Genomic DNA, 56,195 nt, shown 5'->3' with positions numbered 1-56,195 from the left:
ATTATCAATGGTAAAGTGAATTATGTCAGCAGTGGCTGCATTAAGTTGCCAGATGAAAACCTAGCCGTTCGACTAAAGAGAATATTTGAATGTGTTAGTGAAGTGATTGAAGAGTTTAAGCCTAATGAATTTGCGATTGAAGAGGTGTTTTTAGCAAAAAATGCCAACTCTGCATTAAAGCTTGGGCAAGCTCGTGGTGCTGCCATTGTGGCTGCTGGTATGGCTAATTTACCAGTCTATGAATATGCTGCGAGGCGTGTGAAGCAGTCTGTTGTAGGGAATGGTAATGCTGATAAAGCGCAGGTTCAATCAATGGTGCAGTTGTTGCTAAAATTAGAGGCAACGCCTCAGGCTGATGCGGCGGATGCCTTAGCCATCGGGTTGTGTCATGCCAATACACGTACCTCGGATGGACTGGAGTATGGTGTTGGTAAGCGCGCAGGGCGCTCTTCTAAGCGCTGGCAAATATCTGATTTGAAGGTGAAGTGATGATAGGTCGTATTGTAGGAACTTTAATTGAAAAAACACCGCCAGAGTTGCTGGTGGATGTAGGTGGTGTGGGCTATGAAATTATGGCGTCAATGAGTACCATTTATGAATTACCTCAGGTTGGGCAGAGCGTGATACTGCACACGCATTTTCAAGTCAAAGAAGATGCACAGTCTTTGTACGGTTTCGCTACAAAAGATGAGAGGGCTCTATTTAGAATATTGATCAAGGTAAATGGCATTGGCCCTAAAATGGCATTGTCAGTCTTATCGAGTATGAATCCGCCCGAGCTAATTACAGCAGTACAAGAGTCGCAGATTGACTCGTTAACAAAAGTTCCTGGTGTTGGTAAGCGCACTGCGGAACGTTTGGTGGTTGAGTTACGAGATAAGCTCGGAACGGCTGCTAAGCAAGATTTGTTTACTGAGCGTTCTGTGGTGACACAGGTGCAAGCCGATCCGCGCCAAGAAGCAGAAGCAGCCTTGATATCATTGGGATATAAGCCTCAAGAAGCCGCACGCATGATTGCTAAATTGCCAAAGGACGAGTCAAACAGTGAGTTACTGATTAAGGCTGCCTTAAAGAGTATGTTGAAATAACTATGATAGAACACGACCGTATTATTTCGCCGCAGCTAAAAGGCAATGATGGGCAAGTGGACCGTGCAATTCGTCCACAAAGTCTTGCTGAGTATATTGGTCAGCCTGTGGTTAAAGAGCAAATGGATATCTTTATGCAGGCAGCTCGTCAGCGCGGTGAGCCTTTGGATCATTCTTTGATTTTTGGTCCGCCGGGATTAGGAAAGACGACATTGGCTAATATCATTGCTAATGAAATGGGGGCGGAAATTAAAACCACCTCGGGTCCGGTGCTTGAGCGCGCAGGGGATTTGGCGGCGTTATTGACCAACTTAGAAGAAGGGGATGTGCTCTTCATTGATGAGATTCACCGTTTGAGTCCTGCGATTGAAGAGGTGCTTTATCCTGCAATGGAGGACTACCAAATTGATATCATGATTGGCGAAGGTCCTGCTGCACGCTCCATCAAAATTGACATCCCTCCCTTTACTTTAGTTGGTGCAACGACCCGTGCGGGCTTGTTGACATCACCTTTACGCGATCGTTTCGGAATCGTGCAACGTTTGGAGTTTTATGATGTCGAATCTCTGACTACAATCGTTAAACGTTCTGCGTCTAAGCTTGGTGTAGACTTGGATGGCCCAGGGTGTTTCGAGGTGGCGCGAAGATCTCGGGGTACACCGCGTATTGCAAACCGCTTACTGCGTCGTGTGCGCGATGTGGCTCAAGTGGGAGGCGATCTAATTGTCGGTCAAAAAGTTGCCCAACGTGCACTGGATATGTTAAGTGTAGACAGTCAAGGTTTTGATCATTTGGATCGACGTATGTTGTTGACCATGATAGAAAAGTTTGATGGTCGTCCAGTTGGCTTAGACAGCATTGCTGCCGCGGTTGGGGAAGACAAAGATACGATTGAAGATGTGATTGAGCCATTTTTAATTCAGCAAGGTTTTGTGATTCGTACGCCAAGGGGGCGACAAGTGACAAAGCGTGCTTATGAGCATTTTGATTATCAATTACCTCAAGACTTTGAATAGAGGAAAACAGACAGATGTCCATTTGGGGCTTAATTTTAAACGCTAGTTTTGTAGTTCAATTAGTAATGCTGACGTTATTGCTGGCATCCGTGTTTTCATGGATTGTCATTTTTCAGCGTAAAAGAATCCTTGGTCGTGCTACAAAAGTGCGCCGGAATTTTGAAGATCAATTTTGGTCTGGAATTGACCTAAGTAATTTATATCGCCAGTTAACCGTTGAAGGTCGTAAGGTTGAAGGAATGGAGAACATTTTCGCGGCTGGCATCAAAGAGTTCACTCGATTGCGTCAAAATGGAACAGTCGAAGCGGATGCTATTATAGAGGGTGTCGATCGTGCCATGCGTGTTGCGCTCTATCGTGAGGAAGAGAAACTAGATCAACATTTATCATTCTTGGCGACGGTTGGGTCAATTAGCCCTTATGTTGGTTTGTTTGGGACGGTATGGGGCATCATGCATGCTTTTATTGGTTTGTCTGAGGTTCAGCAAGCGACCATTGCGACCGTTGCGCCTGGTATTGCTGAGGCACTGATTGCGACAGCTATAGGTTTGGCAGCCGCGATACCAGCGGTTGTGGCTTATAATAAATTTTCTTCCACAGCTGAATCGTTGGCATCTAGCTACGAAAATTTTGCGAATGAGTTTAGCAGTGTGCTTTACCGTAAAGTACATGTCCGTGAAGGGAGCTAATCATGCTATCAAGACGCCGTACAAAGCGACGCAAGCCGGTAGCTGAAATTAATGTTGTGCCCTATATTGATGTAATGTTGGTGCTGTTGGTTATTTTTATGATTACTGCACCAATGTTGACTCAAGGGGTGGATGTTGAGCTACCCAATGCAAATGCTGCTCCGATTGAGAACGATGAATCCGATGTGCTTGTGGCATCGGTAGATAAAGACGGAAATTACTTTATTGATATTGGTGGTGAGCAAAGTGCCATTTCTTTGGCTGACCTGAAAGATCGTGTGAGTAAAGTGCTGGCACAAAATCCCCGCTTACCTATTCTGGTGCGTGGTGATAGAAATGTGCCTTATGGTGAAGTGGTTGGTCTGATGGTTGCATTGCAAGGCGCAGGTGCTCCAAATGTTGGCCTGGTTACGGAGCCTGAGTAAGCGATGAAGTTTACTGATAAGGAAAGCTATTCATTACCTGTTGTTTTTGCTGTTAGCTTGCATGTTGCCGTTATTGCGGGTGGGATATTGGTTGCGGGATTGACTGAAAATACGCCAGAGCCACCCAAGCGTCCCCCTATTGTTAATGCGACCATCGTTGATGTCTCAGATACGATTATTGGTAAGCGCGAAGCAGACAAGCGACGCGCGGCCCAAGCAGCAGAGCAAGCCGAACGAGACGCTCAAAAAAAGGCGCAAGAACAAGCACAAAAAAAAGCTGAACGACAAGCGTTAGAGCAGCAGCGTCGTGAAGCAGAAGCTACTCGCAAAAAGCAAGAGGCGGTGCGTAGAAAAGCCGAAGCTGAGCGCCAAGCTTTGATTGAAAAGCAGAAAGCGGCAGATGAAAAAGCGCGTCAGAAAAAGTTAGCTGAGCAGAAAAAAGCGGCAGACGAAAAAGCACGTAAAGAGCAAGCGGAACGTAAGAAGCGTGAAGCAGAAGAAAAGGCACGTAAAGAGGCTGAACGTAAGCGACAGCAAGAACGCGAAAAAGAAAAAGCAGCGGAAGCAGAGCGTAAACGTAAGGCACAAGAGCAAGCCGAGCGCCGTAAGCGTGCCGAAGAGGCTGTTCAGAGGGCGGTCGCAGAGGAAGAGAGTCGTCGACAAGCCGCAGAAGCGGGTAAGATGGTTCAGTCTATCAGTGGTTTGATAAACAAACGCGTGACGGATGCTTGGATCCGTCCGCCAAGTGCACGCAATGGTATGAAGACAACATTGCGCATTAACTTTTTACCGAATGGCGAAGTGTCTAATGTGCAGGTGTTAAAGGGGAGTGGTGATGCTATTTTTGATAAACGTGCCATGGATGCAGTTTACAAAGTAGGTCGTATCGAGGAGTTGTCAGAGATTGAGTCTTATATCTTTGAACGTAATTTTAGACAAGTCGATTTGTTGTTTAACCCGCAAGATTTGAGAAACTGATGAGAAAAAATATTCTATTTGCCCTTTTTGTGGCATGTATAACGATGGCGTTACCCGTTAGGGCTCAGTTGGTCATTGAAATTACCAGTGGTGCGGATCAATTGTTGCCAATTGCGGTTGTTCCATTTGGCTATTCTGGAACCTCACCATTACCAGAAGATGTGGCTGGAATTGTTGAGTCTGATCTACAGCGTAGTGGCGTGTTTGAAGCTATTCCGCGTGAAAATATGCTGAGCTTGCCTAATTCGTCAAAAAATGTATTTTATCGCGATTGGCGTTTGCTGAAAGCAGACTATGTATTGGTTGGCGGTGTTGAGAATAACGGCAATGGTACCTACCGTATTTCATACGAGCTTTTGAATGTGTTGACACAAAGTCGCGTTGGTAAGCGTGAAGCGTTGGATGTAAAGCCGAGTAACTTTAGGGATGCCGCGCATTTTATTAGTGACAAGATTTACGAACAACTAACAGGGATTCGTGGTGCCTTCAGTACACGTATTCTTTATGTTACCTCAGAAGGTGATCGTGCGGCCCCTACTTATAAACTACAAGTAGCGGATGCGGATGGGCATCGACCACAAGTGATTGTGAGCTCTAAAGAGCCTATCTTGTCGCCTTCTTGGAGTCGTGATGGTCGTAATATTGCCTATGTTATGTTTCGTAACCGTAGACCTAGTATATTCATTCAAGAACTTGCTAGTGGTAAACAACAGCAATTGACTCAATTCCGCGGACTAAATGGTGCGCCAGCTTGGTCACCAGACGGTAAGAAATTAGCGTTAGTGTTGTCTAAAGATAATAACCCAGAAATTTATACATTGGATATTGCAACGCGTCGACTTGAGCGCATGACAAATCATTATTCAATTGATACTGAACCGACTTGGGAGCCGGATGGGCAAGGTATTATCTTTACTTCTGACCGTGGTGGTAACCCGCAAATCTATCGCTTAGATGTTCGCACTAAAAATGTCGAGCGTGTGACGTTTGAAGGTAATTCAAATACACGTGCTCGTATGACCCCAGATGGACGTTACTTAGTGACAGTTCAGAAGAACGATGGTAATTATCATGTTGCCTTGCAGGATATGAATACGGGGCGAGTACAGATACTGACAGAAACCTATTTGGATGAGTCGCCAAGTATAGCGCCAAACGGCAGTATGGTGATGTATGCCACCTCTGATCGTGGAAAGGGCATCTTGTCGGTAGTTTCAGTTGATGGTCTTGTTAAATATAGGCTACCATCAGCTCAAGGAGATGTGCGCGAACCTGCTTGGTCTCCCTACTTTAAATAATAAAGCACTTTTAAGGAGCTAATAATGAGTGTAACAAAACTAGGTAAGTTTGCAGTGATTGGTTTGTCTGCAGCTTGGTTGGCCGGTTGTAGTACTACCGCGTCTGATTCAGACACTTCTTCTATGGCGAGTGAAGGTTCTGAAGCAAGCACTTCTGACTCAACCTATGCGGCTGGCGAAGATGGCTCGCTATCAAGTGTTATTATGGATGATCAGGCTGATGCGCAACAAAATGCTGATCTTCTTGCTGGCGTAGCAACTGTTTTCTACTTCGATTTCGATAAATCTATCGTTCGTCCAGAAGCTCGTGAAGCGCTTGCTAAACACGCTCAGTTTTTAATGGATAACCCTGATGCGCGTATCGTTCTTGAAGGTCATGCTGATGAGCGTGGTACTCGTGAATACAATATGGCACTTGGTGAACGTCGTGCTAAAGCGATCATGCGTTACTTAACTATCCAAGGTGTTGCGGCTGCACAAATCGAAACGGTTAGTTTTGGTGAAGAAGTGCCTGTTGCATTTGGTCACGATGCTTCTTCTTGGCAGCTTAATCGTCGTGTAGAGGTTCGCTACGAGTAATGAAAACTCGCTTTAAAATGAGCTCCCTTGCATTGGTGCTGACATTGTCAGCACCAATTGCTATGGCCAACTCTGCAAATGGTATTTCTGCGAATGTTGCGGCAGATCTTCTTTATCAATTAGAAATGTTACAGCAAGAAGTTTCCCAATTACGTGGTCAAGTTGAGCAACAGAACTACGAATTAAGTAAGCTTAAGTCCTTATCAAAAGAGCGTTATATTGACCTTGATAAGCGTTTATCAACGTTGTCTACTCAAGCTGCCCCAGCTGTGCTTAATAACTCTGCACAAACCGCTGTTGCTTCAAATAATCCTTTATCGGGTCAGCAAACAGGTGGTAATAGTAATTCCTCTGCCAAGAGTTTGGCTGCGGCGCCTGTAAAGCTTGAAGAACCAAGTGCTGACGCTAAGGCTGCCTATAATTCTGCGTATACATTAGTCCGAGAGCGTAATTTTGAGGGTGCTCAAACCTCGTTACGTGCGTTTGCTGAGAAGTACCCCAACAATACGCTGACGGGTAACGCTCATTATTGGTTAGGTGAGCTCGCGCTAGTGTTGGGGAATCAGGGTGAGGCATTGGTCCAATTTAAAATCGTTCAAGATTCCTTTTCGGGTCACTCAAAAGTACCAGATGCTATTTATAAACTTGGTATAGTAAATGATCAGCTTGGTAACAAGACGCTGGCCAAAGACAGTTTGAATCGTGTTATCACGAATTTCCCAGATTCGAATGCAGCAGCATTAGCAGCTAATTATTTGAATGATATGAAATAATTTCTTGCAATCCCCAGTGATCACTGTATTATACGCGGCCGTTGGGTCGTTAGCTCAGTTGGTAGAGCAGTTGACTTTTAATCAATTGGTCACTGGTTCGAATCCAGTACGACCCACCAACAACTCTTCTTTATTAGTGATAATGGGTCGTTAGCTCAGTTGGTAGAGCAGTTGACTTTTAATCAATTGGTCACTGGTTCGAATCCAGTACGACCCACCATCACACTCCAACAATGCCCATTTCCAAGGGGTTAATCAATGTCTGAATTAATCGATAAAGCCGCGTTACGCGATACAGTTCAGAAATATCTGTCTGAAGCTGAAGAATCGCTTAAAAAGCCCGTCATTGATAATCAAGCTTTGCGTGATGAAATCAAAACGCTCTTGAAAGAAAAAGATGCTGCTTTAGTTGCGCACTATTATACCGAAGATGCTATTCAAGAACTTGCCGAAGAAACGGGTGGTGTCATTGCGGATTCATTAGAAATGGCTCGTTTTGGCGCAGAACATCCAGCCAAAACACTGGTAGTTGCTGGTGTTAAGTTCATGGGTGAAACGGCGAAAATCTTAAGTCCAGAAAAAACTATTTTGATGCCTACTTTAGAGGCAACATGTTCTCTGGATATCGGTTGCCCAGAAGATGAATTTAACAAGTTCTGTGATCAACATCCTGATCGTACCGTTGTTGTTTATGCTAACACTTCTGCTGCAGTAAAAGCGCGTGCGGATTGGGTGGTTACTTCTGCTATTGCCTTAGATGTTGTGCAGTATTTGAGTGATAATGGCGAAAAAATCATTTGGGCGCCAGATCAGCATTTAGGTCATTATGTTCAGTCTCAAACGGGCGCCGATGTGTTGTTATGGGACGGTGCGTGTATTGTTCATGAAGAGTTTAAAGCGAAAGGTATTCTTGACCTTAAAGCTATTTATCCTGATGCAGCGATCTTGGTTCATCCTGAATCGCCTTCGTCAGTGGTGGAGATTGCCGATGTTGTTGGTTCAACGTCGCAGCTACTAAAAGCAACTAAAGAAATGTCTAACGACACCTTTATCGTGGCAACTGACCGTGGCATCTTCTACAAGATGAAGCAGGCATCACCTGATAAGCGTTTCGTTGAAGCGCCTACGGCAGGCTCTGGAGCGACATGTCGCAGTTGTGCACATTGTCCGTGGATGGCTTTAAATTCATTAGAGTTACTGCGTAATGCGCTTCGCGACGGTACTGATGAAATCTTTGTGGATGAGGCTGTTCGAGTGAAGGCATTAAAGCCGCTACAGCGTATGCTTGATTTCAAAAAGGGCTGAGTGCAGTCGCTAATTATACTTAAAAGCAGCCAATCGGCTGTTTTTTTATGCCTTCTAATCAAGTCCTTCGCGCTTCTGTGCTTCTAGTATTCGTTCAAGATGTAATTTCACCGTTTCCATTTGTTGCTTTTTTGTACCAGAAGATTGTCTTATAGAGCGGTTTATGAGATTCATGGCGGGAAGCTCTTTGCCATATTGGAATTCGAGTAATGCGTGGTTAAAAAGTGCGTAGGGTGAATCATTATGTTGCTGGGCGACGGCGATATTGTGTCGGTATACCATACGGTTCTGATAATTCAGTTGTGAATCACTCGCTTGCAGGTAATCAGGGTCTCTATCTAACTGCCCAGCTAAATATTGAAACGTAAGGTCTTCTGGAGCAAATGAGAGTCGATTGTGAACAATTGATTGTGCCTCTTCTGTTTTGTCGACGGTAAGATAAGTGATGGCTTTTAGGTAGTCGGTAAATTCATTTCGAGTTTTAATACGGCGTAAGTTTTCTAAAGCTGAATCGTTATGGTGTAACAAAACTTGAGAGAGTGTTAAGGCATAATAATATTCATCGTCAGCGTTTATGTTTCTGCGTAAAAAGCTCTGATATCCTGTGCTTTCTAAGGCTGCTCGATAAGCCAGTAGGGTGGCTCTAAAAAATTGAAACGATGGCGATGATGGTTGAAACAATATTGATTGTTGGCCTTGTCCAGTAAAGCTATCACTTAGGCGGCTTTGAGGTAATGGGTGGGTCGAAAGGAATTCAATTCGATTTGAGCCCATAGACTCTTTCATTAAACCAGCTAATAGATCATTCATACCACTTGTTGGTAAGCCGCTTTGCTGTAAAAGCTCGCGACCTCGTCGATCCGCTTCCTGTTCGTGAGAACGCGAATATTTCAGCATATTTTCTTGTTGGTTGGCTAGGCCGCCAAGCCAAAGAGCAGAGGTTGTTTCGCTGTCACCGGTAGTCGCTGCCGCGGCACCTGCAAGCAACAGTAGCAATGACTTCGCTTGTTCATTACGTTGATTTTCAAGTGAGCGCTGGTAGTGATGTAGCTCTAGATGGGATATTTCGTGGGCGAGCAGTCCCATGAACATGTTTTCGTTGTTGATTAACCTTAGAATGTCGGAGTAAATGAAAAGGTGACTGCCTGGTATAACAAAGGCATTCATTTGGCGGCTATTGAGTAGTGCGAGCTCAATTGTTTTATCGTTTAAGCCGGTGTTTGGAACCAAGTCAGCGATGGCTTGACGAAGGTAATTGTAAGCAGGAGGGAATTCTATGAGTCCTCTGCTGCCATTGATTTTTCGAAACCAATACTGCCCAAGTACATAGCTTGGATTGGATAGGCTTCTCTCATTGTCGTAGCGGGCTAGATCGGGTAGATCAGCAGAGCTGGCCAAAGCATGATGTGCAGATATCGCAATACTAATTGATATAAGTAGCTTGCTGATTTGTAAAAAAAAATGTCTCATAGTGACCTGAGTTTAAAAGCGAGAATAAAGATGCTTGATACACAGCAGTATGACGTAATCGTAGATGCAAAAGAAGATCGTTGTCCAATGCCTTTACTAAAACTTAAAATGGCCTTGGCGAAAATGTTGGTCAATCAAACAGTATGTGTTTTTGCAAGTGATAAAGGCTCTCTCAAAGATATTCCGCATTTTCTTTCTCTCGTAGGGCTGCCCTTAGTCGAACAAGGTAAGAGTGGTGGTACCTATTACTTTGTAACCTGTAAGCAAGAGTCGCAACTATGATTCGGATCCTTGATAACCTTATGACCCGCTATCTCAGTAATGAGGAAGTGGTGATTTTTATTCTTTTACTGATCTCAACATTGCTGGTTGTGGCATTTTGGGGTGGGATCTTAGCGCCTGTTTTTATTGCTGTTGTGTTCGCCTTTCTTTTACAGGGACTTATTGGTCGCTGTAAGCGCATGGGGTTGGGCCATAATATTTCTGTGACGCTAGTTTTTTTAGGTTTTCTTGCGGTGTGCGGCACATTCATTGGTGTTATGGTGCCTATTATTTGGAGACAGGCGGTTCGTTTTATTAACGACCTACCTCGCATGTTTGGAGACTTGCAAGACTTTGTGCAGAGCTTAGCTCAGGAGCACTCGAGCTATGTCAGTCAAGCTTCAGTGGATGAGGCAGTGAGTCTTGTCGCGGCTGAAGCGGCTACACTTGGTCAATGGTTGTTGTCATATTCTTTGACTAGCATTCCGTCGTTATTTTCACTGATGTTGTACTTAGTGTTGGTACCACTGGTTATGTTTTTTGTGTTGAAAGACCAATCCAAAATAGTGGCTTATATGACGTCATGGTTACCAAAAGAACGGCAAATGATGCAGAGTATTTGTCATGAAATGAACGACCAGATTGCCAACTACATTCGTGGCAAAGTGATTGAAATGCTCGTGGTAGGTGTGGTGACCTTTGTTGTGTTTTGGTTCTTTGATTTACGCTACTCAGCGTTGTTGGCTTTGCTGGTTGGCTTATCGGTACTGATTCCCTACATTGGCGCTGCTGCTGTCACTGTGCCAGTAGTTTTGGTGGCCTTTTATCAATTCGGTGCATCTAATGAATTCTGGTATGTGTTTGCTGCTTACTTTGTTGTTCAAGCTTTAGATGGCAACGTTTTAGTGCCTTTGCTGTTTTCAGAGGCGGTTAACTTGCATCCATTGGCGATTATTATCGCTGTGTTATTTTTTGGTGGTATCTGGGGGTTTTGGGGCGTGTTCTTTGCTATTCCGCTGGCCACACTTGTCAAAGCGATTATTAATGCTTGGCCAAGAGTTCATGGTGACAAATTGATTGCGCCATCAGGGCAATCTTAGAGGTTTGTTAAGTATAAAAAAACCGAGCCTGTGAATAGCTGGCTCGGTTTTTTTGCTTTGTGGAAGGCTAAATAATTTGAGCTGCGTGCTCTTTTGTTTTTACTTTTTCGATGATGTTTTCAAGGTTACCGTTTTCATCAATGATGAACGTTGTGCGGACGGTTCCCATAAACTCTTTGCCCATGAATTTTTTTAGTTTCCATGTATCGTATAACGCATGAACAGATTTATCTTCATCAGAGATAAGCGTAAAGGGTAGCTCATTTTTAGCGATAAAGTTTTGATGGCGTTTTTCAGTGTCTGGACTAATGCCTAATACGACGTAGCCGGCATCGGTTAATTCTTTATGATTGTCACGTAGATTACAGGCTTGTGCTGTACAGCCTGGTGTGGAGTCTTTTGGATAGAAATAAAGCACTACTTTTTTGCCGCGGTAGTCACTCAGTTTAACTGGGTTGCCGTCTTGATCTTTTGACGTAAAGTCTGGTGCTGGTTGACCTAGTGTTAAGCTCATTTTCTGCTCCATAAGTGCGTGTTGGTTGTCATTGAATACGTATAGAAATGACAAATTGGATGTCAAGTGTACTCGATATCCTTGTTAGGCTAAATATTGCCTTTAAGTTGTGTTGTATAGGGGATACGTGAGCGGTAGACTATGCACGCTTAATTCAATGTGGAGATGTATGAATGATTACTGGAAGCTTAGTTGCGCTTATCACACCAATGACACTGGATGGTAATATCGATAAGCAAAAGCTAGATGAGCTCGTAGAGTACCATATCGCCGCGGGTACACACGGCATTGTTGCGGTTGGTACAACCGGTGAATCTGCCACATTAACCTACGATGAACACGCTAATGTTATCCGCCAAGTGGTTGAAAAGGTTAACGGTCGTGTGCCTGTTATTGCTGGTACGGGGGCCAACTCAACTCATGAAGCGATTGATCTTACCCAACGAGCAAAAGAAGCGGGTGCTGATGCATGTTTGCTAGTTGTGCCTTATTATAACCGACCAACGCAAGAAGGCATGTTCCAGCATTTTAAAGCCATTGCAGAAGCGGTTGATATTCCTCAGATTTTGTACAATGTGCCGGGCCGGACCGTTGCTGATATGTCCAATGAGACTGCTTTACGCCTTGCTAATATCTCGAATATTGTAGGCATAAAGGATGCAACAGGCGATCTAGAGCGTGGTAAGCAGTTAATTGAAAGTGCGCCAGAAGGCTTTGCTGTTTACTCTGGTGACGACCCAACCGCAGTTGGGTTAATGTTGTTGGGTGGTAAAGGTAATATTTCGGTCACTGCAAACGTTGCGCCTACGCAAGTTGCTAAGGCCGCTGAACTGGCTATTGCCGGTGATGCTGAGCAGGCTCATAAAGTCGATAGTGGGATCAGTGCCTTGCACAGCGCTTTGTTTGTTGAACCCAACCCGATTCCGGTTAAATGGGCCGCAGCACAGCTTGGTTTCTGCGAGTTGAGTATTCGACTACCATTGACAGAGCTGTCTTCTCAATACCATGATGCTGTTAATGAAGCGCTTATCGCTTCGGGTATTAAGGATAATTAATAATGAGCAAACAGATCAAAAAGCTGACAATGGCGGGAAGCTTAGCTTCCGTTGTGCTGTTGTCTGGTTGTTCTAGTATTGTTACTGATCACGGTTTGGATTACCAAGATGCGCGCAGCAGTGAGGTAGAGTTGCAATTACCTCCGGGTCGTCATGACGTGACTGATAAGCTGATTATTCCAAATGAAGATCGTATTGCAAATTTAGAAGCGACGGGTGAATTCGAAGCGCCAAGAGCGCCTAAGCCCTATTTGCCAATGGCTTATGTGCCGATGGTCTTAGGTCAGTATGATGTGACGTTTGAAATCCCAACGAACCTTGCGCAATCTAAACAGTTACTCAGTAATTACTTCACTTCCTTTAGTGGCGAAGCCGTTGTGTTTGATCAAGTGAGTGATACTGAGTTAGTAAGTGCGCCTATTCAGTTTAAACAGCCAGGTACCTGGGCCAAGTTGTGGAACAGTATTACGCGTCTTGAGCCTAATAAATATCGTTTAACGATTGATTTTGAACCAGGTCAAAATACAACTACGGCCAAAATTAGCTTGATTGAAATTTCCAATGAAGGTGAGTCCTTGGTGGATCTTACTTTAGATGAAGTTAGTGCAGGTCAAATGGTTGATGCTTGGTCGCATATCTCGAAAGACTTAACTAGAGAGACGGCATTACTATCTAAGCAAGGCCAAAAGCCTGTTCTGAAGTCGCGAATCTGGACGAATCAAGATGGTAAGTTGGCGCTCTATTTAGGTAAAGAAGCGGACTTAGCTTCCCTCAATAATTATATTCGCAACACATCAGGGGTTCACATTACTCGTGAAACACCGCCTGAATTATCGCTTGTTCCTCAAGATAAACTTGCGCAAGTAGGTGATATTGTAGATTTCAAGGTGCCACTAGGGCCAATTGCTAAGAGTGAAGAAGTTGTTCTATTTAAAGTGCGTCGCCGTAATTTGGATGATGTAAATTGGACTGAGCGAAGCTACCCTTACGATTTAAAGCGCCAACAGGAAGGCTACTTTTTAACGATAGATGCAGCGGCGACGGAAAACCCAACGCTAACGTCTTATCGAATCCTTTCGCTGTTAGCGAAGTAACTAATCCCCTCACAGTATTTATTGGAGATTCTCCACATGGAAAAACGACAAGAGCTATATGCAGGTAAAGCAAAATCGGTATTTCGCACCGATGATCCTGATAAAATGGTTCTAGTATTCCGTAACGATACATCTGCGTTCGACGGTAAAAAAGTAGAGCAGCTTGATCGTAAAGGCATGGTAAATAATAAATTTAATGCCTTTATTATGAGTAAACTAGAAGAAGCGGGTATCCCAACGCATTTTGAAGCGCTATTGAGCGACACAGAGTGTTTAGTGAAATGCCTAGATATGATGCCTATCGAGTGCGTTGTGCGTAATGTTGCCGCTGGCAGCTTGTGCCGACGTTTAGGTGTTGCAGAGGGACAAGAGCTAACGCCACCGACATTTGAATTGTTCTTAAAGAACGATGAGCTTGGTGACCCAATGATCAATGAATCTCATGTTGAATCGTTTGGTTGGGCGAAACCTGAACACCTAGCAAAGGCAAAAGAGCTGACATACAAAGTAAATGACGTGCTTAAAGCACTTTTTGCTGAAGGCGGTATGATCCTAGTTGATTACAAGCTTGAGTTCGGTTTGTTTAACGGTGAAGTTGTGTTGGGTGATGAGTTCTCGCCAGACGGTTGTCGTTTGTGGGATGCTGAAACGAAAGAAAAGCTAGACAAAGATCGTTTTCGTCAAGGTCTTGGCGGCGTGATTGAAGCCTATGAAGATGTTGGGCGTCGTATTGGCATCGACTTTGATGCGTAATACTCGCTGATTACAAGAAGGGGCTTTATGCCCCTTCTTTGTTATGGACTATCATTAAATGAATTTATTGCCTATCAAAATTGGTTTGCGTTATGCGCGAGCAAAGCGCGCCAATCATTTTATCTCTTTTATCAGTTTTTCTTCCATTGCTGGAATTGCCTTGGGTGTTGCCGTGTTGATAACGGTACTGTCGGTCATGAATGGTTTTGATCGAGAGTTAAGGCAAAGAATTCTAGGGATGGTGCCTCATGCAACGGTGTGGGGAAATCCTACCTTAGTTGATTGGCAAGCCATGGCAGATGAAGTCTCAATGATGCCAGGTGTTAAAGCGGTCGCGCCGCACATTCAAGCTCAAGTGATGTTTCAGTCTAATCGTGGTGTACACGGTGCTTTGTTGAATGGCATTGATCCTGCACAAGAGGCGAATGTTTCCATATTGCCTAATCATATGACGGCAGGCAACTTAAGCGACCTTAAGTCAGGTGAATTCGGTATTGTGCTTGGCGAGCAGCTTGCACGTATATTGGGTGTTCGTCTAGGTGACAAAGTGACCGCTTTAATGCCAAAGGCTAATGTATCGATTGCGGGTATTACGCCTACGTTGAAACGCTTTACGTTAGTTGGCACATTTAAAGTAGGCGCTGAACTTGATTCAAGTTTGGCCTATATTAATATCCAAGATGCAGCGCGTTTAAAGCGCTACGACTCTGAAGCTGTCGAAGCTTTGCGTATTTCATTTGACGATTTATTCGAGGCCCCTAGTAAAATTTGGGACATCGCTGCATTGATTCCAGGGCAGAATAAAGTTAGTGACTGGACTCGTACGCATGGTAATTTGTTTCAAGCGATTAAAATGGAAAAGACTATGATCGGCTTGTTGCTTCTTCTCATCGTAGCGGTCGCCGCTTTCAATATTGTTTCTACTTTGGTAATGGTGGTGACAGATAAACGTACAGATATTGCCATTCTTAGAACCATGGGGTTGACCTCAGGTCAGGTTATGTGGGTATTTGTGGTTCAGGGTATATTTATTGGCTTTTTGGGCACCTTAATCGGATTGGCATTAGGTGTCACAGCCGCTTTGAATGTTAGTGATGTCATTGCATGGTTAGAAAGGGCTTTGGGTACACAGTTCTTAAGTGGTGATGTGTATTTTATTAATTATTTGCCTTCGCAGCTTGAGTGGACGGATGTTCAGTACATCGTCACCTCGGCCTTTAGTATGACAGTTCTAGCGACGCTTTACCCAGCATGGCGAGCATCAAAAGTGGATCCTGCGGAGGCGTTGCGTTATGAGTAATGTAGTATTAAGTAGTCAGTCTTTAGGTAAGCAGTACCGTGATGGCAAGCGTGATGTCCAAGTGTTCGAAGACATTAACTTTGAGCTTAAAAAAGGTGAAGCGGTTGCTATTGTTGGCAGTTCAGGTTCTGGTAAAACGACATTGTTGAACCTTTTAGCTGGGTTAGACAAGGCCACAACTGGTGCTGTGGAAATTGAAGGGCAGGCGTGGGATGCGCTAAAGGATGCAAAACGTTCAAAGCTTAGAAATGAAAAACTGGGATTTGTCTATCAGTTTCATCACCTGTTACCTGAGTTTAGTGCGGTTGAAAACGTTATGATGCCGTTGCTGATCGCTGGGGAGAAGAGTGCAAAGGCGAAATCTATTGCCGCCCAGCTATTGTCCGATGTTGGTTTGTCTGAGCGTCTTGATCATCGTCCGGCCCAGCTCTCTGGTGGTGAACGTCAGCGTGTGGCCATCGCTCGTGCGCTTGCTCATGATCCTGCCTGTGTGCTGATGGATGAGCCGACAGGTAACTTAGATGAAACAACCTCTAAAGAAATTCAGGAGTTGATTGTTCGCTTGAAGCAAGAGAAGAACATGGCTTTTTTGATCGTTACTCATGATGAGAAAATGCTTTCTTGGATGGATCGTGCCTATCGGTTGAGTAGTAAAACGCTACAATTGATTTGATGGCTTAGTTAGAAGAAAGGCATTGAGAGATCAATGCCTTTCTTCTTTGGGTTTACGGCGTCGATTTTTCCAGCGTTTAATAACATGTAGGCGCCATAGTAGTAAGATTGAGACATAGGCAACGCCACCTGCAACAAACCCCGCCACAGCAGACCCTACATATAAGGGTATCCAAATGTGCTCAATTTGGCTCCATATCCACTCGACTGACATTTGAAATTCAGAGTCGATGCCATTACCAACTATCCATGTACCAATTAAATAGTTCACATAGAATACAACAGGCATTGTGATAGGGTTTGTAACCCAAACCAAGGCTATCGATAGTGGGATGTTGGCACGCAATGGGATGGCAAATAGCGCCGATACAACCATTTGAAATGGCATAGGGATAGCAGCCCAAAATATTCCATTCCAGAATGCTTTGGCGACAGAGCGACGTGATAGATGCCAAAGATCGGCTTCATAAATTTGTGCCCCTAAAATCCCTAATGCTTTACTTTGTTTTAGCTTTTCAGGATGCGGGACAAGTTTCTTAAGGTAACGCTTTGGCATAATGACTACTTAGGCTAGACATGGACAAGGAGGTCCTATGCTGCTTTTAAATATTTGCGTGCTGGTGGGCGCAGTGCTCACGCCTCCATCGCTCCGGTGGATGTATTCTACTCATATCGTCATGTTATGTCTCTATCAAATCCATCGTAAAGACTGGTGGGGGTTGATATTTGTCTCTATTTCCATAGTTTGCCTGATTAGCAGTAATCCATGGAAAGATTGGGGAGTTCCGGAAAAAGCGGATCAATATTATTGGAATGTCACGAAACAGTGTTTATCAGCACCTTCATCTTCTACAAAATATTGGGTATACGTCAAATCTAAGTCGGGCGCGTACATGTCTCGCAGCTGCGAAGTGAGTGATGCTGCCCAAGTATTGCTCCCTGTAAAGCCTTACTTTGCCGAATTATTTGGAAGTTACCCTGCACATAGAGCGTTCATAAAGGGTGCCGATCTGATGATTTACCTCGATCACGATATAAATCAGCCGGATGCATCAAGTGCGCTGGATCAATATCCGAGTTGGCGTTTTGCCTACTCGATTATCCGAGGCGACAGAAGTACATGGGATGAGCGGGACCGCTGGCTGATCAACTATCTCGGTTTAACGCACCTTTTTGTCGTGTCTGGTTTACACATAGGTTTCGTGTGTATGTTGGTGGTATGGGGATGCCGAGTTATTTGGTGTCGTCTTAGCGCTGCTCGAATAATGTTTTATCAACGGGCTCGTTTAGAGTTTGTGGCGGTTGTCCCTTTGTGTGTATGTTACGCATTGTGGAGTGGTGCTGGAGAGCCAGCTATTCGCGCTTGTTTAATGGCGGTAATATTTTTTGCATTACGAGCAAAGGCACAACACGTTTCTTTATTTCCAGTGCTGCTGTTTAGTGCTTGGCTAATGCTATTGTTTTGGCCTGGGCGCGCTTTGGACCCTTCATTTTGGCTTTCTTTCTCTTTTGTGGCGCTTATCTCTCTTTTGATAAAGCGCTTAGAGCGATGCGGCCGATTATTATTAATGCAGTGTTTTCTATCTCTCTTTGCTCTGCTGTTGACATTGGGTTGGCAGCAAAGTCTGAGTGGACTAACGGTTTTAGCAAACATTGTTATGGTGCCGTTTGTCGCTGTGATTTGGTTTCCTGTCTCGTTGTTATCTTTTGCTTTGAATGAATGGCTATCATGGACGTGGTTATATGGGGCGTTAGATAGTGGTCTAGTTTGGTTTTTTTACGCGACGGAGTCCTATCTTTATGGCGATATATTTGTATTACCAAGAGACGATACTTCAACTTGGGTAAAGTTAAGTCTCCTTACTGTCGCCGCTTTCGCCGTATACTGGTTCCCACTGCGGCGGGGTATTCTTGTGCTCGGTTTATTAAGTATTACAGCTATATCAATCCCGCAGAAAGTCCAGTGGCGTTATTTATGGCAAAAGGATCACTATGGTGTCAGTCAGTATCGTAATCAGGGTCATGGCGTGGTGTCATATGATAGTCAAGATTTGGTTAGATTAGGTGGGGTTGGCATGGCGATTAATTTACCAAAAGCTCATATCGCGCATCAGGCGCTTAAAGAAAATTGGCAGTTAGCGATTACCAATAAAGGATCGGTTGTGTCGGATGTGCTGCATAAAATGAACGTTTCAACCATTGAAATGAAAGAAGACGAGACAATACGTTTCTATTTAGATCATGGTGCATGGAGAGTAGAATCCTCTACTTGCTATCATTTATTAAATGTTGTGAAAACAGTTGCTTGCGAGCATGCAGAATTGCTAGAGAGTGTGTTAAATTATTCGCAAATTGATACAGGAGGTCTCGGTGTTAGAGCTTTTTAAATCCGGCGGCGCATTTATGTGGCCGTTATTGTTATGTTCTATTCTTACGCTTGCCATTGTTCTAGAGCGATTTTGGACGCTGCGTAATAACCGAGTTGCCCCACGCTCGCTATTATCGGATGTTTTGGCTCGCTTACGTGAAGACCGAATGACGCTAGACTACATTCGCTCTATGCAGGCTAAATCTGGCTTAAGCTTTATTTTTGCTTCTGGATTGCTTAACTCGAAGCATGGTCGTCGAGCTATGAAAGAGAGCATTCAGGAAGCGGCTAATCATGTAATTCATGAACTTGAGCGCTTTATGAGTACATTAGGCACGATCGCGGTGATTTCTCCCCTGATTGGCTTATTGGGTACCGTAGTTGGTATGATCAAAGTCTTTAATGTATTAATGGAGCAGGGTGCAGGTAATACTCAGCTTTTGGCTGGTGGGATTTCCGAGGCGCTTTTAACTACCGCGGCGGGTTTGGCGGTCGCGATACCTGCATTGGTCTTCCATCGCTACTTTGCACGTCGCATCGATGAATTGGTTGTCAACATGGAGCAGCAGTCGACTAAGCTTATTGATGTTCTTAACGCTGATGGCAAAGAGTAGCAGGGGAACACTTTGAAATTTCGCCGACAAAAGATTGAAGATGTCCACATCAATTTAACGCCTCTAATTGACGTTGTATTTCTGTTACTTATCTTTTTTATGGTCAGTACGACCTTTAAACAAACGACTGATTTAACCATTGATTTACCAACCGCGTCGAATGGCGCACCTTCGGTTATTTCACAAAATCCAGTAGAAGTTACCATTACGCGAGATGGTCAATTTGTCATCAATGGCCAGACGTTGATTAATGAGCGAACGGATACCTTAGTGCAAGGGTTGAAAGAGTCGTTCCAAGATAATTTTGAGCGTCCTTTGATTATTACCGCAGATGCCAATGCTTCTTATGAGATGGTCATGCGAGTGTATGATGCCGCGGCTCAGCTTGGCATTACAAAGCTTGCTCATACTGCGCAAAAAGAGACGGGGTTGTGAGTCTAGAGCAGTCTCTATCGCGCTCTTGGTATGGTTCATATGGCTGGACATGGGCGTTAGCGCCTTTGCTGTTGCTGACGGTGCCAGTGGTTAAGTGCAAGCGTCAAAATTATCTTGCTCATCGATTTTCAAGCAGTTACCAGTCCGCTTTGCCTGTTATTATTGTCGGCAATATTACGGTCGGGGGAACGGGGAAGTCGCCTATGGTGATTGCCTTGGCTGACTGGCTCAAGCGACAAGGATACTCACCAGGTATCGTAACGCGAGGGCATAAACGATCGTCAGATGAGGTAATGCTTGTCAGTCAGTCTTCAAGTGCTGCAGACGTTGGTGATGAACCGCTAATGTTGTTTCGTCGAGCGGGTTGCCCTGTGGCGGTTTCTGCTAAGCGAGTTCAAGCCATTCAAGCGTTAGAGCAGCTTGAGTATGTGGATGTTATCATCAGTGACGATGGCTTACAGCATTATGCTATGGATCGAGATATCGAAATAGTGATGGTGGATGCCAAAAGAGGGTTGGGTAATAATATGTTACTTCCCGTTGGTCCCCTAAGAGAGCCGGCCTCTCGTTTGAATCACGCCGATTATATTTTTACGATTGGCGATCAACCAAAGCTGGATATTCTGCCGCACTATTATTATGGCAAACTGGCTTTAAATAGACTCGTACATGTCAAAGATAAAGATCGCACAAGAGCCTTGACTGACTTAGAAAGTCGCTCTTGGACGGTTGTTGCAGGGATTGGTAACCCCGCACGTTTTTTGGATAGCTTAGTGAGTTACGGCTTACCACATAATTCGCCAAGTCACTTTTTTTCAGATCATCATCATTTTCTCCATAGCGATTTGGCGCCTTTTAAAACTATCATCATGACTGAAAAAGATGCGGTAAAAGTTGAAGGCTTTGCCAGCTCAGAGGATGATTGGTGGTATGTCGCTGCAGAGCTTGAATTACCGCTCGAATTGACGCGTCAATTAGATGAGCAAATCAAACAAGTCATTAAACAGAAGAAATAGCATTATGAACAAAGCACTTTTAGAGATTTTAGTTTGTCCAGTAACTAAGGCACCATTAACACTGAATGAAGAAGGCACTGAGCTGATTAGTAAAGTGGGCGGTATGGCTTACCCAGTTCGTGATGGGATTCCAGTGTTGCTTGAAAGTGAAGCGCGTACTTTGAGCGCAGATGAGCGTTTAGACGAAAAATAATTGCGATGATGAAAGTACTTACGGTTTGTTTAGGCAATATTTGCCGCTCGCCTGCTGCACAGGGCATTTTGGAGTATCTAGCTAAGGAAAAAGGGCTTGATCTTCATGTTGAGTCTGCTGGCACAGCGGCTTTTCACATCGGTAAACTGCCGGATGCTCGTTCAATTAAAACACTGAAATCTGTTGGTATAGATATAACCCAGCAACGCGCACGACAAGTTTGTGTAGAGGATTTTCATGAGTTTGATTGGATTGTTGCGATGGACAGTGAAAACTTAGCCAATCTAAAACATATTCGCCCCTTAAGCAGTAAGGCGAATGTGGTTATGTTTGGTTGCTATCGTGATGGCGTTGATTTCGGTGAAGTGGCTGATCCTTATTATGGTGGTGATTCGGGTTTTGAGGCGATGAAGGTCCAGCTATTTTCTATTGCGGATGATTTTTTGGCACATGCTTATGAATGAGCACAAGCTCCCGGATTGGCCAGAATGGATCTCTCACAAGACTTCTCTGCAATCTTTCAATACCTTCGGCTTCGACTATCAAGCTGAGTTCTTGGCGGTTGTAGAAAGCATAGAGCAGCTTATTGCATCGGTAAAGTGGGCTAAGTGCCATGATTTGCCCGTTACGGTAATAGGGGGAGGCAGTAATTTACTCATTAAAGGTGATGTCGCTGGTCTAGTGATCGTTAATCAACTTAGTGGTATCGCCGTTCATTATTCCGACGATGATTGCTCTGAGGTAACTTTTTCAGCGGGTGAAAATTGGCATAATTGTGTTGCTTGGTCGGTTGATCGTGGGCTTGGTGGTATTGAGAACCTAGCGTTAATTCCGGGTACTGCAGGCGCTGCACCTGTTCAGAACATCGGTGCTTATGGCGTTGAAGTGAAAGATACTCTCCAGCGTGTTACCGCTCTAGATTTAGAGACACTAGAGTTGGTTGAGATTGAAGCGAATCAATGCGGTTTTGCATATCGTGAATCTAAATTTAAGCATGAGTGGAAGTCTAAATACATCATTACGTCTATGACGGTTAGACTGAGTGCGACGCCAACGTTAGTGCTTGAGTATGGTGGCTTATTGCAAGCTATGCCTTCGTCTCCGACCATTAGGGATGTGTTTGAGACAGTTTGCCATGTGCGTAGAGAGAAGCTCCCTGATCCTGCTGAGGTAGCGAATTCAGGTAGTTTTTTCAAAAATCCCGTGGTCAGTGATGTTGTTTATCAGTCTATTCGAACTCAGTATCCTGAGGTCGTTGCGTTTGTGCAAGGTAAACAATGGAAGCTTGCTGCAGGGTGGCTTAATGATCGGGCAGGATGGAAGGGATACCAAGAAAGTGGTGTGGGTGTGTACCCAAAGCAAGCGTTAGTGTTGGTTAATTACACTTGTCAAAAAGCAGATGCCTTGTTGGCTTTAGAAGCAAAGATCAAAGTATCAGTGTACAAGACGTTTGGCGTTGAGTTGGAGCGTGAGCCTGTTCTCTTAGGAGGATCGGTGTGACCATCAAAATTGGTGTGATGGATTCTGGAGCGGGCGGACTAACCATTCTTCAGTCCATCCATGCCGCCATTCCTCAAGCGAATCTTATTTATTTTGCAGACCAAGCGAATGCGCCTTACGGTCAGCAAACACCGGTCTTCATTACGCGACGACTCATAGAGATAGCAGATTATTTTATTGCTCAAGGGTGTCAAATGATGGTGATCGCTTGTAACACGGCCACAGTGGCCGGCATTACAGAGCTTAGGCAGTCTATTTCTATTCCAGTCGTAGGTGTGGAGCCTGCTGTAAAGCCAGCATGCAGTTCCAGTGTATGCAAGCGCATCACAGTGCTTGCCACGCAAGGGACGAGTATCAGTAAGCGGTTAAATGATTTAATTGATACTTGGCGCTTTGATACAGATGTTGAGGTATTGGCTAGCGCCAGCTTGGCCACCTTAATAGATAGTATGCCTACTAGTTTGAGTGAATTAAAAGAAGAGGTTGCTCGTATTGCGGAGCAGGTCCTTAGTAATAAGTCTGATACCTTAGTTTTGGCTTGTACTCACTACCCATTAGTGAAAAATCTGTTTGATGAAATGTTGCCATTAGTGTCGATTGTGGAGCCGAGTCGAGGTGTGACGGCTCAAGTGCAAAGGCTCATTGCCATTCATGATGTGCCCATTGGTGTAGAGTGTAGGAGTGAAGTAAGTGTTTTGACCAATGGCTCAGCACAACTTAAAGCGTCTTTGTCTTATTGGGTTGATCCTTTAATGGCCCATGTTACTTATATTCATATCTGACGTTGGCAATGTGCCATTGCTTTTTAAAGGCCAAGCTTGTTATTTAATGATCGTGATAAACAAAAAAACGCCAGCTAATGATCATTAGCTGGCGTTTTTTTAGGTTGCTAAAAAGTGCTTACTCAGAAGCGCTTTCTGTTTCACCTTGACTAGCGTTTGTCGATTCTTCACGAGCTAATCGAGGGTCATTTTTCACTCGACCACTGCGACGTTGACGACGCTGTTGTGCAGCTTGGTCACGCTTATCTTGAAGCTCTTGCTTAGCTTTTTCTTGTTGTTCAAGAAGTGCTTTAGGTAATTGAACGTCAGTCTTCTTCTCTTCGGTCGCAGGTTTGGCCGCTTTACGACCTCGAATTGCGCGAGGTTGGCGCATTTTTCGGCCAGTATCTGTCGGGTTAGAAGAGTCGGTCTTGACTGTTTCATCAGCTAGTGTTGAATCATTAGCATCAGAGTGATTTCCTTCTGATTTAATAGGCTCAATTGATTCAGTTGGTTCTTCAGTTGCGGCAGGCGTCACTGGAGCGGATTCAGGGGCGACTGTTTTAGCTTCTGGTTTGCTATCTTGCTCTGTTTTTTCAGCTATTACTGATGCTTGTTCCGATGTTGTGTCTTCTTTTGACACAGTTTCAGCAGGCACATTGTCGGCTTCAGAAGCTTCATTAGCTGTATCGGCTTGGGCAACCTCTGCAGTCTGTTCAGACGCTGTTTCGGCGTTTTCGACCCTATTCATGTCAGCTTTTACTGTCATTTTAGGTTTAGGCGCTTCTTCCTGTTTCTCTGCGTCTTTCTCAATAGGTGTTGTTACAGTGCTCTCAGACTCGGCTATTTCAGGCTCAATTTTAGATTCAGCTGTAACTGATTCAGGCTCAACTTTAGGTTGCGCATCTTTAGGCTGCGCGTCTTCTGTTACGGCTGTCGCTTGTGATGCATCTTGTTGAGAGGCTTCCAGTGTATTCTGCTTTGGCTGTTCAGTCGCTGTAGAGGACTCAATAGCGTTAGTAGGTGACTCGGAGTTCTCAGTTTTTGCCGCAGCGGCGATAGCTTGGGTATCAGTTGTTTGTTCGCTGTTGCTCTGATTGTCATCCTGCTTGTTGTTGCGGCGCGAGCGACGAGAGCGACGAGGTTTGCGTTCAGCTTTAGCGTCAGAACCTTCGGCATTATCAGCAGCAGCTTGATCGGCAACCGCTTGGGCTTCTTTGGCATCCGATTCTACTTGAGCTTGCTGTTCTTGAGCCAACTCAATTTCATCTTTAAGCTTACCGTTACGGCGCTTATTGTCATTCGGCTCGCGTTTACGTTCCTGGATCTCAGGCTCTGGGCGACGAGGTTTTAACTTGTTAGGAGCGTCTTTTTGCTCTTGCTTGTTATTAGGCTTGTCCTGTTTGCTTTGAGCTTGATCGCGTTTAGGGCGGTTAGGCGTTTCTTTGCTTGAATCCTTATTGGACTCTTTATTTGTATTGTTGCTATTTGATTCTTTATTGATAGGTTGCTGTGACTTTGCTTCAGCTTGAGCGCGACGCGATTGTCGTGTCGACTTAGGCTTCTGTTGATCATCAGTTTGCTGATCGGTTGTTTCCTTTTCGTGCTTACGAGCAGGACGACGATTGCGTTGACGATCACGCGGTGGTTTGCGTTCTTCAGATGAAGGTTTAGCGGTTGCGGTTGGTTTAACAGCTTCTTTCTTAGGCTCTTCTTTTGCTACGCTTTCTTCGGTGCTGCCAAATAGGGCGTTTAAGATGCGTTTGAACAACCCCGGTTTTTTTGTTTCTGCTTTCACTGTTGGAGTGGCTTCAACAGGTGTTGGCGCTGGCGCTGGCGAAGCTGGCGCGATGCTGGTTACCGCAGCCTGAGGTCGAGCCTGCTCATTGGCTTGACGTGGTTCGTATGGCGGTTGTTCTGGCGTATCAACTAGGTCATAGCTACTATCATCCTGCTCCATAACGGCGTTGTCGTCACGAATACGCTCAACGTGGAAATGAGGTGTTTCCATATGAGGGTTGGGAACAAGAATAATATGTACTTGGTTACGTTTTTCGATCTTAGCAATATTGGTACGTTTCTCATTTAAAAGGAACGTTGCGACAGATACAGGAAGGATGGCGCGAATTTGAGCGGTGCGCTCTTTGGCACATTCTTCTTCGATTAAGCGAAGTACGGACAATGCTAGAGACTCTACGTCACGAATAAAGCCTTGGCCATTACAGCGTGGACAAACGATACCACTGGTTTCACCAAGTGACGGGCGTAAGCGCTGGCGTGACATTTCCAATAGGCCAAAGCGTGAAATACGGCCAATTTGTACGCGTGCACGATCGGCTTCTAGAGCCGCTTTCATGCGGTTTTCTACTTCTTTCTGGTTGCGAACTGGTGTCATGTCAATGAAATCGATAACGACAAGTCCACCAATGTCTCGAAGGCGCAATTGACGAGCAATTTCGTCTGCCGCTTCAAGGTTGGTTTGAAGGGCTGTTTCTTCAATGTCGCCGCCTTTTGTTGCGCGGGCGGAGTTGATGTCGATTGAAACCAGTGCTTCGGTTGGATCAATAACAATCGAGCCACCAGAAGGAAGGCGTACTTCACGTTGGAATGCCGTCTCGATCTGAGTTTCAATTTGGAAGCGATTAAACAGAGGCGTTGGTTCGTTGTATAGCTTTATACGACTCTTGAAGTGCGGCATAACCTGCATGACAAAATTCATCGCGTCTTGGTAGACGTTCTTTTCGTCGATCAAAACTTCGCCAATGTCATCACGTAGGTAATCACGAATAGCGCGTATGACGATGTTACTTTCTTGATAAATCAAGAAAGGCGCAGGTCGATCTGCAGCCGCTTTAGTGATCGAGTCCCACAGCGTTTGTAGATAGTCTAAATCCCATTGAAGTTCTTCCGTCGAACGGCCAACACCTGCAGTGCGAACAATTAACCCGCCATTGTCAGGTACGTTAAGACCAGACATTGCTTCTTTAAGCTGTGTGCGGTCATCACCATCAATACGACGAGAAATACCACCCGCACGAGGGTTATTTGGCATAAGTACCAAATAACGACCGGCCAAGCTGACAAAAGTCGTAAGTGCGGCACCTTTGTTGCCACGCTCCTCTTTATCAACTTGAACAATCACTTCTTGGCCTTCAGTCAAAACATCTTTGATGTTAATACGGCCATCTGAGTTCGATTTTTTAGAAAAGTAGGTTTTAGAAATTTCTTTTAGAGGAAGGAAGCCGTGTCGCTCGGCACCGTAATCAACAAAAGCAGCTTCAAGGCTAGGCTCTATTCGAGTAATTTTGCCCTTATAAATGTTTGCTTTTTTCTGCTCGCGAGATCCTGATTCAATATCTAGATCGTACAGGCGTTGCCCATCTACTAACGCAACGCGCAACTCTTCTTGTTGAGTTGCGTTTATTAACATTCTAATCATTAACTGTGACTCTTTTTAATGATCAGAGAATTCTAAGTTCATGAAATGTAACGATTTTATGAATTCGTTTTAACGACTCAGTCACAATTTATAGGCGCGCCACAATGCCTTCATGTAAGGATGGCGTCGCTCTTTTCTGTGTTGCTGTAATGCGTGTTTCAACTATCGGTCAACATGAAAGGTGCTGATCTAAAAAACGGATTCAATGGTAAACTGTTACACCTATGAACCGATTCACTGATTCATGAGGTTTATTATATAAAAATTAACTTTTTGCCCAGAGGTAAGAAATGACCAAAGTGTCGCTTTGGTTATGGCTTCTCATTCGTTACAATTGATTCTTCGAGGCTTTCTGTTGCCTCTTACCCTCTGCGGATTTGAATATAACAGTAAAATCTAAGTGCTTCAATTACATAGGAAACCATTCTTTTGTCAGCAAGTGAAAATAATGGCGCTTCAGAGCGTCCACAGGTGCGTTTTGTTACTATTGACGAGAATAATCATGGTCAACGTATCGATAACTTCTTAGTAACTTTTCTGAAAGGGGTGCCTAAGGGGAAGATATATAATTTACTGCGCAAAGGTGAGATCCGTGTCAATAAGAAGCGCATCAAGCCTGATTTCAAACTTAGCAGTGAAGACATCATCCGCATTGCGCCAATTTTTGTGGCAGAACCTAGTGATAAACCTGTTGTTGCAGAAGGTCTTAAAAAAGAGATTGAAAGCCGTATCGTTTATGAGGATAAAGGGCTAATTGTTGTGAACAAGCCTTCCGGATTGGCGGTTCATGGCGGCAGTGGGCTGAGCTTTGGTCTGGTTGAAGTTATTCGTCAAATGCGACCACAGGAAAAGTTTATTGAGCTTGTTCATCGACTGGATCGTGATACGTCCGGCTTAATTATGATTGCGAAAAAGCGCAGCGTGTTAAAAACATTACATTCGGCCCTCCGAGAAAAGGAGGGGGTTCAAAAAACTTACCATGCGTTGGTTTTTGGTGCTTGGCCTAAACGAAAGCTGCAGGTAAACGCCCCCCTTCTTAAAAATGAGCTTAAATCGGGCGAGCGTGTCGTGAAAGTGCATACGGATGGCAAAGAATCGCTAACTCGCTTTAAGGTATTGCGTAACTTTGAAGGATATACCTTTATAGAGTGTGAGCCTGTGACAGGTCGTACACATCAGATTCGTGTTCATGCGCAATTTGCTGGGTATTCGATTGTGGGCGATGATAAGTACTCGCCAAATGAAGCTAATATACTGGCTAAATCGTTAGGTTTTAAACGATTGTGTTTGCATGCAGCCCGTCTTGATATTGATTATGAGGGCATTAAGTTAACGCTTGAGGCGCCTATTGAAGATGCTTGGAAGGATGCGATGGCGGGCTTGCCAACTAAGTATTAAAGTTGTGTTGCTTTTGAGTGTACAAGAAAGGGTTTAAAGGGGCATGTGCCCCTTTTTTATGGAATCATAATGGTGGCTTCGCCAGTTACCACTTTTTTGCCGTCGACAAAACAAATGGTTTCAATGATGGCGCGGCGGCGACGTTCATTGAGTTCTTTCACGGTAACCGTTGTTGTGACCGTGGCTCCAATAAATACTGGGGCACGAAATTTTAATGATTGCTCAAGGTAAATGCAGCCAGGCCCAGGTAGTTTTGTGCCAATAGCGGCTGAGATAAAGCCAGCTGTTAGCATGCCGTGTGCGATCGGTTTTTCAAAACTGGTTGTGGCAGCATAGTCTGCATCCAAATGGACTGGGTTCGTATCACCAGTAACTTGAGCAAATGCTTGAACGTCTTGTTCTGTTACTATTTTTTCAATGGTTTCGCTTAGGCCAACAGTTAGATCTTCAAATGAGTAGCTCACTTTTAAGTCCTTATTACTATAAATGTCGCTATGGTACACTTGAAAGAATCTTTACTTAAGCGTTCTACCTTATAAATTCGATTTTCTAAATAAAAAAATCGACATATACGGTGGGGCGGTGGTGGTTATACTGTGTATTTATATGGAGCGTTAAATGGCGTGGAATGAAGAAGACGATGTAAATAAAAAGCCGCAAGAGTCGATCGTTGGTCAGGCTCAAGGCAAGCAGTCAACTGAGACAAAACTGGTTGATGCTCTTAAAGAGGTCTTGGGCGCGCAGGTTGTTGAGCGTCGTAGGCAGCGCCGCTGGAAAATATTTTTCCGCTTTGTGTATCTATTTGTTTTTATTGGTGTTGTTGTCAGTATTTGGGTGACTTCTGATATGGAAGACGTAAATGCTGGAGATAGTGTGGCCGTCTTGCGTATGCAAGGCGCGATAGGCGCACAAAGTGAAGTGGACGCAAACGAGTATGTTCCATTACTTGATGAGATTTACGCCAACAGTTCAACTAAAGCTGTGCTTATTGAAATGAACAGTCCTGGTGGCAGTCCAGTGCATTCTGGCATCTTATATGATGCTATTATGCACTATCGAACCTTGTATCCAGCTATACCTGTTGTCGTTGCAGTTGAAGATTTGGCTGCGTCAGGCGGTTATTATATTGCTTCAGCAGCTGATGAAATTGTTGTCGATAAAGCCAGTCTGGTTGGCTCAATAGGTGTTGTTTCAGGGGGCTTTGAGGCCAGTGAGCTGATTGAGAAGCTTGGAGTGAAGCGTCGCTTGTTTACCGCTGGAGAGAATAAAGCCTTTATGGATCCGTTTTCTCCTATGAGTGATGCGGCAGTCCAAAGTTGGCAAAGTGTGTTAGATGAAACGCATAAACAGTTTATAAACGCTGTGAAAGAAGGGCGTGGTGATCGTCTTGCTGATGAGCCAAATTTATTTACTGGGATGGTGTTCACCGGTACTCAGGCGGTTGAGCTTGGCTTAGCCGATCGTTTTGGATACGCACAGCAATTATTGAATACGCAATTTTCAGACTTAACGCCAACCTATTACACACCTTATAAAGAACCATGGGAAAAAGTGGCTAAGCAATTAGGGGTTGAGTTTTCTACTGGCGTTACAAGCTGGCTTTACGGTCTGCGCTAAATTGAATCGTTAATTTAGTATGTTTTTAGAAGCAGGTTCATCCTAGATGTACCTGCTTTTTTTGTTCACGCTAATGGGTTTAATCCGACGGCTCGTAAACTGTTGCATGTTTCGATTAGAGGTAGGCCTTCAAGCGATGTGGGATCGTATCCTTCCATTTGTTTAAATAAGGCCACACCTAATGATTCGCATTTGAAACTACCTGCACAGTCTAATGGAGAGTCTATCTCTATGTAGCGCTGTATTTCACGTTCAGTCAGCTCTCGAAAAGTCACAGAGTAGGTTGAAAGGCTATAACGGTCGAGCTGATTGTGGGTGTTGACGACATAAAGTCCAGTGAGGAATTCGATCTTTTGTCCACTAAAACGCTTCAGTTGTTTGATGGCATTATCACGAGTATGGGGCTTGCCAATAATCTCGCCATTAAAAGTGGCGCATTGATCTGATGTGATAAGAATACAGTTGTTGTCTAAGGTATTTTTTAAAGCAAGCGCTTTTGCTTTGGTGATTCGCTCAATGTATTGTTCGGGTGTTTCGTTCTCTAATTGGCCTTCATCAATGTTAGGTGAGCGAGTGGTAAAGGTTAATCCTAATCGATTGAGTAGGTTTTGACGGTATTTGGATGACGAGCCAAGGATCAATTTTTGTGTCATAAAGGTCATCTAGTCTCTTGATTTGTCGAAAAAATAGGTAAATCACTTATTGAGGCGAAATAATACGTAAAAAATGTCATTTATGCCTCAGTATTCTTTGACAAGGGTGGGACTTGGCAATATTATTCCCGCCATGTTGAATGACACATTACCCAAATACTTTGACCCTCGTAAATACGCTTTTAATGAAGTGAGTATTGAAGGGCGTTTATCACTCAGTCAATTTCCGGAGTTGAGCGCTGAACTAGCGTCAAATGAAGGGGATGCGTTTATTCATCTAGACTTTAGAGTGGATGAAGATAGGCGCTACATAGCGACTGGTTCAATTAAAGCAACCGTTCAAGTTGAGTGTCAACGATGCTTGGAAGGTGCTCCAGTTGAGCTGGAGGTTAATCTTAGTTTGGCCTTTGTTTATGATGAAGACCATGCAAAGAATATACCTAGTGACTATGATCCCGTTGTCATGACCGATGGTGAGGTCGTTATCGCTGAAATGGTGGAGCAAGAGTTACTTCTTGCCTTGCCAATTGTTGCCTATCACCAAGAAAGTGGTTGCAACCCAGTAGCTCTAAAGTATGCATCGTCTACCGATGACGCACCGGATGACGAAATTAAACCGAATCCATTTAGTATATTGGCTGAATTAAAAGCTAAGAAAAATTAGGAGCTCCAAAAATGGCAGTACAAAAAAGTAAAGTGACTCGTTCACGTCGCGGCCAGCGCCGTTCACACGATGCACTATCTAACCCAACTCTATCTGTAGAACAGACAACTGGTGAACTACACCGTCGTCACCACGTTTCTGCAGACGGTTTTTACCGTGGTCGTCAAGTAATCACCCCTAAAGGTGAGTAATTAGATACCCAATGATTAGGGTAGCTATTGACGCTATGGGCGGGGACTTAGGTCCCCGCATTGCATTTCAAGCAACAGAAAATATTGTTGCCGCCTTTGCTGATGTCGAGGCGCATTTCTACTATGATCGTCGGGAATTTGCTTTTCCTGAAGATTCGCCTTCATCTCGAATTATTCCTGTCGCTTGCCATGATTCCGTATCTTGTATGGAAACTGTAGATCGTTCTTTATTTAAGCGAAAAGAGTCGACTATTTATCGCTCTTTAGTAGATATGTCAGAAGCGAAAACAGATGTGGTCGTAACATTTGGTAATACTGCGGCGATGGTCGCATTAGCACGTCACATTGTCGGATTGTTAATGCCAAAGTTATACCCAGCTTTAATTCGAGAAATGCGACCTAACCCATTACGTTGTTTAGTAGACTTAGGTGCAAATGTTCATTGTCCTGCAGAGATGTTGAATGGGTTTGCTTTGCTTGGTGCATCTTATGTCGAGGCGCGAAGTGACAGTGTGGCGAATGTTGCATTACTAAATGTCGGAGTAGAAACCAGTAAGGGTAGTTCGGTCATTAAAGAATGCTATAAGCGACTTAGTGAGCAGAGTTGGCCTAAGTTTTCAGGATTCGCTGAAGGTTTCGAACTGTTTTCAGGTGAAAAAAATGTCATCGTATGTGATGGCATGGTTGGTAATGCAGTACTTAAGGCCTCTGAAGGCTTGTTTGTATTTTTGCTATCGCAACTGCCAAAGCATTCAGTCGATACGTCAGCCATTGAACGTTTGATTCAAGCAGAAAGTCGCCATGGTGCCTGTCTTGTTGGTATCAAAGGTAATTTAGTTAAAGGTCATGGTCGTTCTGATTTGGGGGCCATGGTTGGTGCGATTGAGTATGGTATTGATATAGCTCGCACGAATTTATATAAAAAAATTGAAGCAAAGTTAACTCAACAGGGGGTGTTATGAATCCTTCATTAGCATTTGTGTTTCCTGGTCAAGGTTCACAGCAGCAAGGTATGCTGTCTGACTTGGCGGAGAAATACGACATTATAAAGGCTACTTTTGACGAAGCATCGGATGTGCTTGGTTACGACTTGTGGGATTTGGTTCAGAATGATGCTGAATCTTTGGGTCAAACAGATAAAACTCAGCCTGCTCTTTTGACGAGTAGTGTTGCATTGTGGCGACTTTGGCAGCAGCAAGGTGGTGAACAGCCTGCTTACGTTGCTGGCCACAGTTTAGGTGAGTACTCGGCGCTTGTCTGTGCTGGCGTTATCGCATTCAAAGATGCGGTGGAGCTCGTTAAATTGCGTGGTGAGTACATGCAACAAGCTGTACCTGCTGGAACAGGCGCAATGGCTGCAATCATTGGTTTGTCTGATGATCAGGTTGTCGCAGCGTGTGAGTCTGTTTCAGAGGGTGTGGTGAGTGCTGTCAATTTCAACTCGCCAGGTCAAGTAGTGATTGCAGGTGAAAAAGCCGCGGTTGAGATCGCGATGGCGAATGCTAAAGAAGCAGGCGCTAAGCGGGCGTTACCTCTTCCTGTGAGTGTCCCATCACATTGTCAGTTAATGGTGCCAGCTGGTGAGAAGCTTGCTGAGCGTCTAAATGCCATCGAATTTAAAGAGCCAGCCATCAAACTGGTTCAGAATGTGTCTGCCAAAGCAGTGTCAGATGCGGCACAGATCAAAGCAAATCTTGTATCGCAGCTTAGTGAACCCGTTTTATGGACACAATCTATTGCCTTGTTAAACGAGCTTGGTGTAGAAAAGACTATTGAATGCGGACCGGGAAAAGTTTTGACGGGTCTAAACAAACGAATTGTTAAAGGTTTAGATGCATTAGCAATTGGAGACGTGGCAAGCTTTGATGCTGCGACAGGAAATTAAAAAAACTGGAGATATTTTGATGAGCAAAATTGCGCTAGTAACTGGTGCGACGCGAGGTATTGGTAAAGCCATCGCTCAAGCGCTAGTCGCTAATGGTGTCACTGTAGTAGGTACCGCAACAAGTGAAGCGGGTGCTAACAGCATTAGTGAATACTTAGGCGATAATGGTAAGGGTCTCGTGTTGGATGTTTCCAGCGATGAATCAGTTGAGACTGTTATCAAGCAAATCAATGAAGAATTTGGTGCGCCGACGGTTTTGGTTAATAACGCAGGCATAACACGTGATAACCTTATGATGCGTATGAAGATGGATGAGTGGGATCAAGTGATCAACACGAACCTAACGTCTGTATTCCGCGTAACTAAGGCCTGCCTTCGCGGCATGACGAAAGCAAAATTTGGTCGCATCGTGACAATTAGTTCTGTTGTTGGCTCAATGGGTAATGCTGGACAAGCAAACTATTCTGCAGCAAAAGCGGGGCTTGAAGGCTTTAGTCGCTCTTTAGCGGCAGAGATCGGCTCCCGTGGTATTACTGTAAACTGTGTTGCGCCAGGCTTTATTGCCACAGATATGACAAAGGATTTGCCTGAAGATCATAAGGCAACTTTGGTCTCCAAAGTGCCAGCGGCACGACTAGGCGAGCCAGAAGAAATTGCAGCAGCTGTCGCTTTTTTAGCGTCTGATTCTGCGGGTTACATTACCGGTGAAACCCTACATGTCAATGGCGGCATGTACATGGCGTAATTTGAGTTGAATTTTGTAATGAATTCAACGAAAATACGTCTCCGGTTCATGATGAGAATCACGCCCAGTATGGGTGTCAAAAATTTATAAATATGCTCAAAGTGAGCTATTGACCAGTAGAGTAGGAACTTCTAATGAGTAGCATTGAAGAACGCGTAAAAAAAATCGTTTGCGAACAACTAGGTGTTAAAGAGGAAGAAGTGGTTGCATCTGCATCTTTCGTAGACGACTTGGGTGCTGATTCCCTAGACACAGTTGAGCTTGTTATGGCTCTAGAAGAGGAATTCGATACTGAGATTCCTGACGAAGAAGCTGAAAAAATCACCACTGTACAAGCAGCAATTGACTACATCAACGCTAACTTGTAATTCTCTGGTGTACTGAGTTTCCGAAAAGCCGCTTGTATTGTATGTACAGCGGCTTTTCTTATTCTTACCCCTGTATTAAAGGGAGTTTTTCGGAGGAATCATATGTCTCGTCGTCGGGTCGTAATCACCGGTATGGGAATGGTGAGTCCCCTTGGCAATAACGTAAAAGATACTTGGGACAATATTATTGAAGGCAAAAGCGGTGTATCAGATATTGAACACTTTGATGCCTCTCAGTTCTCAACGCGTTTTGCTGCTCAAGTAAAAGACTTCGATGCATCGCAATATATGAGCGTTAAAGAAGCTCGTAAAATGGACGTTTTTATTCAATATGGCATTGCTGCCTCCGTCCAAGCGATAGAAGATGCTGGTTTATCTCCTGATTGCGTTGATTACAAACGCATTGGGTGTGCTATTGGTTCAGGCATTGGTGGCCTGCCAATGATCGAAAAAAATGTAGAATTATTGAATGCATCGGGTCCTAAGCGTATTTCACCATTTTTTGTTCCTGGTGCGATTATCAACATGATCTCTGGTCATGTGGCGATTAGGTTTGGCTTTAAAGGGCCGAACATCTCCATTGTAACTGCCTGCACTACCGGTACTCATAATATTGGTATGGCGGGTCGCATGATTACTTATGGCGATGCGGATGTCATGATTGCAGGTGGTGCCGAAATGGCAATAACGCCACTTGGTATCGGTGGGTTTGGCGCAGCACGTGCATTATCAACACGAAATGATGATCCAAAAACCGCTAGCCGTCCTTGGGACAAAGATCGTGATGGCTTTGTAATGGGTGATGGGGCAGGTATTCTTGTATTAGAAGAATATGAGCATGCCGTTGCTCGTGGTGCTAAGATATACGCTGAGCTTGCTGGCTTTGGTATGAGTGATGACGCATTCCATATGACGGCTCCTCCTGAACAAGGAGAAGGGGCGTTGTCTGCAATGGTCGCTGCTCTTAATGATGCAGGTGCGCAAGCACATGAAATTGATTACATCAATGCTCACGGAACATCGACGCCGATCGGTGATTTGGCCGAAACGGAAGCGGTAAAATCGCTTATGGGGGCAGATGCTTCCGATGTGGCGATTAGTTCCACAAAGTCAATGACAGGGCATTTGTTGGGTGCAGCGGGTGCAGTAGAGTCAATTTTTTCTGTGCTGGCAATCCGTGATCAGTTGGCGCCGCCAACGATTAACTTGTCAGAGCCTAGTGAGGGTTGTGACTTGAACTATGTTTCAATGACGGCTCAAAAGCGAAAAGTAGACCTTGTACTTAACAACTCTTTTGGGTTTGGTGGTACAAATGGAACCTTAGTGTTTCGAAAAGTATAAAAAAAGCGGCATTAGCCGCTTTTTTTATAAACTTAACCGTTTATTGCAAGGTTGCCCCTTGAGGCGCAGGCTGGTTAGCCTCTATCATTTCAGCTATATCCACGCTGTTTCCTGCTTGCTCTGCCTCGTAGAGTTGTTCGTCAATATCTTGGTACAAGGCAAGTTCTTCATCTCCAAGAAAGTGTAAGCATTCACCGCCAATAAAATAGAGCAGTTCTCTATGCATTAGTGGTACTAAATTAGGGTAGCAACGTATGAAGCGGCTGATCAAATCTTGCGCTTCAAATAAAAAGTTTGCGTTTTTCTGTTCTCCTTCGCGGATAAGAGTGTCCCACTTATGCATGAAGTCCAGCTCTTCCTCGGCCAATTCAGAGCGGTCGAAGGGATCATGCTCTTGGATACGTTGATGTAGAGTTTGAAGGCGGCTAATAATAAATTGAATTCTAGAACTCACGTATGCGAAACCTGTTTTGGTGGGTTTGAAGGTGTATTAATTTAAGAAGGTTATTATGGCATATGCTATTGAAATAAAGGACCTCAAAAAGCGTTACGGTAACGGGTTTGAGGCGCTGAAAGGGGTTGATCTGACCGTAGAGCAAGGCGATTTCTTTGCATTGTTAGGCCCAAATGGCGCCGGTAAGTCGACAACGATCGGTATATTGTGCTCTTTGGTTAATAAATCATCGGGACAAGTCAGTATTTTTGGTGTTGATGTCGATAAAGACTTTGCTGGAGCAAAGCGCTATTTAGGTGTTGTCCCGCAAGAGTTTAATTTCAATGTTTTTGAAACTGTTTTCAACGTTGTTGTTACCCAAGCAGGCTTTTACGGTATTCCTGTAGAGCTTGCCAAAGAGCGAGCGGAAAAATATCTGAAAAAGCTCGATTTATGGGATAAAAAAGACACGCAGTCGCGCATGTTGTCGGGTGGTATGAAGCGACGTCTAATGATTGCTCGAGCGTTGATCCATGAACCAAAGATATTAATTTTAGATGAGCCAACAGCGGGCGTGGATATTGAGTTGCGCCGTTCCATGTGGGAGTTCATCAAAGAATTAAACGAACAGGGTACGACTATTATTCTAACGACTCACTACTTGGAAGAAGCTGAGCAGTTATGTCGCAATATTGCCATTATTAACAGTGGTGAGATTGTTGAAAATACCAGCGTTAAGGCGTTATTAAAAACGATTAGTAGCGAAACTTTTATTCTAGATTTAGCTGAAAGCATTGATTCAGTTGAGCTACCTAATTATGACATTAGGCTGGTAGGAGATGGCTCAACTATCGAAGTCGCGGTGGATAAGGGGCAAAACTTAAATGATGTGTTTGAATACCTTAGCGCTAAACAGATAAACGTTTTAAGCATGCGCAATAAGTCAAATCGACTCGAAGAACTATTTGTCAAACTGATCAAAGGAAGTAACTAGCATGTCTTCAGGTGAGATCTGGATTGCATTTTACACAATCTTGCGTCGAGAAATTCGTCGCTTTATGCGAATTTGGCCACAAACGCTTCTGCCTCCAGCGATTACCATGACGCTCTATTTTGCTATCTTTGGTAACTTAATTGGTAGCAGAATTGGTGAGATGGGTGGTTTTAGTTATATGCAGTTTATTGTTCCTGGCTTAATTATGATGTCGGTGATTACAAACTCATACTCTAATGTTGCCTCGTCTTTTTTCTCCGCAAAATTTCAACATAGTGTTCAAGAGCTACTGGTCTCTCCGACGCCTAATTGGGTCATTTTATTAGGGTATGTTTTGGGGGGCGTAGCGCGCGGGTTATTCGTCGGGGCTGTTGTAACCGTACTGTCGTTGTTTTTTACTCACATGCAGTTACATAATTTATTGCTAACCATACTGATCGTATTCTTAACGTCGGTTATGTTTGCTTTAGGCGGGTTTGTAAACGCATTATTTGCTCGTAATTTTGATGATGTCTCAATTGTGCCTACTTTTATTTTAACGCCGCTTACGTATTTGGGTGGTGTGTTTTACTCAATCAGCCTGTTGCCTGATTTTTGGCAGGGGGTTTCGATGCTTAACCCAGTGCTATACATGGTTAATGCTTTCCGCTATGGCATTTTGGGTGTATCAGATATTGACGTGACGTGGGCGTTGGTTATCATCGCTGCCTTTATTATCGGCCTATTTTATATTGGACTCTCTCTGCTGAATCGCGGCAGAGGCATTAGAAATTGAGGTGTTGTACATGGGTTTTTTGCCCCTAGGACAGAAAACGGATTATGTTTCTGAATACGATCCAGGATTATTGTTTCCAATTGCTCGCGTAGATAAATGGCAAGACATGGGGATCGAATCCGAGCGTTTACCCTTCCATGGAGAGGATATTTGGAACGCATATGAGTTATCTTGGCTAAATAAAAAGGGGAAGCCAATTGTGGCGATGGCGGAATTTCGTTTGCCTTGTACATCGCCAAATATTATTGAATCTAAGTCTTTCAAGTTATACCTGAACTCGTTGAATCAAATGCGTTATGACGATGCCTTTGAGGTTCAGCAGATACTCGAAGATGATTTGTCTAAAGTGGCGGGTGCACCCGTAGGCGTGATTATCCGAGACGTTGATGCTATGGAGTCTTTGGTAGTGTTAACACCTGATTACTGCATTGATGATCTTGATGTTGAGGTGACAGAATACCACCCCAATGCCTCGTTACTGGTCAATAAGTTGGGTGGCGAGCAAGTTGAAGAACGTTTAGTAAGTCACTTGCTTAAATCTAACTGTCCTGTAACGAATCAGCCTGATTGGGGTTCTGTTTTCATTGATTATCGTGGCAAACAAATTGATCATGCAGCGTTGCTTAAGTATGTTGCCTCATTTCGTGAGCACACGGATTTTCACGAGCAATGCGTTGAGCGAATCTTCATTGATATCATGACTCAATGTAAGCCTGATAGCCTTGTGGTATACGCGCGTTACGTACGCCGAGGAGGTTTGGATATCAATCCATACCGTTCAACTGAATCGATAGTGCTCGGAAACGACAGATTATCTCGTCAGTGATATGAATGGCATGTTGCGCTGTAAAAAATCAGCGCAATGTGCCTAAATATTTCTTCTCTAGGTCGGAGTAGGCTAACTGCAAGCGATCCATCTCTAAGCTCTTCTTGTTGTACTCCTTTCGTAAAGTTTTTTCATTTGAACTTGAGATTTCATTCATTAGGTTGTCTTTCATTTGTTGAATTTGACTAATTAGATCTCGATTCTCTTCCCTTAGAGCACCGAGTTCCGCTAGTTGATTCGGTATGTTGTTTGATCCTAGATGGCTTTGTGCTTCCTGCACGCGTTGTTCAACGTCTATTCTTAATGAAGCATTTTCCGCCTCCGCACGCTCAAGTTCTTGAGCGAGGAGTTGAACGCAGGTCTCTGACTCTTTGAGTACTTGCTCAAGTTTACGTGCTTCTAGTTCTTGAGCTTCAAAGGTATTAGTGTCGTTATCCTCTTTGAATAACACAAAGTCATCGAGTAGAGATTCTAGGGCATCACGTTTGTTTGAGTTAATGCTTTGAAACTCTGTGTAGGCAGAGCCTTCTATCTCACTTAATTTTCTATCAATTTCTTGCAGTAATCGGTCTTTCTCAGAAATATTTTCTTTAAGAGTCGTAATAGATAAGTTAGCACTGTCTAGTTCGGATTGAAGTTGACCGATCAAGGAGTTTGACTCTGATGAAATACGCTCCATTCTTTCGAGCGCCATTTTCTGTACTTGTTCTTTTTTATCTTCTTGATCGTCAGAGGTATCATTTAGTTGCGCCTGCAGATTTTCAATGATGGCTTGCTGTCGCTTGGATAAGCGCTCTAGTTTGTGTAGATGCTTTGTAGACTGATGCTGAGGGGCGTCACTTTGGATGTTATCTGTATTCCCTGTGTAATATTGATCATCGTAGTCGAAGTGTTGTTCGAGCTTTGAGACTTGATCATGTTGTTTCTTTAGCTCTAGTTGCAAACGCTGCAGTTCAGTATGCTTCACGCCCAGTTTTTTTAACTTTTGTTCAGATCTCTCGATACTTTTATGAAGCTCTTGATGCAGCTCTTTTTGGTTAGCGAGTAGAATTTCCTTTGAGATTAAAAGCTCGCTTGCTTGATTAAATTCTTCATCAATGTCTTTTAAGGATTGAGTTAACGAATTTTTGTTTATCTTTTTGTGTTTGATTTGTTCAAGGTTACTGATGATGCTGGCCATGAAGCGAATCAGTATCGGCTTAGGTTCGTTGCTTTGGTCATTTAATAAAATAGCGCGTTCAGCCTTGAGGAGTGTTCCCCAGACTTTAAAGCGTGTTACCGTGTCAAGATCATCGGACGAACGTAAATCTTTAAGAGTGTCGGCGGCGATATTGGCCTGTCGCTCGAGCTCTTGAGCAAAGGCCTTAAAAGGAAGCTCTTGCTCAAGGTTTTGTGCCTTACTTTCATTATGATTTTGAGACGAGCTGCTGGCATCGAGCTCTGGGGATTCGTTGTCCCGCTCTTGGTCTAGTTTTTTACGTAATGCGATCGATCGCCAGATGAACCATAGCGATGCAACTGTCATAATGGTGGCTGCTTCTAATAGAAGCCAGAGAATCCATTTTTCCATAATGCCTGCCTCATAAATGAGAGTCGTTTAGATTTACATATCAAAACACATTCGTTATGTTTAGGTATATTTATGATCTTAACGGAAATTTTATAGTTATGAGTAAAGATTTTTTGCATTTCATGCGTGATCGTGTATCCAACAATCAGCTTACTGAGCCTGCACCTAGTCATGACGAGTGGTGGGATATTTTGGATGCTGCCAGTCGTGCTGCCGACCACGGAAATTTGAAACCTTGGCGTTTCAAAATATATGAAGGCGACGCTCGTCGTAAAGTAGGGGAAGTGTACTGGCGCCATGCTAAGTCTGAGGTAGAGCAATTATCAGACGACAAGGCGGATGTGTTTATCAAAAAGGCCTTCCGTGCTCCCGCTATTTTGCTTGTCTATGCGGATATTGTTGATCATCCAAAGGTTCCTGAGTTTGAGCAACTAATGGCCGTAGCGGCTTCATCTCAGCAAGTGTTGTTAGGGGTTGAGGCTTTGGGTTACGCAGGTATATGGCGAACGGGTCCGGCTGTTTTTACCGATGATGCAAAAGAACAACTTGGTTTGGAAGCAAATCAACAAGTAGTAGGCCTGATTTATGTGGGCACACCGAGTGTCCAAGCGAAGCGTGTTGAAGATACAGGCGTCTCTGAAAGAATTGTCTTTGTAAGTGAATAAAAGCTTGCAATTCAATAACTTCAAACTTATCATACGCGCCATAAATCACAACAAGTGAATTGAAAAGTTTAGGTGAGCTGTCCGAGTGGCCGAAGGAGCACGCCTGGAAAGCGTGTATGTCGAAAGGCATCAAGAGTTCGAATCTCTTGCTCACCGCCATCATCTCAGAAAAGACGTCCAAGGACGTCTTTTTTTGTGCCTAAAATTCCATAAAATCAATGAATTATGTTCAATAGCGTCCATATTGAACGATTACGTCCAAGAAAAAAGTGTAGTGCAAAAAGTATGGCTAATCTTTCATCTAATTAGAGTCATACACTTTTCGATTAAACGTAATATGCCTATCTCAAATCTTAAAATCAGTCTTTTCAACATTAATAGCTTTTAAGTTATTGTAATTAAAAAGAAAAGTTGGTTTTGTGTATAACAGCATTTTTCGTGATTTTCCTCGTTAAATCAGTCATACACTAAGGAACATGCGATTAAGTCGGTAACATGAGATAATTTCGTCGACTTAAGACAGCTACGACGCCTACCGATCCTGAACCAGCTTTCCTTCGCCGACACCGAATTTACCAGCAAACGCCGCAAAACTCGCAAAGAACTCTTCCTTGCTCGAATGGATGAATTGATTCCTTGGTAGCAGCTTGAAGCCCAAATTGAGCCCTTCTATCCAAAAGCAGGCAACGGACGTCGCCCTTATCCTTTGTCTACCATGCTACGCATTCACTTTATGCAGAACGGGTACAACATGCCATGGAGGACGCTCTTTATGAGATGACCTCTATGCGGCTGTTTGCTGGATTATCCTTAGAAGGTACGATACCGGATCACACCACTATTATGAATTTCAGGTACTTACTGGAGAAGCATAAGCTTGCACGAAAGCTATTTAAAGAAGTCCACAAATGGCTATCAGACTCAGGTATTTACTTCAAAGAAGGCACCATCGTTGACGCGACTATTATTGAGGCGGCTAGTTCAACCAAAAATAAAGCCAAATCACGTGATCCAGAAATGCATCAAACCAAGAAAGGAAATCAATGGTTCTTTGGGTTGAAGGCTCATATTGGAGTCGATGCTAAACGTGTGGCTTGGTGCACAGTTTCACCACCACTTCTGCCAATGAACATGACCTAAACCAAATCACTGAGCTCACGCATGGCGATGAGACGTTTGTCTCTGCCGACTCAGGCTACCGTGGCGTGGAAAAACGTGAGGAAACCAAAGATAAGAAGTTGGACTGGTTGATTGCGGAGATGCCAAGCAAGGTTCGAGAATGGAAGAAGCATCCCCGCATTAATAAAAAGCCTATCAATACTGAGTGTATAAAAGCCAGTATTAGAGCAAAAGTAGAGCACCCGTTTCGAATACTCAAGTGTCAGTTTGGTTTCCGTAAAGCGGTCTATAAAGGGTTATCAAAAAATGATAATAAGCTCGCGGTGTTGTTTGCACTGGGAAACATACTGCGAGTGGATCAGATGATAAGATCTGCACGGGGTTAATCCGTCTTGATAACGGTAGTTGGAGCTTTAAAGACACCAACTAGGGAACAAGACACGCTAAAAACTGAGATTTTGAGCAAATTCAAAGGCAAATCAAGTCAGCAAGCGACTTAGTACTAATTAGCTAACTTATTCGCATATTCCCTAGATAACAAGCATTGCACCATAATAGGGCTATTTATATTTATAGTATTCAGTTAATTATGCTGAATTCTGCGTTCAACTTGAACGCAAAAACTTGAGTCTCTAATGCAAATCCATTTGATCCTCTTACAATAATCTAGCGTACCATATTAGCATGTTTATAAACTCGTTAGTTCGGTGATGAAGAAGATGATGAAGACGTTGAAAACACAACATCGCGTCGCTCGGCGGTGCTTATCTACAGGCCCCGTTTCGGCGGCTTATGAACTCAAGTTGGACGCGGGGGAGGTGCGACGAGATGACGCGCAAGTCGTTCTGGCGGCAAAATTCGATGCCCTGCATGAGTCGCTTGCATGGCTCCCACCAGTACGCGTGTGCACCGACGATCCGACAGAGAGCAGTTGTACAAGCAGCGGTTCAGTGTTACTGGCGCGGCCCCTGGCATTCACCCAGTCCTTTCTTCGAAAGAAGTTTCATTTGTGGTTTTTTGGTCCACCACCTCGAGGCATGTACATTCATGGAACAACCGGGGTCGGCAAGAGCTTTCTAATGGATCTCTTTTACGCGTCGGTTACTGATGATTCTTGCTATAATAATGACAGCTACAAACACACAAAAATTACCAAACGCCGCGTCCACTTTCATGAATTCATGCTAGACGTCCATCATCGAATCTTTGACTACAAACAGCAGCACCCACGAGGTGATGCGATTCCCATTATTGCGCAACAATTGGCACAAGAAGCTCAACTCCTCTGTTTAGATGAATTTCAAGTGACAGACATTGCCGATGCCATGATTTTGAAGCGACTATTTTCACTATTACTTGATTGCAATGTCGTGGTGGTGGCGACCTCGAATAGATCACCCGATGCTTTGTATGAGGGAGGCATTAACCGATCCCTTTTTTTGCCATTCATCGATATGTTAAAACACACGTCCGACATTATTTCCATGGAGAATTCCCGCAAGGATTATCGACTCGAAAATCGAGCGTATGGTCAATCCTATTTTTGGTCAAACAAGGATTTTCATGGCGATAATAATATTAATAACAACATGCAGGCGCAGTTGGAAGAAATATTTGGTGGCACTGCATCCGGAACTGAAGCCGAGATCATACCTGTCCTCTTTGGTCGCACCGTCCAGGTCGCTCGATTGAATGACCGGTGCGCCTGGTTTGACTTTTCCGAGTTGTGCTACCAACCGCTCGGGGCGGCCGATTATAATTCCCTCTGCGACCGATTTCCGGTCCTCATCATTGACCGCGTCCCCCAACTGGACGCCAAACACCTCAACGAAGCGCGACGATTCGTGACACTCATTGACGCGTGTTATGAATCTCGCACCCGCTTGGTGCTGGCGGCACAAGTCCCACTCGACGAATTGTTTGTCGATTTTGAAGCGCAAGTCGAAAGCAGTGATGGAGAAGAAGAATTGTTTGTCAATGAGAAGGGGGGAAACTCGAGCTCTTTTGCGACGACCATGATTCGCACCAAAGAGGGGAAATATGTCGAGTGGTCAGCGACGGGTCGAGTTGGTGTGTCACTAGCACAATTTTCGGCTGCAAGTGATCTCGCCTTTTCCTTTCGACGAGCCGCATCTCGGTTGGAAGAAATGGGTGGAAAGGAATGGGGGCGGCAATGACGAAGGGTCTTTACCTTGCAAAAAACTAAAATGAGTGACATCTCATGTTTTTTCACTCAAATGAAAGAATTTTGGTGCGATGTGAGCTCATAATCGCAGCTTCCCTATCCAAAGTGGATTTGCTATTTTTCGTTTAAAGGGCATTCAGATACCAATTTTCCATCAGCAGTCTTCTTTCTTGATCTAGTCAAAAGAGAGCACGAGCTTAACCAAGCAAAAAACAGCTTCTAGAGAGGAGATGAGTTGTTCATAAATGGGTTGGCTGTGAATTTTGCAAGATGTTCCCTTATTACCAACTTATCACTCCTTAATTGAGAGTGAGGTGTGCTTCGGAGTTGAAGTCGCAGCTATACTGCTCCGTATGATTTTGTGGCTGAAAAAATTATTTTTCTGATTACAAATTTGTAACGTCTTTTTATATTGAATTTCTTTAATATAGGTAAGTACACTTGAGTGGATAAAAGATATCATGGTAAAGAAAACAGGCTACTGTATTGCGTTGCAGTCAATCTGTGACGAAAATCTAAGGCATGTTGCCGATGAGCTTTTGTATCGTTCTTCAGGATCCGCTCAGAGTGCGGAAATTGAAGATGATTTAGTCGCGACATCAAGAGCCTGTAATGTAGCTTTTTACGAAACTGGTATTGAAAGCTTGTGCGGTGAAAGAAAACTTTTTTTTAATGCTCCGCGCGAATGGCTACTTAATCCTGATTTATTGCCACCCAATCCGGATAGGGTGGTCATAGAAGTCTTAGAGAATGTTAAAGTAGACTCCGGTTTGCTGATTTCGCTAAAAAAAATTAAAGAGCTTGGTTATACCATCGCGCTAGACGACTTTGTCCTGACACCTAAAACCCGTCCGATGCTACCCTTTGTAGATATCATTAAACTAGATGTGTTAGAAAGCCCGCCAAGTCAGTCTGAAATTGATCTGTATCTTTTGAACGGGATAACCCTATTGGCTGAAAAAGTAGAAACAATGGAGTTATTTGAGCGGTACAAACATCTTGGATGCACGTTGTTTCAAGGTTATTTTTTTTCGAGGCCTGAAGTAAAAAGTGCGTTATCTGTACATCGAAGCAGTAATCTAAATGCCCGAATGAATATCCTCAAAGAGCTTTACAGAGATGATGTGGATTTGGGGAAAGTAGAGCAACAACTTCTGTATGAACCACAAATTGTTGTGCGTTTGTTAAAAATGATCAACTCAGCTCATTATAAAAGAGTGAATACGATCACGAGTATACAGCATGCGATGGCGGTAGTTGGACTGGATAAACTCAGAACATTGGTGACAACATTAGTAATAGCCAATGATGACCCCTGTAAAATGTTACTTTTGCCTAAGGTTTTGACGCGAGCCGCCATGTGTCAAAAGCTTGCGCAATATAAGTTCAATACCAATCCAGATGAGGCATTTATTATGGGGCTACTTTCCATGGCTGATCTGATGCTTAATCAAGACATCGATGTTCTCTGTGAGCAACTCCCTATTAGCGACACTATCAAAGAGGCATTATTAAGTCATAGTGGAAAGCAGGGCACTCTTTTGTTGTTAGCAATGAAGTTTGAAAAAGCTGAGTTGTTGGGAGCTAGTGATTCTACTATTGATGCTCTTAATAAGTTTTATTTGGAGAGCCGAAGCTGGGCAACCGATGCATTACATGGGCTTGATTGTTTTTCTTAGCATAATTATAGAAAAACCGCTATTTTTATTATAAGTAGCGGTTTTTTTGGTTTGTGAAAATTGCTTTATAAGCTAAAAAGTTTGTTTATGTCTTTGTAAACAGCAGGGCGTCCATTGTCGCTTATTGAGGCGATGATGAAGACAGCATGAGCACTCAGCTGGGTTGTTTCACCAATATATATAGACTGAGTAAATTTGGTTTTAAATTTACTGATGGGTTCACAGTGGCTTTCTACTCTAGCGATCATGCCGCTTTTTAACGGTCGCTTGTAGTCGACTTCGGCACGCATGACGACTAAATGGATACCATCTTTAGTTATGTCGGCAAAGTTTAGTTCTTTGTCTTTGATAAAGGTGTGACGAGCGTGTTCTAGATAGTTTTGATAGACCGCGTTATTGACGATGCCTTGCATGTCACATTCGTAATCGCGCACTTCGATAAGAGTGGTGTGTGGCAAGTTGTCCGTGTTCATATATCTTCCCAAATTAACGACTGGCGGTTCGGTTTCGACCTTGGCGCTTTGCATTATCCAGATACCCACTTGCTCGAGCAATAAGATTGGCGGGGGTTTCTTGTCCGATAACGGTTGCAACGCCAACAGATACACAAATTTTATCAATAATGCCCTCGCCAGAACGGCTCTTTAATCGTTGCTTGTTAAGGTGCGTGCGGAGTATTTCAGCGTACTCAATAGCATAGTCAAGCGTGGCCTCATGCAGAACGATGGCAAATGTACCGCCATTCAGTCGAGCGATTGTCGCATTTTCAAGTTTCTTACTGTGTAATATTCGACTGATGTGACAGATAAGCGCTGTACCGGCGCGTCGACCGTTTTTGTGATTAATTTGTTTTAGGTAATCAATGTCGAGTATTAAAAGTGAGAGGTCATCTTCAGATGAGGGGATCAATGAATACAGCTGACGCTCCAATCCCTTTTGGTTAAGCAACTGTGTTAAAGGATCTAGATCAACATTGTTTTTCATCTCATCCAATTCTGCTTTTAGCTGCAACACTTCTTCATTTACTTTGTGTAAAGATGTTGAGAAGTACTCGGCTTCTTCTAGTGCTTTCTTGGTGCCTTGGTCGAGGTAGCGAACGACTTTCTCAAGATGTTGCTGTCGGTCGGCGCGAGACAATACGCAGCGGCTCTTTTCGATGACTGAACCAAGCTCTTGGAGGCTTTCTGTCATTGTGTAAGTGCTGGTTGATACCGAGTTGACCAGCTCTTCAAGTCGATCTTTATGATCGCTGTTATAGCGCGCCTCTTCTGCAACAAGAAATTGATGAAACAGTTCTTTTGAGATAAAGCTGGGTAGACTGCCTAAGCGACCAATAGTGGAGTCCATCAGTTGGTTGAGCTTGGGCGAGGTTTGCCGCACGTATTCATACCAAATACCATAGTTATATGGTGTTGGTGCGATGTCCATTTTTCGCATCAGCGGGACTGCTTTATACAATAGAGCATTGGCCTGACGTGGACTGTCGGGGTGCATTCAAACCTCTTTTAGTGAATTACTATTCAGATAAATTTAACAATATAACATTCAAAATCAAAACAAAAATCCTTGATTTTCAGGGCTTTTTTCAAAATATTCGTAAGAGATGTTTACATTAAAGTGTTTTTGTAACGGAATGTAAATTAGCTGCCAGCGATTTTTGCTTTGATGTTTTGGCTGTCTAAATAGGCTTTAATCTTCTCTCGTTGGTCACCTTGAATCTCGATAACACCTTCTTTGACAGAGCCACCTACGCCACAGTGGTTTTTGAGTTTTTTGCCCAGCGCTTTCAGCTCTTCGGCATTCAGCGCCAGCTCTTTAATCAATGTTACGCCTTTGCCTTTACGGCCTTTGGTTTCGAGCTGAATTTTAACGTTGCCAGAGCCAAGAACTTTTGAGCTGTCATGACACTGGCAGTCGTCTAAATTGTGTTCACATTCAGGGCATATTCGACCCTGGTCAGTTGAGTAAACAAGTTTATTTTTCATAGTGTGACTCTAATTGCAGGTTTGTTGTCTGAGTGATTCAATCAATTGTTGCATATCATCTGGAACAGGAGCATCAATTGACATACGCATTTGAGTGGTTGGGTGCGTAAAACTTAATTGCTTGGCGTGTAGCATCAATCGTAAGTCTTCAAACCAATGGCCGCGCATGGCTTGATTGTGGTGACGGCAGCCATAGCGAGTGTCTCCCAGTAGTGGGTGAAACACATGTTTAAAATGACGACGAATTTGATGGGTGCGACCATGTTCTGGTTGCACGCTGACTAGACTTAAGCGCATTTGATTGTAGCGGCTTACTGGCACTGGAATTTCAAAGGTTTCTAACGTCTGAAAGTGACTGACGGCTTCTTTTTCAGTGCCTTCGATTTTAAAGCGAGAGCGGCCTTTTTCTTCGTTAAGCTTTGCAAGAGGATAATCGATCGTGCCTTGATCTGCTGTGTGTCCACGGACAATGGCAAGGTAATGTTTCCCTGTTGTACGCGCCATAAACTGCTCACCGAGTTTACGTGCAACGGTTTCATTTAATGCCATCACCAAAACACCGGAAGTAGCGCGATCAAGGCGATGTACTGGGAAGACCCAACGACCTAATTGTTCGTTGAGACGTTGAACAACGGCATCTTGCTCATGTTTTGCTAAGTCCGTGCGGTGGACAAGTAATCCACTGGGCTTGTTTACGACGACTAAGTCGTCATCAATATGAAGGATCTCTAAGGTCATGAAGTCTGTTGCTTGATAAAAGTATCCATATTATCACAAGCGATCTGTAGTAAGCGTGAAATTGCAGATTCACTCGCCCAAGCAACATGTGGCGTGAGTATGAAGTTAGGTAAATCGGCAATGGTCTGTAAAACATGATCTTGCGGCATGGGTTCAGTGGTCGCGACATCAAATCCAGCACCCGCAATTTTGCCTTGCTTCAATGCATTAACCAACGCATGCTCATCGACTAGTCCGCCTCGACCGTTATTAATTAATAGAGCGTTCGGCTTCATAAGTTTGAAAGCATCTTTATCAATCATATGATGTGTTTGATCTGTAAGAGGGCAATGCAAGCTAATGATATCAGCGGCTTTTATAGCTTCATCAAATGCCACATAACCGTCGCGTACGGAGTCAGTATGCTTATGTTCTGCAAAGATGACCTGCATGCCAAATGCGGTAGCAATTGCTTCAACCTGCTTACCAAGTGTGCCTTTACCAATGATGCATAAAGTACTGTTGGCCAAGTCGGTAATAGGGTAATCCATAAAACAAAAGAACTCAGACTGGCTCCAACGCCCTTGCTTAATCGCTTCGCGGTAGCGAGTCAGATTACGTCTTAGCTCCAGAATCATAGCAAAGGTATGCTCTGGTACACTGACAGTGGAATACCCAGCCACATTTTGGACGGTAATACCAAGTTCTTTGCAGGCGTCTAAGTCGACATTGTTCGTACCTGTAGCCATCACTTGTACAAGCTTCAGGTTTGAGGCTTGCTCTAAGAATGCACGTGTTAAAACGGCCTTGTTAGTCATTACAATGTCGGCCGATTGAATGCGTTCAAGCGTATTCGTATCATTTGAATTATGAAAAAAATGTGTTTCTTTCACACCCTCTGGCACTGGAATAAATACCTCTTCTGGGAAAGATCCGCGATCCAAAAATACAGCTTTCATCGTAACTCCTTTTAATCGTTCAACATGGGCAGTAAAGCAGGCGCAACATTATCAAGTACAACGGGCTGTCCGGCGGCGTTAGGGTGCAATCCATCATTCTGCATCAGCGCTTTATTAAGTGCCACATTTTCAAGCATAAAAGGCACGTACTGAGTGTCGTACTGATCTGATAAGTCTTTGTATATATTAAAAAATTGATCGGTGTAAGTACGTCCGTAATTGCTCGGTAAACGATTGCCTAACAGCAGGATTTCAGCATTAGCTTGTTGTGCTTGCTCAATCATTTTTGCGAGATTTTGTTGCACTTGGTTTAGCGGGTATCCGCGCAAACCATCGTTGGCACCTAGTTCAATAACGACCCAACTTGGATTGTGGGTATCCAGCAGCTTTGAGAATCGTGCTAAACCACCTTGAGTGGTTTCTCCGCTGACAGAGGCATTGACCACTTGGATATCTGGGTGACTACTTTTTAATTGTTGACTGAGTAAACTAACCCAACCCTGCTGTTGTCTGAGGTTATAGGCAGCACTTAAGCTGTCACCAAACACTAACAGCGTTTTAGCTTGCACCGTTGTGGTAAGCAGTGAACAAACACACAGTAACGCAACACATAATTTTGAAAACATAGGCAACCTATTTATGCAAGACACGGAAACATTGTCGGCTTTGACAATAGAAAAGCTTAACCATTCCGTCACAACAAGCAATGGTGAATTGGACATACTCAAAGGAATTAATCTTGATATCAAGGACGGTGAGTCAGTTGCCATCGTTGGTGCATCGGGTTCAGGTAAGTCTACCTTGCTGGGATTAATGGCCGGTTTGGATCAACACACGCAAGGTACTATTAAGTTATATGGCGAAGCGCTAGAAACTTTGGATGAAGAAGGTAGGGCTATTTTACGAGGTAAATACGTGGGCTTTATTTTTCAGTCATTCCATTTATTACCAAGCTTAACGGCGTTGGAGAATGTGATGTTACCTAATGAACTGAAAGGCAACGGTAAAGCGGATGACCGCGCTCGTGAGCTGTTAGAAAAAGTCGGCTTATCTCATCGAATCACTCATTATCCTAGACAGTTATCCGGTGGTGAGCAACAGCGTGTTGCCATTGCTCGTGCGTTTGCTTCGGCTCCTAAAATATTATTTGCCGATGAGCCGACGGGGAACTTAGACAGTAAAAATGGCACGTTAGTAGAGGATCTATTGTTTGAGTTAAATCGTCAACAAGGCACTACATTGGTTGTGGTAACACATGATCCAGAATTAGCGCAACGCTGTGATCGTCGTATCGAAATTCATGACGGCGAGCTTAAGGAGTCCTAATGTTTGCTTGGCGGTTACTGCTTAGGGAATTTAAAACCGGCGATATTCTGACACTATTGATCGCTTTAGTTTTATCTGTTGCGACGGTGACAGGTATTGGTTTATTCGTGGATCGATTACAGCAATCTTTCGAAGTGCAATCTGCCAATTTGCTGGGGGCTGATCGAAGTGTCCGTAGAGATGAGCCGATACCACAGAAGTGGATAGAAGAAGCGAAACTGGCAGGACTAGAAACAGCTCAAACGGCTTCCTTCTCCTCCATGGTTTTTGGTGGAGATGGGCTGCAGTTGGCTCAAGTGACCGCGGTAGCAGAGAATTACCCACTACGTGGTGAGTTTTTAGTTGATGATGCATTGTTTGGTGTGGGAAAAGCGGTAAAAGAAGCCCCAAAGGCCGGAAAAATTTGGTTGTCATCACGCTTAGCCAGTTTGCTGGATGTTAAATTAGGGGATTCCGTTCGAGTAGGAGAGGCGCCATTAACGGTAACTCGTTTTCTAGTAAGAGATCCTGGTAGCGCTACGTCAGCGTTCTCGATTGCTCCCAGAGCCATTATTAACCGATCGGATTTAGCCTCAACACAAGTGATTATTCCAGGCGCGCGTGTCCGTTATGCTTTTCTTTACGCTGGGGATGCTGAAGCATTGGAGCAATTTGATGCGGCACTTTCATCTACGTTAGGCGAGGGCGAGCGCATTCGCACACCAATTGAGCGTGGTGAACGAATTGGTAATACGGTCAACCGAGCTGAGTCTTTTCTACTGCTAGCGGGAACGTTGGCGGTTGTAATGTCAGGTGTGGCTATGGCGCTGGCATCTGCACGTTATGTGAAACGTCACTTAACGCAATTTGCAGTTATGAAAACCATGGGGGCTACGCCGAAGCGACTGGTTCGTATAATGGTGTTTCAAGTGTCAATGATTACGCTGCTTGGGATTATGTTGGGTTCTGGGTTAGGGCTTCTGATACAGGGGGTGATCGCGGATTTGTTGTCATCGTTGATGAACAGCTCGCTGCCATCGCCCAGCTTGAATAAACTGTGGCTTGGCGCTGCGACTGCGATCATTTCGGTCTTGGCGTTTTGCGCACCTTTGTTGGCGCGCCTAGTCAATGTGCCGCCATTACGCGTATTGCAGCCCAATGCTGGGTTGCAGGTGAGCTCGACGTCGTTGTTTGTCTTTGGTCTAGTGGGAATGTACGGCTTAATGGTGATTTATGCCGGTGGTTGGCGGTTGCCAAGTATCGTGATGATCGGTTTAGCTGTGGTGACGGGCTTAGTGTTTTTAGTCGGCTGGGGGTTGTTTGCAATCAGCCGAAAATTATCCAAACAATCGACTACTGGCTGGCAACTAGGGTTGGCCGCATTACATCGACGTCTTGTGTCAAACTTGTTTCAGCTCCTCGTTTTTACGTTAATCATCATGCTCAGCCTGGTGTTGGTGGGTGTACAAAGTAATTTGATTCAAGATTGGCAGGCACAAGTCCCTGAAAATACCCCAAACCATTATCTATTTAATGTTCAAGAAGCACAGTTGAAGGGGATCAAGAGTTATACCCAAGACAATAATATTACCGCGTCAGATTGGTTTCCCATGGTTCGAGGTCGAGTGATTGAGATAAATGGTGAGGCCGTAGACGTGTTATTCCCAGATCGCCGCAACGAACCTGAGATTGTGGAGCGGGAACTAAACTTAACGTGGGCTGATCAAATCGGTGAAGGCTCAACACTGGTCGATGGGGACTTCAGCGCTGCAGGTGTGTCTATTGAACAAGAGGCGGCTATCGAAGCGAATGTGGGGTTGGGGGATGAGCTGACCATTAATGTTGGGGGGATAGATTATACTTTGCCCATTACCTCGATACGAACGGTCGACTGGCAAAGTATGCAACCCAATTTTTATTTGATCTTACCTCAGTCGGTGCTCTCGGATTATCAAGCCAATTATGTCAGCAGTGTCTTTTTAGACGACACCAGCGCCGCAGGGTTTTATCGCTTTATGGCAAATTACCCAACCGTTTCTATGTTGAATATTGGTGAGTTATTAAAGCAGGTGCAGGACATTATTGCGCAATTGGCAAATGCATTAAAAATCGTACTGACCTTTATTTTAGGGGCTGGCGCGTTAGTGTTGATTGCAAGCGTTCGTTCAACGCTTGATGAGCGGCTGGAAGAAGGGGCGTTGTTGCGAACGTTAGGTGCTACTAAAAAGATCGTTCGACAGGTTTTATTGATCGAATTTGGCGCCTTAGGCTTGTTTGCTGGATTAATTGGCGCGGCGGGTGCAGAGCTTGCTTTAGTGGGGTTACAGCACTTTGTGTTTGAAATGGAAGTGACCTTTCATCCGTTATTGTGGGTAGTTGGCCCACTAGCTGGCTGGGGGATTGTCACAATTATTGGTGTATTTGCGAGTCGAGCTGTGCTAAAAGTGCCGCCCATTCGTTTATTGAGATCCATCTAAGTACCCATAACCATGTTTGAATCACAGCAAGGATACATCGTCAGTCGTCACAGTCAGGATGAAAAAGGTCGTTTAGACATTCATTACTATGTGAAGACTGACGAAGGCACGGTCAAAGTGGCCATCGCCAACCCTGAAACATTGTTTTTCACCAATGCACCTTTGGAGGCTCTGGCTACCGATGTGCCTGGTATTCAATCTGAAGAGACGCAGCTGAAATCTTTTTCCCATGATACGGTCAATGTTGTTCGCTGTCAGAGCTTGTTGCTGCAGCAGCAAATGGTTGCGTTGGTAAAAAAACAGGGCTATTTGGTCTACGAAGAAGACATTAAGCCAGAAGATCGCTACTTAATGGAGCGACATATTCGGGGCCAAGTTGCTTTTGTTGGTGTGCCCGATGCTTCTGGAGCCACTTATACTCAAGCAAAATTGAAAGCCGGAGACTACCAACCTGATTGGCAGGTATGGTCTTTAGACATCGAGACGTCTGTGTCGCGCAATGAATTATTATCTATAGGTGTCACCAGTGGTGATCGTAAGGTCGTGCTCGTTGTCACCACTGAACCGGCTCAAATAGAAAACGTTTATACGTTTACGGATGAACGTAAGTTATTGATGGCGTTTATTAAGTTTGTACGTAAGCATGCACCAGATATTATTATTGGCTGGAATGTCATTGGCTTTGATTTAATGTTTCTGGATCAGCGTTTTCGAGCGCTTGGCATTAAGCCAACGTTGGGCGTACAAGGTGAGCCTTGGCGCGTACGTGAAGCAAAAGAAAGCGGCAAAGTGTTTGCGTCCATTGCTGGTCGCGTGGTGTTAGATGGTATTACCATGCTCAAGGTCGGTGGGTACCACTTTAATTCGTACAGCCTGAACAACGTCAGTAATGAACTACTGGATGAAAGTAAGCTAATTACGGGTGGTGATCGCTGGCAAGAGATCGAACGATTACATCGCGAAGAGTTGGCCAACTTTGCTGCGTACAACCTACAAGATTGTGTATTGGTTGAGCGTATCTTTGCAAAATTAAAGTTGATCGAATTACAGCAGACACGAGTGGATTTGACGGGGATTCCAATGTCACAACCCGGTGGCTCTGTTGCATCATTTGAGAATTTATATTTACCACGACTGCATCGTTCTGGGTGGGTTGGACCTGCTTGGAGTGAGGACAAGTTTGTCCCAAGCCCTGGCGGCTTTGTGATGAATTCTGTGCCTGGTTTATACAAAAACGTGTTGGTATTCGACTTTAAGAGTCTATACCCGAGTATAATTCGTACATTCTTTGTTGATCCATTAGCCCGAGTTGTAGCGCAAGCTTTGGCGCAAGATGAAGGTCTTGTGCCTGGTTATCGTGGGGCATCGTTTCAGCGACAATTTGCTATCTTGCCGGAGTTAGTGGCTGAGCTTGCTCAATCACGTGAAACCGCAAAACGGGATGGCAATGATATTTTAAGTTACGCGATCAAAATCATCATGAACTCATTTTATGGTGTGCTTGGCTCGTCAGTGTGTCGCTTTTACCATGCCGAGTTAGCCAGTTCAATTACGATGCGCGGCCATGAATTACTGGGTCGTAGCAAGCAATGGATGGAAGAGCGTGGTGCGAAAGTGATTTACGGTGATACTGATTCGCTGTTCATTACGTTGTCTGATGCTTTATCTGAAGAGCAGGCATGGCAAGCAGGGAAAGATTTGTGTGGCGTTGTCAACCAATGCTTAAGCGAATGGTGTGGCGAGTATGCCGATATTGACTCACATCTAGAGCTAGAGTTTGAAACGCTTTATACCCGTTTTTATATGCCAACTATTCGTGGTCAAGAAGAAGGATCAAAAAAACGCTACGCAGGCCTCACCAATGGCGAGCTCGTATTCAAAGGTCTGGAAGCCGCCCGAAGTGATTGGACCCCGTTAGCAAAACGTTTTCAAGTCGAGCTCTTTGAGCATGTATTCTTTGATAAAGATATGGATCGCTATGTGGCGGATTTTGTCAGTGATCTACTGGCGGGTAAGTTCGATCATGAGTTGATCTATTCCAAACAATTGACACGTCCATTGGCAAAGTACACCAAAACCCAGCCGCCTCACGTACGTGCAGCAAAAATGGCGGATGAAATTCGACATAAGCAAGGGTTGCCACCGGAATACGAGCGTGGACGTAAAAGGGTGCAATACATTTACAGTTTGGCAGGTGTTGTTCCGTATTTAAGTGATGAAGACTTAAGCAGCTTAGATTATCAACATTATATTGATAAACAAATTTTGCCTATTGCAGAAGGCGTTTTTCATATGCTTAATTTGAATGTTGTTGATATACTGACACCGCAGTTTAATTTGCTATAAGCGGATGGCCTTATAAAGAGTACATCTGTTGCTGAATCCTTTAATTCAGCAACAGATGTTGCTTTTGTGATGCGACACAACTTTTATGGATTGATAGTTGAGATAAACATGGCGTTAGCACCCAAAAGAGTTTTAACCCAAGACCGTTTACGCAGTGCCGTTCAGGAGCTGTTATTGGAAACCGATTGGAGTGAGATTACGGTACAGCATGTCGCCGCTTCAGCGGGCGTTAGTATTGGTACGTTTTATAATTATTATGATAGTAAAGACGATGCCTTAGCCGATGTACGAGCTTGTTTGTCTCTTATGATTATTAAAGATATAAACAGTCTGATATTCACACAAACTAGCATCGAATGCCGCATATCCTTATTGATCAAATATTTTGTCAATATTCTTAATGCTAAGCCTGAATGGGCGAATTACTTCTTTAAAGCGGATGGTTTTTCTGAACGCTTAGAAGGGGGGCTGGTATCGCTGTTAGAGCCTATGGTTTTAGAAGGCTCAATGTCTCATAGGCGCCACAATAATCCTAAGCTGACAGCATCGTTTATTGAAAATGGTGTATTTCCTCTGCTTAAAGAATATCATGCGTCGCACAA

Annotated in this window: 58 protein-coding genes, 3 tRNA genes and 1 pseudogene (2 of these 62 only partly in view); 48 read left to right on the top strand and 14 right to left on the bottom strand. The window is 44.0% G+C overall.

Going from position 1 to position 56,195, the window contains the following annotated elements; all coding sequences use genetic code 11:
* From ruvC to nadA, 12 genes are all read left to right on the top strand, one after another.
* Nucleotides 1–489, top strand: the 3' portion of a protein-coding gene (ruvC, locus tag ACPUEK_RS13125; protein ID WP_067219459.1) for a crossover junction endodeoxyribonuclease RuvC. The gene continues 60 nt to the left of window position 1, outside the view; only the last 489 of its 549 coding nucleotides appear in the window; the start codon falls outside the window, past its left edge; the stop codon is at nucleotides 487–489.
* A complete protein-coding gene (ruvA, locus tag ACPUEK_RS13120; RefSeq protein ID WP_067037739.1) occupies nucleotides 489–1,088 on the top strand; it encodes a Holliday junction branch migration protein RuvA in 600 nt (199 codons plus the stop codon). The genes ruvC and ruvA overlap by 1 nt, the downstream gene beginning before the upstream one ends.
* A 2-nt stretch (nucleotides 1,089–1,090) precedes the next feature.
* A complete protein-coding gene (gene ruvB / locus ACPUEK_RS13115; protein ID WP_067037741.1) occupies nucleotides 1,091–2,104 on the top strand; it encodes a Holliday junction branch migration DNA helicase RuvB in 1,014 nt (337 codons plus the stop codon).
* Nucleotides 2,105–2,118: 14 nt separating this feature from the next.
* Nucleotides 2,119–2,793, top strand: coding sequence for a protein TolQ (gene tolQ, locus ACPUEK_RS13110; protein WP_425641017.1), 675 nt, complete (start codon nucleotides 2,119–2,121; stop codon nucleotides 2,791–2,793).
* Nucleotides 2,794–2,795: 2 nt separating this feature from the next.
* Nucleotides 2,796–3,218, top strand: a complete 423-nt coding sequence (gene tolR / locus ACPUEK_RS13105; protein WP_067219464.1) for a protein TolR — start codon at nucleotides 2,796–2,798, stop codon at nucleotides 3,216–3,218.
* A 3-nt stretch (nucleotides 3,219–3,221) separates the two neighbouring features.
* Nucleotides 3,222–4,196: a cell envelope integrity protein TolA gene (gene tolA / locus ACPUEK_RS13100; RefSeq protein ID WP_425641016.1), complete on the top strand. Its 975-nt coding sequence runs from the start codon at nucleotides 3,222–3,224 to the stop codon at nucleotides 4,194–4,196.
* Nucleotides 4,196–5,494, top strand: a complete 1,299-nt coding sequence (tolB, locus tag ACPUEK_RS13095) for a Tol-Pal system beta propeller repeat protein TolB (RefSeq protein ID WP_067219472.1) — start codon at nucleotides 4,196–4,198, stop codon at nucleotides 5,492–5,494. The genes tolA and tolB overlap by 1 nt, the downstream gene beginning before the upstream one ends.
* Nucleotides 5,495–5,518: 24 nt before the next feature.
* Nucleotides 5,519–6,073 (top strand): peptidoglycan-associated lipoprotein Pal, encoded by a 555-nt coding sequence (pal, locus tag ACPUEK_RS13090; RefSeq protein WP_067219475.1) that lies wholly within the window; start codon nucleotides 5,519–5,521, stop codon nucleotides 6,071–6,073.
* A complete protein-coding gene (gene ybgF, locus ACPUEK_RS13085) occupies nucleotides 6,073–6,846 on the top strand; it encodes a tol-pal system protein YbgF (RefSeq protein WP_425641015.1) in 774 nt (257 codons plus the stop codon). Before pal ends, ybgF begins: the two co-directional genes overlap by 1 nt.
* Before the next feature lie 43 nt (nucleotides 6,847–6,889).
* A tRNA-Lys gene (locus ACPUEK_RS13080) sits at nucleotides 6,890–6,965 on the top strand.
* Between the two features lie 25 nt (nucleotides 6,966–6,990).
* Nucleotides 6,991–7,066, top strand: a tRNA-Lys gene (locus tag ACPUEK_RS13075).
* Nucleotides 7,067–7,104: 38 nt separating this feature from the next.
* A complete protein-coding gene (gene nadA / locus ACPUEK_RS13070; RefSeq protein ID WP_082866190.1) occupies nucleotides 7,105–8,151 on the top strand; it encodes a quinolinate synthase NadA in 1,047 nt (348 codons plus the stop codon).
* 54 nt (nucleotides 8,152–8,205) lie between these two features.
* Here nadA and ACPUEK_RS13065 read toward each other — a convergent pair whose 3' ends face one another.
* Complete coding sequence (locus ACPUEK_RS13065; protein WP_425641014.1) at nucleotides 8,206–9,621, bottom strand: M48 family metallopeptidase; 1,416 nt, start codon at nucleotides 9,619–9,621, stop codon at nucleotides 8,206–8,208.
* Nucleotides 9,622–9,651: 30 nt separating this feature from the next.
* Between ACPUEK_RS13065 and ACPUEK_RS13060 the strand changes: the two genes are divergently transcribed.
* On the top strand, nucleotides 9,652–9,903 hold the full coding sequence (locus tag ACPUEK_RS13060; protein ID WP_425641013.1) for a sulfurtransferase TusA family protein: 252 nt from the start codon (nucleotides 9,652–9,654) through the stop codon (nucleotides 9,901–9,903).
* Nucleotides 9,900–10,982 carry an AI-2E family transporter gene (locus ACPUEK_RS13055; protein WP_067219489.1) on the top strand — a complete coding sequence of 361 codons (1,083 nt, stop codon included), beginning with the start codon at nucleotides 9,900–9,902 and terminating at the stop codon, nucleotides 10,980–10,982. The genes ACPUEK_RS13060 and ACPUEK_RS13055 overlap by 4 nt, the downstream gene beginning before the upstream one ends.
* A gap of 67 nt (nucleotides 10,983–11,049) precedes the next feature.
* On the opposite strand, the gene bcp is transcribed toward ACPUEK_RS13055, so the two are convergent.
* Nucleotides 11,050–11,496, bottom strand: coding sequence for a thioredoxin-dependent thiol peroxidase (gene bcp / locus ACPUEK_RS13050; protein ID WP_067219492.1), 447 nt, complete (start codon nucleotides 11,494–11,496; stop codon nucleotides 11,050–11,052).
* Between the two features lie 173 nt (nucleotides 11,497–11,669).
* Between bcp and dapA the strand changes: the two genes are divergently transcribed.
* From dapA to ACPUEK_RS13025, 5 genes are read left to right on the top strand one after another with little or no spacing between them, the layout of a single operon-like run.
* A complete protein-coding gene (dapA, locus tag ACPUEK_RS13045; RefSeq protein WP_067219495.1) occupies nucleotides 11,670–12,551 on the top strand; it encodes a 4-hydroxy-tetrahydrodipicolinate synthase in 882 nt (293 codons plus the stop codon).
* A 2-nt stretch (nucleotides 12,552–12,553) separates the two neighbouring features.
* On the top strand, nucleotides 12,554–13,645 hold the full coding sequence (locus ACPUEK_RS13040; protein ID WP_425641012.1) for a hypothetical protein: 1,092 nt from the start codon (nucleotides 12,554–12,556) through the stop codon (nucleotides 13,643–13,645).
* 36 nt (nucleotides 13,646–13,681) lie between these two features.
* Nucleotides 13,682–14,398, top strand: a complete 717-nt coding sequence (purC, locus tag ACPUEK_RS13035) for a phosphoribosylaminoimidazolesuccinocarboxamide synthase (RefSeq protein WP_067037767.1) — start codon at nucleotides 13,682–13,684, stop codon at nucleotides 14,396–14,398.
* 58 nt (nucleotides 14,399–14,456) lie between these two features.
* Nucleotides 14,457–15,698, top strand: a complete 1,242-nt coding sequence (locus ACPUEK_RS13030) for a lipoprotein-releasing ABC transporter permease subunit (RefSeq protein ID WP_425641011.1) — start codon at nucleotides 14,457–14,459, stop codon at nucleotides 15,696–15,698.
* Complete coding sequence (locus ACPUEK_RS13025; protein ID WP_067037772.1) at nucleotides 15,691–16,371, top strand: ABC transporter ATP-binding protein; 681 nt, start codon at nucleotides 15,691–15,693, stop codon at nucleotides 16,369–16,371. Before ACPUEK_RS13030 ends, ACPUEK_RS13025 begins: the two co-directional genes overlap by 8 nt.
* A 30-nt stretch (nucleotides 16,372–16,401) precedes the next feature.
* Here ACPUEK_RS13025 and ACPUEK_RS13020 read toward each other — a convergent pair whose 3' ends face one another.
* On the bottom strand, nucleotides 16,402–16,926 hold the full coding sequence (locus ACPUEK_RS13020) for a DUF2062 domain-containing protein (protein ID WP_067037773.1): 525 nt from the start codon (nucleotides 16,924–16,926) through the stop codon (nucleotides 16,402–16,404).
* 37 nt (nucleotides 16,927–16,963) lie between these two features.
* On the opposite strand from ACPUEK_RS13020, the gene ACPUEK_RS13015 reads away from it, so the two are divergent.
* The 8 genes from ACPUEK_RS13015 to murI are packed head-to-tail and all read left to right on the top strand — an operon-like array spanning nucleotide 16,964 to nucleotide 23,278.
* Nucleotides 16,964–18,757 carry a ComEC/Rec2 family competence protein gene (locus tag ACPUEK_RS13015; protein WP_425641010.1) on the top strand — a complete coding sequence of 598 codons (1,794 nt, stop codon included), beginning with the start codon at nucleotides 16,964–16,966 and terminating at the stop codon, nucleotides 18,755–18,757.
* Nucleotides 18,741–19,352 carry a MotA/TolQ/ExbB proton channel family protein gene (locus ACPUEK_RS13010; RefSeq protein ID WP_067219516.1) on the top strand — a complete coding sequence of 204 codons (612 nt, stop codon included), beginning with the start codon at nucleotides 18,741–18,743 and terminating at the stop codon, nucleotides 19,350–19,352. The genes ACPUEK_RS13015 and ACPUEK_RS13010 overlap by 17 nt, the downstream gene beginning before the upstream one ends.
* Before the next feature lie 12 nt (nucleotides 19,353–19,364).
* Nucleotides 19,365–19,787, top strand: a complete 423-nt coding sequence (locus ACPUEK_RS13005; protein WP_067037779.1) for an ExbD/TolR family protein — start codon at nucleotides 19,365–19,367, stop codon at nucleotides 19,785–19,787.
* A complete protein-coding gene (gene lpxK / locus ACPUEK_RS13000; protein WP_425641009.1) occupies nucleotides 19,784–20,803 on the top strand; it encodes a tetraacyldisaccharide 4'-kinase in 1,020 nt (339 codons plus the stop codon). Before ACPUEK_RS13005 ends, lpxK begins: the two co-directional genes overlap by 4 nt.
* 4 nt (nucleotides 20,804–20,807) lie before the next feature.
* On the top strand, nucleotides 20,808–20,996 hold the full coding sequence (locus tag ACPUEK_RS12995) for a Trm112 family protein (protein ID WP_067037783.1): 189 nt from the start codon (nucleotides 20,808–20,810) through the stop codon (nucleotides 20,994–20,996).
* A gap of 5 nt (nucleotides 20,997–21,001) precedes the next feature.
* Entirely contained in the window at nucleotides 21,002–21,460 is a 459-nt protein-coding gene (locus ACPUEK_RS12990) for a low molecular weight protein-tyrosine-phosphatase (RefSeq protein ID WP_425641008.1), read from the top strand.
* On the top strand, nucleotides 21,453–22,496 hold the full coding sequence (murB, locus tag ACPUEK_RS12985; RefSeq protein WP_425641007.1) for a UDP-N-acetylmuramate dehydrogenase: 1,044 nt from the start codon (nucleotides 21,453–21,455) through the stop codon (nucleotides 22,494–22,496). Before ACPUEK_RS12990 ends, murB begins: the two co-directional genes overlap by 8 nt.
* Complete coding sequence (murI, locus tag ACPUEK_RS12980; protein ID WP_425641006.1) at nucleotides 22,493–23,278, top strand: glutamate racemase; 786 nt, start codon at nucleotides 22,493–22,495, stop codon at nucleotides 23,276–23,278. The genes murB and murI overlap by 4 nt, the downstream gene beginning before the upstream one ends.
* A gap of 118 nt (nucleotides 23,279–23,396) precedes the next feature.
* Here murI and rne read toward each other — a convergent pair whose 3' ends face one another.
* A complete protein-coding gene (gene rne, locus ACPUEK_RS12975; protein WP_425641005.1) occupies nucleotides 23,397–26,696 on the bottom strand; it encodes a ribonuclease E in 3,300 nt (1,099 codons plus the stop codon).
* A 429-nt stretch (nucleotides 26,697–27,125) separates the two neighbouring features.
* Here rne and rluC point away from each other — a divergent pair, with 429 nt between their 5' ends.
* A complete protein-coding gene (gene rluC / locus ACPUEK_RS12970) occupies nucleotides 27,126–28,094 on the top strand; it encodes a 23S rRNA pseudouridine(955/2504/2580) synthase RluC (RefSeq protein ID WP_067219529.1) in 969 nt (322 codons plus the stop codon).
* Between the two features lie 56 nt (nucleotides 28,095–28,150).
* Here the strand turns inward: rluC and ACPUEK_RS12965 are convergent, their stop codons facing one another.
* Nucleotides 28,151–28,558 (bottom strand): MaoC family dehydratase, encoded by a 408-nt coding sequence (locus ACPUEK_RS12965; protein ID WP_417503340.1) that lies wholly within the window; start codon nucleotides 28,556–28,558, stop codon nucleotides 28,151–28,153.
* 154 nt (nucleotides 28,559–28,712) lie between these two features.
* Here ACPUEK_RS12965 and ACPUEK_RS12960 point away from each other — a divergent pair, with 154 nt between their 5' ends.
* Nucleotides 28,713–29,711, top strand: coding sequence for a S49 family peptidase (locus tag ACPUEK_RS12960; protein WP_425641004.1), 999 nt, complete (start codon nucleotides 28,713–28,715; stop codon nucleotides 29,709–29,711).
* Nucleotides 29,712–29,776: 65 nt separating this feature from the next.
* Here the strand turns inward: ACPUEK_RS12960 and ACPUEK_RS12955 are convergent, their stop codons facing one another.
* Nucleotides 29,777–30,373: a Maf family protein gene (locus ACPUEK_RS12955; protein WP_425641003.1), complete on the bottom strand. Its 597-nt coding sequence runs from the start codon at nucleotides 30,371–30,373 to the stop codon at nucleotides 29,777–29,779.
* Between the two features lie 73 nt (nucleotides 30,374–30,446).
* Between ACPUEK_RS12955 and ACPUEK_RS12950 the strand changes: the two genes are divergently transcribed.
* The 7 genes from ACPUEK_RS12950 to fabF all read left to right on the top strand — a co-directional run bounded on the left by ACPUEK_RS12950 (nucleotide 30,447) and on the right by fabF (nucleotide 35,558).
* Entirely contained in the window at nucleotides 30,447–31,028 is a 582-nt protein-coding gene (locus tag ACPUEK_RS12950) for a YceD family protein (protein ID WP_231872594.1), read from the top strand.
* Between the two features lie 11 nt (nucleotides 31,029–31,039).
* Nucleotides 31,040–31,219 carry a 50S ribosomal protein L32 gene (gene rpmF, locus ACPUEK_RS12945; protein ID WP_067037795.1) on the top strand — a complete coding sequence of 60 codons (180 nt, stop codon included), beginning with the start codon at nucleotides 31,040–31,042 and terminating at the stop codon, nucleotides 31,217–31,219.
* An 11-nt stretch (nucleotides 31,220–31,230) separates the two neighbouring features.
* Nucleotides 31,231–32,181, top strand: a complete 951-nt coding sequence (locus tag ACPUEK_RS12940; protein ID WP_067219540.1) for a fatty acid synthesis protein — start codon at nucleotides 31,231–31,233, stop codon at nucleotides 32,179–32,181.
* A complete protein-coding gene (gene fabD, locus ACPUEK_RS12935; protein ID WP_425641002.1) occupies nucleotides 32,178–33,104 on the top strand; it encodes an ACP S-malonyltransferase in 927 nt (308 codons plus the stop codon). Before ACPUEK_RS12940 ends, fabD begins: the two co-directional genes overlap by 4 nt.
* A 19-nt stretch (nucleotides 33,105–33,123) precedes the next feature.
* A complete protein-coding gene (gene fabG / locus ACPUEK_RS12930) occupies nucleotides 33,124–33,849 on the top strand; it encodes a 3-oxoacyl-ACP reductase FabG (protein ID WP_067037801.1) in 726 nt (241 codons plus the stop codon).
* 134 nt (nucleotides 33,850–33,983) lie between these two features.
* Complete coding sequence (acpP, locus tag ACPUEK_RS12925; RefSeq protein ID WP_067037804.1) at nucleotides 33,984–34,217, top strand: acyl carrier protein; 234 nt, start codon at nucleotides 33,984–33,986, stop codon at nucleotides 34,215–34,217.
* 102 nt (nucleotides 34,218–34,319) lie between these two features.
* Nucleotides 34,320–35,558, top strand: coding sequence for a beta-ketoacyl-ACP synthase II (fabF, locus tag ACPUEK_RS12920; protein ID WP_067219544.1), 1,239 nt, complete (start codon nucleotides 34,320–34,322; stop codon nucleotides 35,556–35,558).
* A gap of 40 nt (nucleotides 35,559–35,598) precedes the next feature.
* Here fabF and ACPUEK_RS12915 read toward each other — a convergent pair whose 3' ends face one another.
* Nucleotides 35,599–36,012 carry a PA2817 family protein gene (locus ACPUEK_RS12915; protein WP_425641001.1) on the bottom strand — a complete coding sequence of 138 codons (414 nt, stop codon included), beginning with the start codon at nucleotides 36,010–36,012 and terminating at the stop codon, nucleotides 35,599–35,601.
* Between the two features lie 55 nt (nucleotides 36,013–36,067).
* Here ACPUEK_RS12915 and ACPUEK_RS12910 point away from each other — a divergent pair, with 55 nt between their 5' ends.
* Genes ACPUEK_RS12910 through queF form a run of 3 tightly spaced genes read left to right on the top strand, consistent with a single transcriptional unit; the run spans nucleotide 36,068 to nucleotide 38,586 of the window.
* Nucleotides 36,068–36,985 (top strand): ABC transporter ATP-binding protein, encoded by a 918-nt coding sequence (locus ACPUEK_RS12910; protein ID WP_067037810.1) that lies wholly within the window; start codon nucleotides 36,068–36,070, stop codon nucleotides 36,983–36,985.
* Between the two features lies 1 nt (nucleotide 36,986).
* A complete protein-coding gene (locus ACPUEK_RS12905) occupies nucleotides 36,987–37,760 on the top strand; it encodes an ABC transporter permease (RefSeq protein ID WP_067037812.1) in 774 nt (257 codons plus the stop codon).
* Between the two features lie 10 nt (nucleotides 37,761–37,770).
* Nucleotides 37,771–38,586, top strand: a complete 816-nt coding sequence (queF, locus tag ACPUEK_RS12900) for an NADPH-dependent 7-cyano-7-deazaguanine reductase QueF (RefSeq protein WP_425641000.1) — start codon at nucleotides 37,771–37,773, stop codon at nucleotides 38,584–38,586.
* 28 nt (nucleotides 38,587–38,614) lie between these two features.
* Here queF and ACPUEK_RS12895 read toward each other — a convergent pair whose 3' ends face one another.
* On the bottom strand, nucleotides 38,615–40,156 hold the full coding sequence (locus tag ACPUEK_RS12895) for a hypothetical protein (protein WP_425640999.1): 1,542 nt from the start codon (nucleotides 40,154–40,156) through the stop codon (nucleotides 38,615–38,617).
* Nucleotides 40,157–40,254: 98 nt separating this feature from the next.
* On the opposite strand from ACPUEK_RS12895, the gene ACPUEK_RS12890 reads away from it, so the two are divergent.
* From ACPUEK_RS12890 to ACPUEK_RS12870, 5 genes and pseudogenes are all read left to right on the top strand, one after another.
* A complete protein-coding gene (locus ACPUEK_RS12890; RefSeq protein WP_067037818.1) occupies nucleotides 40,255–40,821 on the top strand; it encodes a nitroreductase family protein in 567 nt (188 codons plus the stop codon).
* A 71-nt stretch (nucleotides 40,822–40,892) separates the two neighbouring features.
* Nucleotides 40,893–40,980 (top strand) — tRNA-Ser (locus ACPUEK_RS12885).
* Nucleotides 40,981–41,362: 382 nt separating this feature from the next.
* Nucleotides 41,363–42,326: pseudogene (locus ACPUEK_RS12880) on the top strand (IS5 family transposase).
* A gap of 333 nt (nucleotides 42,327–42,659) precedes the next feature.
* Nucleotides 42,660–44,117: a cell division protein ZapE gene (gene zapE, locus ACPUEK_RS12875; protein WP_425640998.1), complete on the top strand. Its 1,458-nt coding sequence runs from the start codon at nucleotides 42,660–42,662 to the stop codon at nucleotides 44,115–44,117.
* A 469-nt stretch (nucleotides 44,118–44,586) separates the two neighbouring features.
* The gene (locus tag ACPUEK_RS12870; RefSeq protein ID WP_425640997.1) at nucleotides 44,587–45,804 is read left to right on the top strand and encodes an EAL and HDOD domain-containing protein; all 1,218 of its coding nucleotides are present in this window, start codon (nucleotides 44,587–44,589) and stop codon (nucleotides 45,802–45,804) included.
* A gap of 65 nt (nucleotides 45,805–45,869) precedes the next feature.
* On the opposite strand, the gene ACPUEK_RS12865 is transcribed toward ACPUEK_RS12870, so the two are convergent.
* The 6 genes from ACPUEK_RS12865 to ACPUEK_RS12840 form a co-directional block, all read right to left on the bottom strand.
* On the bottom strand, nucleotides 45,870–46,277 hold the full coding sequence (locus tag ACPUEK_RS12865) for an acyl-CoA thioesterase (protein ID WP_425640996.1): 408 nt from the start codon (nucleotides 46,275–46,277) through the stop codon (nucleotides 45,870–45,872).
* A gap of 13 nt (nucleotides 46,278–46,290) precedes the next feature.
* A complete protein-coding gene (locus ACPUEK_RS12860; protein WP_425640995.1) occupies nucleotides 46,291–47,298 on the bottom strand; it encodes a GGDEF domain-containing protein in 1,008 nt (335 codons plus the stop codon).
* Between the two features lie 146 nt (nucleotides 47,299–47,444).
* Nucleotides 47,445–47,789, bottom strand: a complete 345-nt coding sequence (locus ACPUEK_RS12855) for a translation initiation factor (protein WP_067219571.1) — start codon at nucleotides 47,787–47,789, stop codon at nucleotides 47,445–47,447.
* A gap of 9 nt (nucleotides 47,790–47,798) precedes the next feature.
* Nucleotides 47,799–48,527, bottom strand: coding sequence for an RluA family pseudouridine synthase (locus tag ACPUEK_RS12850; RefSeq protein ID WP_425640994.1), 729 nt, complete (start codon nucleotides 48,525–48,527; stop codon nucleotides 47,799–47,801).
* On the bottom strand, nucleotides 48,524–49,465 hold the full coding sequence (locus ACPUEK_RS12845; protein ID WP_425640993.1) for a D-2-hydroxyacid dehydrogenase: 942 nt from the start codon (nucleotides 49,463–49,465) through the stop codon (nucleotides 48,524–48,526). The genes ACPUEK_RS12850 and ACPUEK_RS12845 overlap by 4 nt, the downstream gene beginning before the upstream one ends.
* Nucleotides 49,466–49,476: 11 nt before the next feature.
* Entirely contained in the window at nucleotides 49,477–50,091 is a 615-nt protein-coding gene (locus tag ACPUEK_RS12840; protein WP_425640992.1) for an arylesterase, read from the bottom strand.
* A 13-nt stretch (nucleotides 50,092–50,104) separates the two neighbouring features.
* On the opposite strand from ACPUEK_RS12840, the gene ACPUEK_RS12835 reads away from it, so the two are divergent.
* From ACPUEK_RS12835 to ACPUEK_RS12820, 4 genes are all read left to right on the top strand, one after another.
* Entirely contained in the window at nucleotides 50,105–50,791 is a 687-nt protein-coding gene (locus tag ACPUEK_RS12835) for an ABC transporter ATP-binding protein (protein WP_067219583.1), read from the top strand.
* Nucleotides 50,791–53,247 carry an ABC transporter permease gene (locus tag ACPUEK_RS12830; protein ID WP_425640991.1) on the top strand — a complete coding sequence of 819 codons (2,457 nt, stop codon included), beginning with the start codon at nucleotides 50,791–50,793 and terminating at the stop codon, nucleotides 53,245–53,247. Before ACPUEK_RS12835 ends, ACPUEK_RS12830 begins: the two co-directional genes overlap by 1 nt.
* A 12-nt stretch (nucleotides 53,248–53,259) precedes the next feature.
* Entirely contained in the window at nucleotides 53,260–55,593 is a 2,334-nt protein-coding gene (locus ACPUEK_RS12825; RefSeq protein ID WP_425640990.1) for a DNA polymerase II, read from the top strand.
* 108 nt (nucleotides 55,594–55,701) lie between these two features.
* Nucleotides 55,702–56,195, top strand: the 5' portion of a protein-coding gene (locus ACPUEK_RS12820) for a TetR/AcrR family transcriptional regulator (protein WP_425640989.1). Its footprint extends 172 nt past the window's final position; the window shows 494 of its 666 coding nt (coding positions 1–494); its start codon is at nucleotides 55,702–55,704; the stop codon falls past the right edge of the window.

Origin of the sequence: Marinomonas gallaica (assembly GCF_049821165.1) — a bacterium.
GTDB lineage: Bacteria > Pseudomonadota > Gammaproteobacteria > Pseudomonadales > Marinomonadaceae > Marinomonas > Marinomonas gallaica.
Note: the sequence above shows the minus strand (reverse complement) of the source record. Positions and strands in the feature narration are given on the sequence as shown.

Bases quoted from the DNA above. Each gene is read 5' to 3' on its own strand.
- ruvA (WP_067037739.1), top strand. From the start codon at position 489: ATGATAGGTCGTATTGTAGGAACTTTAATTGAAAAAACACCGCCAGAG.
- ruvB (WP_067037741.1), top strand. From the start codon at position 1,091: ATGATAGAACACGACCGTATTATTTCGCCGCAGCTAAAAGGCAATGAT.
- tolQ (WP_425641017.1), top strand. From the start codon at position 2,119: ATGTCCATTTGGGGCTTAATTTTAAACGCTAGTTTTGTAGTTCAATTA.
- tolR (WP_067219464.1), top strand. From the start codon at position 2,796: ATGCTATCAAGACGCCGTACAAAGCGACGCAAGCCGGTAGCTGAAATT.
- tolA (WP_425641016.1), top strand. From the start codon at position 3,222: ATGAAGTTTACTGATAAGGAAAGCTATTCATTACCTGTTGTTTTTGCT.
- tolB (WP_067219472.1), top strand. From the start codon at position 4,196: ATGAGAAAAAATATTCTATTTGCCCTTTTTGTGGCATGTATAACGATG.
- pal (WP_067219475.1), top strand. From the start codon at position 5,519: ATGAGTGTAACAAAACTAGGTAAGTTTGCAGTGATTGGTTTGTCTGCA.
- ybgF (WP_425641015.1), top strand. From the start codon at position 6,073: ATGAAAACTCGCTTTAAAATGAGCTCCCTTGCATTGGTGCTGACATTG.
- nadA (WP_082866190.1), top strand. From the start codon at position 7,105: ATGTCTGAATTAATCGATAAAGCCGCGTTACGCGATACAGTTCAGAAA.
- ACPUEK_RS13065 (WP_425641014.1), bottom strand. From the start codon at position 9,621: ATGAGACATTTTTTTTTACAAATCAGCAAGCTACTTATATCAATTAGT.
- ACPUEK_RS13060 (WP_425641013.1), top strand. From the start codon at position 9,652: ATGCTTGATACACAGCAGTATGACGTAATCGTAGATGCAAAAGAAGAT.
- ACPUEK_RS13055 (WP_067219489.1), top strand. From the start codon at position 9,900: ATGATTCGGATCCTTGATAACCTTATGACCCGCTATCTCAGTAATGAG.
- bcp (WP_067219492.1), bottom strand. From the start codon at position 11,496: ATGAGCTTAACACTAGGTCAACCAGCACCAGACTTTACGTCAAAAGAT.
- dapA (WP_067219495.1), top strand. From the start codon at position 11,670: ATGATTACTGGAAGCTTAGTTGCGCTTATCACACCAATGACACTGGAT.
- ACPUEK_RS13040 (WP_425641012.1), top strand. From the start codon at position 12,554: ATGAGCAAACAGATCAAAAAGCTGACAATGGCGGGAAGCTTAGCTTCC.
- purC (WP_067037767.1), top strand. From the start codon at position 13,682: ATGGAAAAACGACAAGAGCTATATGCAGGTAAAGCAAAATCGGTATTT.
- ACPUEK_RS13030 (WP_425641011.1), top strand. From the start codon at position 14,457: ATGAATTTATTGCCTATCAAAATTGGTTTGCGTTATGCGCGAGCAAAG.
- ACPUEK_RS13025 (WP_067037772.1), top strand. From the start codon at position 15,691: ATGAGTAATGTAGTATTAAGTAGTCAGTCTTTAGGTAAGCAGTACCGT.
- ACPUEK_RS13020 (WP_067037773.1), bottom strand. From the start codon at position 16,926: ATGCCAAAGCGTTACCTTAAGAAACTTGTCCCGCATCCTGAAAAGCTA.
- ACPUEK_RS13015 (WP_425641010.1), top strand. From the start codon at position 16,964: ATGCTGCTTTTAAATATTTGCGTGCTGGTGGGCGCAGTGCTCACGCCT.
- ACPUEK_RS12995 (WP_067037783.1), top strand. From the start codon at position 20,808: ATGAACAAAGCACTTTTAGAGATTTTAGTTTGTCCAGTAACTAAGGCA.
- ACPUEK_RS12990 (WP_425641008.1), top strand. From the start codon at position 21,002: ATGATGAAAGTACTTACGGTTTGTTTAGGCAATATTTGCCGCTCGCCT.
- murB (WP_425641007.1), top strand. From the start codon at position 21,453: ATGAATGAGCACAAGCTCCCGGATTGGCCAGAATGGATCTCTCACAAG.
- rne (WP_425641005.1), bottom strand. From the start codon at position 26,696: ATGATTAGAATGTTAATAAACGCAACTCAACAAGAAGAGTTGCGCGTT.
- ACPUEK_RS12960 (WP_425641004.1), top strand. From the start codon at position 28,713: ATGGCGTGGAATGAAGAAGACGATGTAAATAAAAAGCCGCAAGAGTCG.
- ACPUEK_RS12955 (WP_425641003.1), bottom strand. From the start codon at position 30,373: ATGACCTTTATGACACAAAAATTGATCCTTGGCTCGTCATCCAAATAC.
- ACPUEK_RS12950 (WP_231872594.1), top strand. From the start codon at position 30,447: ATGCCTCAGTATTCTTTGACAAGGGTGGGACTTGGCAATATTATTCCC.
- rpmF (WP_067037795.1), top strand. From the start codon at position 31,040: ATGGCAGTACAAAAAAGTAAAGTGACTCGTTCACGTCGCGGCCAGCGC.
- ACPUEK_RS12940 (WP_067219540.1), top strand. From the start codon at position 31,231: ATGATTAGGGTAGCTATTGACGCTATGGGCGGGGACTTAGGTCCCCGC.
- fabD (WP_425641002.1), top strand. From the start codon at position 32,178: ATGAATCCTTCATTAGCATTTGTGTTTCCTGGTCAAGGTTCACAGCAG.
- fabG (WP_067037801.1), top strand. From the start codon at position 33,124: ATGAGCAAAATTGCGCTAGTAACTGGTGCGACGCGAGGTATTGGTAAA.
- acpP (WP_067037804.1), top strand. From the start codon at position 33,984: ATGAGTAGCATTGAAGAACGCGTAAAAAAAATCGTTTGCGAACAACTA.
- fabF (WP_067219544.1), top strand. From the start codon at position 34,320: ATGTCTCGTCGTCGGGTCGTAATCACCGGTATGGGAATGGTGAGTCCC.
- ACPUEK_RS12910 (WP_067037810.1), top strand. From the start codon at position 36,068: ATGGCATATGCTATTGAAATAAAGGACCTCAAAAAGCGTTACGGTAAC.
- ACPUEK_RS12905 (WP_067037812.1), top strand. From the start codon at position 36,987: ATGTCTTCAGGTGAGATCTGGATTGCATTTTACACAATCTTGCGTCGA.
- queF (WP_425641000.1), top strand. From the start codon at position 37,771: ATGGGTTTTTTGCCCCTAGGACAGAAAACGGATTATGTTTCTGAATAC.
- ACPUEK_RS12895 (WP_425640999.1), bottom strand. From the start codon at position 40,156: ATGGAAAAATGGATTCTCTGGCTTCTATTAGAAGCAGCCACCATTATG.
- ACPUEK_RS12890 (WP_067037818.1), top strand. From the start codon at position 40,255: ATGAGTAAAGATTTTTTGCATTTCATGCGTGATCGTGTATCCAACAAT.
- zapE (WP_425640998.1), top strand. From the start codon at position 42,660: ATGATGAAGACGTTGAAAACACAACATCGCGTCGCTCGGCGGTGCTTA.
- ACPUEK_RS12870 (WP_425640997.1), top strand. From the start codon at position 44,587: ATGGTAAAGAAAACAGGCTACTGTATTGCGTTGCAGTCAATCTGTGAC.
- ACPUEK_RS12865 (WP_425640996.1), bottom strand. From the start codon at position 46,277: ATGAACACGGACAACTTGCCACACACCACTCTTATCGAAGTGCGCGAT.
- ACPUEK_RS12860 (WP_425640995.1), bottom strand. From the start codon at position 47,298: ATGCACCCCGACAGTCCACGTCAGGCCAATGCTCTATTGTATAAAGCA.
- ACPUEK_RS12855 (WP_067219571.1), bottom strand. From the start codon at position 47,789: ATGAAAAATAAACTTGTTTACTCAACTGACCAGGGTCGAATATGCCCT.
- ACPUEK_RS12850 (WP_425640994.1), bottom strand. From the start codon at position 48,527: ATGACCTTAGAGATCCTTCATATTGATGACGACTTAGTCGTCGTAAAC.
- ACPUEK_RS12845 (WP_425640993.1), bottom strand. From the start codon at position 49,465: ATGAAAGCTGTATTTTTGGATCGCGGATCTTTCCCAGAAGAGGTATTT.
- ACPUEK_RS12840 (WP_425640992.1), bottom strand. From the start codon at position 50,091: ATGTTTTCAAAATTATGTGTTGCGTTACTGTGTGTTTGTTCACTGCTT.
- ACPUEK_RS12835 (WP_067219583.1), top strand. From the start codon at position 50,105: ATGCAAGACACGGAAACATTGTCGGCTTTGACAATAGAAAAGCTTAAC.
- ACPUEK_RS12830 (WP_425640991.1), top strand. From the start codon at position 50,791: ATGTTTGCTTGGCGGTTACTGCTTAGGGAATTTAAAACCGGCGATATT.
- ACPUEK_RS12825 (WP_425640990.1), top strand. From the start codon at position 53,260: ATGTTTGAATCACAGCAAGGATACATCGTCAGTCGTCACAGTCAGGAT.